The following is a 57,671-nucleotide window of genomic DNA, read 5'->3' on the forward strand; positions in this document are numbered from 1 at the left end:
GCCCCGCTTCCACCCACCGACCACCCGCTGACCTTCCCGAAAGAGGACGCGATGACTGACATCACCCCCGCCGCCGACTCCACCGCTTCCGGCGCCACCGGCGCCCCGGACGCCGACGCCGCTGGACGCCCGCTGGTCGGCATCGTGATGGGCTCCGACTCCGACTACCCCGTCATGAAGGACGCGCACGAAGCGCTCACCGAGTTCGGCATCGAATGCGAGGTCGGCGTGGTCAGCGCCCACCGCATGCCGGAGGACATGATCGAGTGGGGCCGCACCGCCGAAGCGCGGGGCCTGCGCGTCATCATCGCCGGCGCCGGCGGCGCCGCCCACCTTCCCGGCATGCTCGCCTCCGTCACCACGCTGCCCGTCATCGGGGTGCCGGTGCCGCTCAAGCACCTCGACGGCATGGACTCCCTGCTGTCGATCGTGCAGATGCCCGGCGGTGTGCCGGTGGCGACCGTCTCCGTCGGCGGTGCGAAGAACGCCGGACTGCTCGCGGCGCGCATCCTCGGCGCGAACAACACCGAGCACGGCGCCCAGCTGCGTGAGCGGATGGTCACATATCAGCAGGAACTGCGAGAACTGGCCGTCTCCAAGGGAGAATCGCTGCGCCGCTCCCTCTGACTGACAGTCGGGAAATGTAGGCTCGAAGCCATGAACGACTCCACCGCATCGGCCCCGAGCGAGGGCCGCTTCCGCGTCGCGCCCGGCGCCGACGTCTCCGACGCCGCCCAGATCGGCGACGGCTCCTCCATCTGGCACCTGGCACAGGTCCGCGAGAACGCGGTCCTCGGCGAGAACTGCATCGTCGGCCGCGGCGCCTACATCGGCACCGGCGTCACCATGGGCCACGGCTGCAAGGTGCAGAACTACGCCCTCGTGTACGAACCGGCGAAGCTGGCCGACGGAGTCTTCGTCGGCCCCGCCGCCGTCTTCACCAACGACCACTTCCCGCGCGCCGTCAACCCCGACCTCACGCCGAAGGACGCCAGTGACTGGGAGCCCGTCGGCGTCACCGTGGAGGAGGGCGCCGCCATCGGAGCCCGCGCCGTCTGCATCGCCCCCGTGACGATCGGCGCCTGGGCGACCGTCGCCGCCGGCGCCACCGTCACCCGCGACGTGCCCCCGCACGCCCTCGTGGCGGGTGTTCCCGCGAAGCGCCTCGCCTGGGTGGGCCGCGCAGGGGTTCCTCTGAAGCCCGCCGACGACGGCACCGATGCCTGGGTCTGCCCCCAGACCGGCGCCTGGTATGTCCCCGACGAGACCACCGGCGGTCTGCGCGCCGCCGACTCCCAGCCCGCACCCGCCACCAGCACCGAACCCGCCGGCTCCGGCGAGACTGACTCCGACACCGTACAGATCGAGAAGGATTCCGAATGAACAAGCCCATGATCCCCGCCGCGAAGCCGATCATCGGCGACGATGAGCGCCGCGCTGTCGACCGTGTCCTCGCCTCCGGCATGGTGGCGCAGGGCCCCGAGGTCGCCGAGTTCGAGAAGGAGTTCTCTGCTCAGCTCGCCGGCAGTCGTGAATGCGTCGCCGTCAACTCCGGCACCTCCGGTCAGCACCTCGGCCTGCTGGCCTCCGGCGTGAAGCCGGGCGACGAGGTCATCGTCCCGTCGTTCACCTTCGCCGCTACCGCCAACTCCGTCGCCGTCATCGGCGCCACCCCCGTGTTCGTCGACATCGACATCGACACCTTCTGCATCGACCCGTCGGCCATCGAGGACGCCATCACGGACCGCACCGTGGGCATCCAGCCGGTCCACCTGTACGGCCACCCGGCCGCGATGGACCGCATCCTCGAGATCGCGAAGAAGCACAGCCTGTTCGTGGGGGAGGACGCCGCGCAGGCGCACGGCGCTGAGCTGAACGGCCAGCAGGTCGGCACCTTCGGCCAGTGGGCGATGTTCTCGCTGTACCCCACCAAGAACATGACCTCTGGTGAAGGCGGCATGGTGTCCGCTGAGAGCCCGGAGATCGCCCGCACCCTCCGCCTGCTGCGCAACCAGGGCATGGAGAAGCAGTACGCGAACGAGATCCCCGGCCTCAACAACCGCATGACCGACATCCACGCCGCGATCGGCCGCGTCCAGCTGACGAAGCTGGAGGAGTGGACGAAGCGTCGTCAGGAGCTCGCCGCGCACTTCGACGCCCACCTGCAGGGCGTTGTGGTGCCGAAGGTCGCCGACGGGGCCACCCACGTGTACCACCAGTACACGATCCGCATCGACGGCGCGTCCGCCCAGGAGCGCGACCGCTTCGCGCAGGCTCTGCGTGAGGAGCACGGCGTGGGCTGCGGTGTGTACTACCCGACCCCGGTGCACCGCCTGCCGGCGTTCGAGCTGGAGCTCGACCTGCCGAACACGGAGAAGGCGGCCCGAGAGGTGCTGTCCCTGCCCGTCCACCCGAGCGTCAGCGATGCTGACCGTGACCGCATCGTCGAGGCCGTGAACACGGTCGCAACCGCAGGAGCCTGAGCATGACGAAGAATCTCCGCGCCGGCCTCATCGGCCTCGGCATGATGGGCCGCCACCACGCACGCAACCTCATGAACCTCGAGGGCGTGGACCTCGTGGCAGTGGCGGACCCGGGCGGCGACCCGCACGGCGCCGCCCCCGGCTACGACATCCTTCCCGGTGTTGAGGAGCTCGTGAAGACCGGCATCGACTACGCCGTTGTCGCCGTCCCCACCGCCTTCCACCACGATGTTGCGATGACGCTCGCTGAGGCGGGCGTGCACACGCTCGTGGAGAAGCCCCTCGCGTTCGACATCGACGAGGCCGAAGCCATCACCGAAGCGTTCGAGTCCCGCGGGCTCATCGGCGCTGTCGGCTACATCGAGCGGTACAACCCGGCCCTGCAGGCGATGCGCAAGCGCCTCGAGGACGGCCAGCTCGGTGAGCTCTACCAGATCACCACCCGCCGGCAGGGGATCTTCCCCGCCCGCATCGCCGACGTGGGCGTGGTCAAGGACCTCGCCACGCACGACCTCGACCTCACCGCCTGGGTGGCGCAGTCCCACTTCCAGTCGGTCGCAGCGGTGTCCACCGGCAAGTCCGGCCGCGAATACGAGGACATGGTGTCCGTGACGGGCCGCCTGGAGAACGGCATCATCACCAACCACCTGGTGAACTGGCTGTCCCCGTTCAAGGAGCGCACCACTGTGGTCACCGGCGAGAAGGGCGCCCTCGTGGGCGACACCGTCACCGCCGACCTCTGGTTCTACGAGAACGGCGAATCCACCACCAACATGTGGGACTCCTTCGCCAGCTTCCGCGGCGTCAGCGAGGGCGACAAGATCCGCTACGCCCTCAACCGGAAGGAACCGCTGGCCACCGAGCACGAAGCCTTCCGCGACGCCGTCCTCGGCACGGGCGACAACTACGTCACCATGCGTGACGGCCTCCACACGGTGCGCGCGGTCGAAGCGGTGCTGGAGAGCGCGGCGAACAACACGGTGGTGAGCCTGCCGTCCGAGAGCAGCAACGCCTGACATTCGCAGGACTGTGAACGCGGCCCTCGGCCGCGCCACAGGTCTGACCCGGTTCTGCCGGGTCGGTGGGGCGACACCGGCCGGTACTTCGCTGTCCAACGGCAGCTGGACTCCGCGGACACCCCTGCCGACTGGCGCAGCCAGGTGGCCCGGTTCCTCCGGCGAGGTGACGACGAACATCGACGCGGCCGTGTCGACGAGGCCCTGCGCTGGTACGACAAGGCCCTGAGGATCGCCTACCACCCGAACCTCCACTACTCCCATGCGCGGTCCCCGCTGGCCAGCAGCCCCGACGAGTTCCTGCAGCCGCTCCGCAGCAGTGAACTCGGGGCACTGCTCCTCGGCCCGACGCCGCCCGCGACTGAGCGGTCCAGCTGGGAGCCGCGTGATCGGCGGGAGGGCGCCCCCCATTCCCCTGCTCGTCATTGCGCAGAAGAACTGGACGTTCGTGGAGCCGGTCATCGAGGCGCTGGAGGCCGATGGGCACTTCGAGGTCCGCCGGTTCGAAGTCAATGATCTGCCCGTGCAGGAGCGTCCGAGTCGCGAGCGTGTTCTGCGCGCCCGGAACGACTTCGTCACCAGCGGGAAGCGCCTTGCGACCTCCGTTGCGCTGAAGGAGGCGTACGAATGGGCTGACTCCGCGCTCATCGAATGGGGTCACCACGTCCTCACCTGGGCGCCCGGCTCGACACCTCGCCCCGGCATTCAGCGGTGCGCTTCCATCGGTTCGAGGTGTACACCCCGTTCCCGGTGTTCACCGACTTCTCCCGCGTGGACTGCGTCCTGTTCGTGTCCCCGCATGTCCATCGACTGCCGGAGCGCCTCAGCCCCGGTGTGAACAACGCCGGTCGCATCGTCACCGTCGACAATTTCCTCAGCCGCGTCTTCGGCCCCGAGATCTCGGGCAGCGCGGACCGCAAGCAGCTCGCTCAGGTCGGCTGGATCAAACCCGTCAAGGACGTGGTGTTCACCCTCGATGTGCTCGAGGAGCTTCGCGCTGAGGACCCCGAATGGAGCCTTGTGCTCGTCGGCCCCGGTCTGAACGCAGACCCGGCGCGAGACACCCCGTATGAGCGGGACTGAGGGAGCGGATCTCCGGGTTCGGCGACGATGCGATCCGCATCATCGAGTCGAGGGCCGCGGTCGAGCACAAGGAGCGCCCGGACAGCGGGCAGCTCTCCGACCGCATGCACGACATCGTGTTCGAGAAAGTCTCCTTCACCTACCCGGTGCGGGACGAAACGGCGATCCGCAACGTCAGTCTCCGCATTCCCGCGGGTGCGTCCGTCGCCTTCGTCGGCACGTCCGGCGCCGGCAAGTCCACGATCGTGGATCTGGTGCTCGGGCTTCTGACACCCAGTGAAGGCCGAATCCTCGTGGACGGCACGGACATCACCACGGTGCTCCGTCGGTGGCGCAGCACCGTCGGCTACGTGCCGCAGGAGGCGTCCCTGTTCGACGTCTCCGTCGGCCAGGGCCTGCGTCACCTGGTCCGGGGCAACGGGCCCCACCAGGTGGACCCGTTCGTGGACACCGAGGTCCTTCGCCTGCGCGAACAAGCCTCTCAGGTACTCGTCATCACCGAAGGCGAGCATCACGAAGTGAACGGAGGAGGGGAGATGAGCGAGTGCTCTGATCGTCTCCTCCAGGCTGTGGTTGCTTGTGGCGGAGCCGCTGTAGGCGATGACAGAGGTGTCATCAGGCAGCTCAGCGAGGGATCGGAGTCGTCCATCGCTGCGGGACGGGGTGGGGCTGTCAACGGGAATGTTCCGCAGCAGCGCTGGCTTCCGCTGCAGTCGGTAGGTGCGCTGCAGCCAGGCAGCGATCGACGGGGACACTGTGAGGACCCGGTCCGCGCAGCGAATGCCGATGTGTTCGATGACAGCTTCGACGAATGGGGCCAGGATGTGATCCTGGCGGACGTTGCGCCGACGCCATAGTTCGTGGGAGTCGTAGACGATTTTTGCGCGTAGAATCCGGCCAGCTAGAACAGCTGGTGGGAGTGTGTTCGCGTCGTTGGCGAGGATCGAGTCGGGGCGCTTGCGGAGGAGTTCTGCGGTGGCGCGAGCCCAGTATGCCGTCAAGTGCAGCGGTCCCCAGGCACGCATCACAAACGCGCCGGTTCGTTGGCGCAGGGTGGGTGCTGATGGGGTGATCGCGGCCCTGTCTGCTGTCGGGGGAGACGCCGGTGAGCGGGTGGGGGCTGCACCCTGTGTGGTCCTGCTCGGGAGGGCGCGGGCTGCCTGGGCGGCGCCGGTCTGCTCGCGCGCGCTGGTCAGTCCGAGCAGCGATCGGATGCGCTTCGCTGCTGGTTTGAGCAGGGAATCCAGTGACAGCTCGGGAACACGGACGACCGAGACGCCGGAATCGGTGCGGAATCGTCCAGCAGAGGCGCCGCGAGTGGTGCGGGAGACCGCGATGATGGTGACATCCGCACCTGCATTGACCAGAGTCCCAGCACTTTTGAGCACTCGGGAGTCGTTCGTCGCGTGGTTATGGACGAGCGAGGTAATGCATCGTCCCTGCAGGGGTGAGGGAGCATGGAAGCCCTTCTGCGGTGCGGGCGAAAGGTCACGGATTTCGCGATCACCATAGCGACTGCTCTGTCCGTCGAATCGCCCACCGGCTCTTGATCGTCGCTGCTGCGACGAGAAGCACGTCAGCGGCCCAACAGAGTGCGATAGTGCGTGTCGAGAATGTCCGCTGCGCCGTGGACGCTCCGCTCAGTGACCACGAAGCTGCGCGCAGCATCGGCGATCTGGCGGCGGGCTTCAGCACCGTCCGGCATCCATTCCAGCACGGCGTGGGCGAGGTCAGCGGCCGACGGGTTCTCGCTGTCGACGACGGTTCCGGTCCTCCCGGGGGCAACCATTTCGGCTTTGCCATCGCCGCCGGTGACCACCGCGGCCATCCCGCAGGCCTGCGCCTCGAGGATCACCAAGCCGGCGCCTTCGCTGTGGGACGGCAGGATGAGGGCATCGCTTCGCTGCATCCATTGTCGTACTCCATCACGGTCCGTGGACCCGAGTATGCGGACGTGCGGGAGGGAGGCGCTCTTCTCCTCCAGTCGGCTCCGTTCTGGTCCGTCGCCCACAATGAGCAGTTCGTGCTCCTGGTGTCGCGAGATCAGTGCGGACGCCTCGATGACCAGATCGGCGCGCTTCTGCGGAATCAGCGCGCCGACGAACAGAAGGCGAAGAGGACGATCCGCGGATTCGATCGCTGACGCGGGGCGGAAGTAGTCCGTGTCGACGCCCTGGTAGTGGACATGCAGACGCTCAGCTGGGGCCCCTGCGGAGAGGGCGAGCCGGCGCTGGTGGTCGCTGACGGCGAGCAGGAGATCCGACTCATCGAATGCGGCACGGGTCTGCTGTTGATGGATCCTCTGCAGCCCGCGCGGGGCGGATCGTGCCGCACTGACCACGTCGGTGCCATGCAGAGTGGTCACCAGGGGAACGCCGAGAGCCCGGGACGCGGCCCGAGCCCCGCCGGACCAGGTCCCGTGGTGCTGGTGGATCAGATCCGGCGCGGCAGCGACAAGAGCGCGCCTCTGGAGCGGCATAGCGAACTTCGCCAACGAGGCTCGCTGAGGATAGGCGGCAGGGCGACGAAGTGCTGGAACAATGGGAACCGATGTTGCGTCCCCGTCCACACGGCTCGCGAGAGGAAACGCGGCGAAACGGTAGCCGCGGCCTTCGCGCATCAGCTCATCGGCGTGCTGGGTGACGAAATAGGTCGGCGGGATGGCCAAAAGGGCGGTAGCCAGTGCGATGCTCCCGGTGGGGTGGTCCATGTTCGTCCTTGCTGAGTAGATGGTCGATCGTCGGTCGTGCAGATCTCACCGAGACCGTCAACGGGGATCTTCCCCGGGGGTTGTTGTGGACCGAGTTTCAGTGAAGAGATGAGTGTGGGGCAGCCAGCGATCGGTGAGGAAGAGTCGTGCAAAGAGTCCGAGCACGTTCTTGCCCAGGAGTGTGCCCACCGCGACGGGTGTGAACCGTGCGGAGGGATGGAAGGCTCGGAAGCCGAGTGGGTGGCGGCGGACATGCCGGAGGCGCCGTACCCGGGTGTCGGCCACCCCGAGACCGACAGCCAACCCCGCCTTCTTCGCGGATGCGACAACCCGAGCTGTCGCAGTTGGGCGCGCAGACGGTCCGGGGACGGGACGAGCGGCGGGTTGGACTGCAGCAGGGTGATGCTCGGCGAACCGGCGGCGGATCAGGTCCTCGTACCAGTCGCGCGAGGCGATCGCAGAGTCTGGCATCGCCGTGTAGATATCCCACGCGGCCTGCGAATGCAGGGGAAGCTCCCAGTCGAACCCGAAGTGCTCGTAGGTGCGAACCGAATTGAGGATGTACTTGGCTTGGCGCTCCTCGTGCCAGACTCGTCGGGCGAGGCTCATCATCTGGCGGCGCGTGACCGTAATGGTGGCATCGAGGTGAGCTCCGTGGCGGGTGAACTCCGCTGATGCGTAATCTGCGGCGGCATGGCGGACGGTGGAGATCCGAGCCGCTGCCCCAGGTCGCCCCTGCAAAGTGCAGTGCACCTTCGTTATGTGGGCGAGGATCGCAGCAGATAGATCGGTGAAGGAAGCGGGACGATCGATGAGATGCTCGAGTCCCGTCAAACGGGCCGCGCTCACGACCGTGTGCCCCGGAATGACAATTGACCCGGAGGAGAGAATTCCCCGCTTGGTCAGTGAGCGGATCGCGTACCAATCCTGGATGTGGGGGAGGGCCGCGCCCCGGGACGAGCAGCGAAGGAACGACTCGTCGCCGTGTCGTTGCCACTCGCGATGGAGCTCCGGCTGCGTGAACTCTGTCTTGACCCACGGGATGTTCAATGAATCCGCGATCTGCTTGGACCGGACAGATTCGGCGTCCGAGGGGAGACCGTAGGTGAACGCAAGGATCTGATCGCGCGGGATAGCGGACGTGGTCAGCAATGAAGCGAGGAGCCGTGAATCCCACCCTGCGGACATCGGCAGAGCGATGGTTCGCGATCCGGCGCGCTTGGCCAGGTCGTCGATGCTGTCCCGGAGGGCGGAGTCGAACCGCGCCGTCATGGTCGGTTCATCTGCGGCCGGGGAATCCGTCAGCATCAAAGCGCGGGGGGCGTCGCTGGTCACGGCACCCGTCCGTCGGCAGATCCGCACCTCTTGTCCGGCGCGCACCTGGGACACCGAAGGGAACAGGGTTTCCTGCCCGACAACGAAGCCTGTGTGCTCGAAGGTTCTGCCCGCGTCGGCATCCACCATGCGCGGGCGATCCGGCACCAAGCTGAACGCGTCATCGGCGATGTGCACGGCGTCGTCGGTGACTCGATAGAAGATGGGCCAGGACCGGAGTCTGTCAGCCGACAGCACCACGGAGTCCGCGGACGTCACGACCCGAGCGAATCGGTCACCCTCATTGAGTTCGAACGACTGAGGGGAACGTTCACGCCACGGGGAGGTGAAGGTCGTGTGGACGTCTCGCACGGGCGGGGGCTCCTCGGTGATCTCGGCCTAACTCGGGCTGATACCTCATGCTAGCCTGGCGCTCCTATATCTCTGGATGTGAGTGGGAGGGTCCGGTCAGTCCGATGGAATCCCCGGTCGGAAAGCGGCGACGGGTCACTGCGCTGATGACGAAGTACCCGACGTTGAAGAACATCGGGATTCTGGTCACAGGCACCGGTTTCGCCCAGGCGGTCGCCATGGTTGCCATGGTCTTCACCGCCCGGATGTTCACTCCCGAGATCTTCGGTCAGTTCGCCGTCTTCGGGTCGCTGACCACCATCGCGATCACCATTGCGTCCATGCGCATGGATATGGCGATCATGCTGCCGGAAGACGACGACTCTGCGCGTCGAATCGCTCGGATCGCCACAGTCTCGAACATCGTGGTGGCCCTGCTGTTCGCTGTGGCCGCTGTGGTCGGCCGAAATCTGATCATTTCCGTGTACGGGTCGGAGAACCTTGCGAGCTGGATGCCCATCGGCGCTCTGACGATCTTCTTCGTTGCCCAGGTGACCGTCCTGCAGTATTGGTTCAACCGGCGCACCGACTACAAGACCATTTCTCTGAACCGGATGCAGCAACAGGTGGCGTCATCTGGTGGACAGCTTGCGTTCGGAGCTTTGGGAGTGCGCACCTTGCCGGGCCTGATCCTCGGCACCATGGCTGGGCAGGCGCTGGCATTCGTCAACCTCAGGCTGCGATCGAAGGATCTTGTGCAGCCGATCAGCGACGACACCCCGTCGGCCAAGGCACTTCTGTCCGAGTACAAGAAGATGCCTCTGCTGAATATGCCCACTGCGCTGGTCGATGCGATCCGGCTCAACGGTATTGTTCTGTTGATCGGGTCGGTTGCCCTCGGTGCTGTCGGTCAGTTCAATTTGGCGTGGCGACTCCTCCAAGTCCCAATCGGCCTGATCAACAGCGCCATCTCGCAGGTGTTCTTCCAAAAGCTTGCCCGCGTGAAGCCCGGTGGCATGACCCGGCTCGTGCGCTTCACGATGATGCGGTCCCTCCTGATCTCGCTGGTTCCCTTTGGTCTGCTCTATCTGCTGGCGCCGTGGCTGTTCACGGTGGTCTTCGGGCATCAGTGGGACCTCGCCGGGGATATCGCCCGAGCCTTGACACCATGGCTGATGATGCAACTGGTCACATCTCCCATCTCCACAGTCTTCGTCGTCACGGGGAAACAGCAATGGTCTCTGATGTTCGCCGTCGTCTTCTGCGCCAGCCCTCTCGCACTGCTGCAGTTCTCGACCATGGACCTGTTGCCCACGATCCGGTGGCTCGGGATTCTGATGGCGGCGATGCTGGCCACTAACCTGGTGCTTGCTGATTTCGCTGCCCGCAGCTTCGACCGTGAAGGGCCTGAAGTGCAGGAGCCAACTGAGGAGGAGACTGACGCGTGAAGATCCTGGTGGTCCCGTCGTGGTACCCGACTGCTGAACAGCCGTTCAATGGTTCGTTCTTCCGCGAGCAGGCGCAGATGCTGTCCCGATCAGGGAACAGCGTCACGGTCCTCGTGCCACGCGTCATTCCCGCCTCCCGATGGCCCCTCGCCCGCACAACCGTCACGCACGACGGCGCAGTGACCACCGTCGAGGTCCCGGTGCCGGCCTTCGCTCGGCCACTGCATCGGTGGGAGACCGCGGCGATGAGCCGACTCCTGCTTCGCGGGCTGAAGTCAGAGGCCGGTGCTGAGGGTTTCGACGTCATCCATGCTCACTCGGTTCACCCTGCTGCTGGTATTGCGCAGGCTCTGTCGATTGCCTTGGAAGTTCCCTATGTCGTGACTGAGCATCGTCCCTCCAGTCTCGAGCGTCGTGTCGGCACTGCACGCGATCACGTCATCACTCAGGCGATCTGGGATGCCGACGGTGTCGCGACCGTTTCGACTCCGTTCGCTGAGGCTCTGCAGGAGCGCTATGTGATCGATGGTGTGCAGACGCTTGACCTTCCCGTCGCCGATTCCTTCGCTCAGTCCTTGAACCGCATCGCGGAGCCGGGCGACGACGAACCAGGGGTCGTCTCGTCGGGGGGATCGACTCCGTGGACGCTCCTGCACATCTCCCACTTGAACCCGAACAAGCGGGTGGAAGAGACCCTGGAAGCCTTTACCGCTGTGCAGGAACCGGCGCGCTTGATCGTCGCCGGGGGCGATGGCGACCGGGTCGCGCAGCTGCGCGGCGCCGCGGCCCGCCTTGGTGTTGAGGACCGTGTCGAGTTCATGGGCCAGGTGCCGAGGGACTATTTGCCGGCCGTCCTCAACTCTGCTGACACTCTCGTCCTGGCGAGTGTCAGGGAGGCGGGTGGCACGGTCCTGAGCGAAGCTCTCATCTGCGGTGTTGATCTCATCGTCACCGATACCTGGGCGGGGACTCACGCTCGCAATGCGGAGGGCAGTGAGTTTGTTGAGCTTGTCGCTCAGCCCGCCGGCGGAAGTTCTGAGCAACTGGTGGACGACCTCAGTGCTGCGATGAGGCGCCGCGCCGAGAAGCACGCCTCGATGTCGGCCGCTCAACGGTCCGCATACCGCCGGAAGATCAGAAAGCAGGCATCTGTACGCGTCAGCGAGGCTGCGTTTGCGTTGTCGCATCACGAGTTCTACTCGGCCGCGGTCGACCGCGCCGCTCTGCCCTCAGCTGTCTTCCATGCCCCATACTTTTTGGAGTATCGACCCAAGGGTGGAAGCCGTCTGCGGCCCCTGCAGATGAAGCGAGCACTGCGTGACCAGGGGCTGAGGGTGCGTCATCTGCTGGGTGGCCCCGGCCAGCGGTCGTACGGTTTCCGGCAGCTCAGAGCGCGTGTCGCCGCTGGCGAACGTCCCGCCTTCATCTATTCGGAGAACTCGACACAGCCGAACGTGCTCGCATCTTCGCTGAAGAATGGAATTGCGCCGTTCCTCGACGCTCGGATCTTCTGGTGGGCCCACCGGCGGGGCATTCCTGTTGGCCAGTTCTACCGGGACATCTACTGGCGCTTCCCCAAAGCACTGAGCGGGGCTCCCCTGTACCGACGGCTGGTCATGGGGGCTGCCTACCGGTTCGATGTGTGGGTGCTGCGTTCGCTGCGGATCCACACCTTCCTGCCGTCGATGGCGATGGGGCCGGTCGTTCCGTTGCTCCCCGGCACTTATAGCGCCCTCCCGCCCGGATGCGACGTCACCGAGTCGCCGATGCCCCGTCCCCTTCATCTCCTGTACGTGGGCGGTCTTGGTTCCGAGTACGGCATGCATATGTGCGTGGAGGCTGTGAGCAGCACGGAGGACGTCAGTATGACGATGGTGGTTCCCGAAGCTGATTGGGAACGGCATCGCGAGTCGTATCGTCCTCTGATGAACGACAGCGTGACGGTGGTACATGCGCGCAGTCACGAGCTCGAGCCGTACTATGCCGCAGCGTCTGCCTGTGTGCTCTTCGTGGAACCGATCGAGTACCGTACCTTCGCGGCACCCATCAAATTCTTCGAGTACCTCAGTCATGGCAAACCGATCCTGCTGAGTGAGGGAACCCTTGCCGCCCAGTGGGGCAAAGAAGCTGGATTCGGACTAGCGATCGAGTACGACGAAGCCTCGTTTCGGGAAGCGCTGCGTGAGCTGGTCGCCGAACCGCACCGCCTGGAGCGCCTCGCTTCACGCGCTCGGGAAGAGCGGTGGAACCATACGTGGGCTCGCCGCGGACGCCAGGTCATCGACGAACTCGCTCCCGCTGTCGTAGCTCCCCAGGGACCACGCGTAGGTCGCGGGGCCGGTGAGGAGCGGCGCCGGTGAGTGCCGGATACCTGGTGCAGTGGCTGAGCTCAGTGCCTCTGCTGACGGTGCTGCTGGCCATCACAGTCGGTCCGGGCTATGCGGTGCTCAGGGTTCTGCGGATGAGGACGATGCTTGCGCTCGCGGCCGGCCCTGCAGTGACTGCCTTCCTCGCAGGGGGAATGGCGATCGTCAGTCGAAAGCTGCGCGTGGACTGGGGGTGGGGGCCGTACCTGCTGGTCGTGGTCCTTGCAGTGATCACAGCGCTTGTCCTGCGGCGCTATATCGTCCCGCCGTCCGCGAGGATCTTCCGAAAGGTTCCGGGATCCAGCCCCTCTCGGGCGGAGTTGGGGGCCATTCTGGCGGCAACCGTACTCTTCTGTCTCGTCACGGCAGTGCCGCTGCTCCAGTGGGTTGACCCCACGGTGCCCAGCCCGCGCGTCGATCCGATGTACCACTACAACGGGCTCAACGCGATTGGCCATTCCGGTGATGCGTCCATGTTCTCGGCCATGGACTTCAACTACGGCTTCCGCACTCTTCACGTCACTTACCCAAGCGTGTGGCACGCGCTCACATTCCTTGCCCTCCCGATCACGGACATTGTGACCGGCGCGAACGTAATGGGCTATCTGGTTCCCATCGTCGTCTTCGTCATCGGTCTGGTCGCGCTGACGCGGGAAGTGTTCCCTGACCGACCTTGGATGACCGTCCTGAGTGTCGTAGTGGCGGCTGGATTTCCTGCGTTCCCGAGTTACATAGTGCTGGCGAAGACCTTTTGGCCGAATGGGCTCGGCTTCGCCATGCTTCCGGGCGTTCTTGCACTCATCGTCACGATGCGGAACGGGTTCCGGTGGGGGAGAGCACGCAAACGGCACAGTTATGCGCTGACCGTTGTGGCGGCCACTGGTGTGGCCTTCGCAGGAGCGGTGCTGACGCACCCATCGGTGTTCTTCACAATTGTCTGGGTCATGATCCCCGTCGCGGTGTACGCGGGGCTGCGAGTCTTCAAGGTTCAGGGGCGCCGCTGGACCCCCAAGCGGCGCCTGGTTACCGGTGGCAGTGTCGCCCTCGCAGTGGTCGTCGCTGTTCTGGCCATGACGTCTCCGACGAAGGTCCGCGGCTATCTTTCGCGCGACTCGACTGCGAACTGGGATGGTGCGCTGTCGAAGATCGTGAGTACGGCGGTGAACTGGCCCGTGGGTAACAACCCTCCGATGGTTCTCGGGTACCTGCTCATCTTTGTACCGCTTATCCTGGCTGGGGCCGTCCTGGCGTGGCGTGATCAACGGACCCGGTGGGTCACATCCGCCTGGCTGATGCTGGTGCCGCTGATCCTCGGAACCTATTTCCCACTTCCGGTTCTGTCGAGCGTGTCGGGCCTGTGGTATTCGGATACTTATCGGCTGTTCGCTGTGCAGAACATCTTTGTGTCGATGCTCGTTGCTGTGGTGATCGACCGAATGCTCGGCACACCTGATGCCTGGGCGAGGCCGGTGCGGGCTCTGGCGAAGCCGGGCAGGCTTTTCTTTATGGCCTGGACTGCGGGGTTCGTCGTCCTCCACACGATGATGGCGATGCTGCTGACCATCGGCTACGCGAAATCAGTCGGTGCAGAGTCGCCGCTTCATCACCCGGTGTCCAGTGAGGCCGAGCTCGCGATGCTCAAGGATCTGGATCGGTCGGTCCCGGCGGGGTCCGTGATCATAGGCGACCCAGCATCCGGTGTCGCCTATGTGCCGCTCTATTCCGACGCTCAATCGGTATTCACCCAAGTGAATCCTAGGGCAATCGACTTCGATGGTGAATACCTTTATAAGCACTTCGACGACATCACCTCCGACCCGTTGGTGTGCACGATCCTCGATCATTACGGTGTTGCGTACTTCTATGAGGACACCAGCAAATTCTATTCCGGGCATGAGCGCGAAGAGTTCGCCCCGGGATTCTACGGCGTAGACACGGGTTCGGGGTTCACCTTGGTTGCTGAGGGCGGCGACGCACGTGTGTGGCGGATCGATGCCTGTGGCCCGATCGACCCGCCCCGCGACTGGTGGGACCGCAGCACAAGAAAGAACCCTGTTCTCAGTGCACCTTATCCGGACGAACCGGTGTTCCCCGGTGCGAACGGCGGCGGAAGTGGTGGCACCCGGATGAGCCGAGACTGACTCAGGCGTTCAGCATCCGTCGGAGGATGGCCCTTTCCACCTCGGCTTCATTGTCGAAGCTCAGAGCCGGTGCTGCGGCATCAGACGACTGTTTGAAGGCGGCGACGCTTTCGGGCGTGAGAGTGCGAAGCGATGCGACGATGTCCTCGACGTCGAACGACTCCGAAATCACTCCGAGATCGTGGTCCTGCACGATGCGCACCATTTCGATGCTCGGTCCGATCGCGAGTGCGAGACGAGCCTGTACGTAGTCGAACAGCTTGTTCGGCAGCGCGAGGCGGCCATTGGTGTGTGTAGGCGGCATCCAGAACACGCCGACGTCGTACTGGTTCAGCACTCGCGGCAGCTCTTGGGGACTCACTGCATCGTGGATCGTGATTCGAGGATCACCGGCTGCGCGCTGCTCCAGAGAACGCAGGTATCCGCCGCCGTCCGAAGCGGCGATGAGATACATATCCAGGGTGAACTGCTCGGGCAACTGGCGGACGGCGTCGATCATCGCTTCGAGATTGCGGCCGTGGACAGCGCCACCGGAATGGACGAGTCGGATCCGATCCCCTTCCAGTTCGGTGGGGGAGAGGTTCTGCAGCGGGGCCGCATTGCGCATGAGCTCAGGGCGCACGCCGTAGGACTCCTCATAGAGCTCTGCGATGCCCTGCGCCACTGTCGTGGCCGCGGTTGCTTTCGGCAGGTACTCTCGGCACATGTAGTCCATGAGCGGCGCCACCAGCAGCCGCCATGAGCGGATATGGGTCCGTTCCTCAGGTGCGTATTCGTGCAGGTCCGCCCACACGGGAGCGCCCTTCGCCACGCGATGAGCGCAGGCGAGGATCCGCGCCTCGTTCGCGATGACTGCATCGAAGGTCCGCTCCTTCAGAGCATCGAGGATGAACTTCACACCAGGGGCGTCGAGTTCGGCGGAGCGGAAGCGGCGCAGCGCGAGCTTGAGGACCCCGCTCGGGGTCTGGGGAAGAGACAGCTTGTCGCTCGGCACCTGAATGTGCTCATCGGCGCCGGTCGGATGCGGGCCGTACCCGATGGTGGTGACGTGTCCGACTTCAGCGGCGACGCCGATCTGGCGCAGCACACGAGCATCGGAGGCGATATCGGACAGTGAGATGACCAGGATGGTGGGGCGGGACATGCCTTCAGTGTAGGGCGGTGTGAGAGACCTTCCCAATGCGGCGAGCGTGGGGCATGTGGCACCGAGCGGCGTCTCATAGACTATGGGGTAGTCGACCAAAGGAATGACGTGAAGATCCTGTCAGTTGTGGGCGCACGCCCGCAGTTCGTGAAGCTCGCAGCGGTCGCGCAGGCCGCCTCCAAGTCCGCTGATGTGGAACACCTCATTGTGCATACCGGCCAGCACTATGACGAGGCGATGAGCGACGCGTTCTTCGACCTGCTGCACATTCCCGCGCCAGATGTGAACCTCCATGTGGGCTCCGGCAGCCACGGCCGCCAGACCGGCGCCATGCTCGCCGCCATGGACGCCGTGCTCGAAGAGCACCAGCCCGATTGGGTGCTCGTCTACGGCGACACCAACTCCACGCTCGCCGGCACCCTCTCCGCCGTGAAGATGCACATCCCCGTCGCCCACCTCGAGGCAGGTCTGCGGTCCTTCAACCGCCGCATGCCCGAGGAGCACAACCGTGTCATGACTGACCATGCCGCCGACCTCCTGCTCGCCCCCACTGAGGTGGCCCGCGAACACCTCACGTCGGAGGGGCTCGCAGAGCGCACAGTAGTGGTCGGCGATGTGATGACCGACGTCTGCCTCACCGTTGCTGATTCCGTGAAGGGCAACGAGCTGCGCCTGCCGAAGGTCATCGATCCGGCACAGCCGTTCGCTGTGGCCACCCTCCACCGAGCCGACACCACCGACGACCCGGACTACCTGCGCTCCGTCATCGCCGAGCTGCAGAAGCTTGACATCCCCGTTGCCCTGTTCGCCCACCCGCGTCTCAAGGCGAAGGCTGCCGACGCCGGCATCGAACTGCAGGGCGGATCCCTGCACGTGGAGGAGCCGCTCGCCTACCCGGATCTGATGAACGCATTGCAGCACGCCGCAGCGGTCATCACCGACTCCGGCGGCCTGCAGAAGGAGGCCTACCTCCTCGGCGCTCCCTGCACCACACTGCGCACCGAAACCGAATGGGTGGAAACCCTGCGCGATGACTGGAACGTTCTCGCGCCGAAGCCCGAGCAGATCCGCGATGCCGTCATGCGACCCCGCCCCACCGCGGAGCGCCCCGACTACTACGGGGACGGCCACGCTTCCGAACAGGTCATCGCAGCGCTGAAGGAGCACCGGGCACAGTGACGCCGAAGAACACGAACGCCCGCCCCGACGCGAGCACCCCCACGGTCCTCGTCGCGACCCGCGTGTTCACCCCCGAGCCCATCCCCGCAGCATTCCGGCAGGAAGCGCTGGCGGTCGCGCTCGAAGAGGTCGGAGCGGACGTCCGTGTCCTCACCACCCGCCCACCGGCGGGCACCCACGGGACGGTGCGCGCATCGCACGTCCGGCGCTTCCCCGTGAAGCGGGACTCCATGGGGCAGGTGCGCGGTTACGGCTCATACATGAGCTTCGACATCCCCCTGTTCTTCCGCATCCTCCTTGCCCGCCGGGTTGATGCGGTCGTGGCGGAACCGCCGCCCACCACCGGACTCGCGGTTCTTGCCGCCGCTGCGATCCGACGGGTTCCCGTCACCTTCTACGCTGCCGACGTGTGGTGTGACGCCGCAGAATCCGTCGGCGGCGTCCCCGCCGTGGTCCTGAAGGCCGTGCGCTGGATGGAGACCACCGTGTGGAAGAGGTCCGCCGCAGTCCTCACCATCTCACCGGGCGTGCAGAAGCGCCTCGAGGAACTGGTGGGGGAGCGCAGCACCTTCCACATGATCGGCAACGGGGTGGACACCTCGTCCTTCTCACCCGACGGGGACCTGCCGGATGACCGGCCGGACGGACCCTACTTCGTCTACGCCGGCACCGTGTCCGAATGGCAGGGCGCTGACGTGTTCATCGACGCGTTCGAGCAGCTGCGGACCACGCACCCCGAAGCGCGCCTGCTGTTCTTCTCCGAAGGAACCGGGCGAGACCAGCTCGAACAGACCGTGCACGAGCGCGGGATCGACGGCGTCGAATTCCACGGCCGCGCTCCGGCATCGGTCGTCGCCGGATACATCCGCGGCGCAGTGGCGGGCCTCAGCTCCATCACCCCGGGCCTCGGCTATGAGTTCGCCCTGCCCACGAAGATGTACGCCGCGACCGGCTGCGGAACCCCTGTGATCCACGCGGGTTCGGGCGCAGCCCACGACCGAGTGCAGGGCAACAGCCTCGGCTTCGCCGCGGAGTACACTGCGGAATCCGTTGCCAGCGCTATGCGCGCAGCGATTGACGGTCCCCGCCCGGACGCGGAGCATCTGCGCCAGTGGACCGAGGACAACGCCTCACTGATGGGATGCGCCCGAAAGGGTGCCGCTGCGGTGCTCGCCACGATCCGCCCCGCGCGCCGCAAGTGAGGGATAGCGACTGACCCGGACGGGGAGCGCGGCTCGTTTCTCCGGATCACTCGCCGTCCGGGCTGTCGGTCTCACCCGTCAGCGCTGCAGTCCACCTTGTACATCACGGAATGGTCCGTGGACATGATCACCTGACCGATCGCCGGATCGACTGCACCCAACGGCGTGAAGATCTCAGCGCGTCCATACGCCCACGCATCGCTGTACACGTATCCGATGCCGTGGCTCTTCAGCGTTTGACACGCTCGGGGGTCGTGCCCGGCGTTCTGGGCTGCGAGGACGAGATTCTTGTGCGATTTCTTGTAGGTTTGGCCGGCAACCGGGAACCGCACCTTCTGCCCGGTCATGGCATGGAGGTGTGACCCCCCGGAGAACGGGCTCGCGAGCAGCATGACCTCCGGGTCCATCTCTCCAGCGACCCGCTCCAGTTCAGCCAGCTCATGGGAGTCGAAGTAGCGGGGACGAGACAGATCATCCAGGTCCAGGTTCAGCGCGGCATAGTCAGCCCGGTCCTGGACGCTCACTCCCGCGAGCAACACAGCTGATGCAGCAACAACCGCTGTTACTGCGGGCAGCCGCTCCAACACCCGCTGCAGACGCGCCAGGCCCGCTGGCACCAGGGTGACTACCAGCGTCGTCAGAAACATGGAGATGCGGTCCTGGCCGCGGTACCAGAGCCCGGAGAGCTGCGGCTCCCAATCGATTGCAGCATCGATGTACAGCACCCCGGTGATCAGCACCATGACGAGGATGGGGAACGAGCCGCGCCGCAGCATCGCCCACAGTCCGATCCACGCGACGATCCACAGAGCCACGCCGATCGGCATCGGCCACACCGTCAACAGGCCGCTGACCAGTTCGCCCGCGCCCTGGGGGAGAGGCACCACGAGGCCGCCGACATAATCGCCGGGGTTGATGCCGAGGCGTCCGGAAACAACAGCGGCGTAGGGGAGGAGCCCGAGAGGTGGAGTCCAGGCCAGCGCCCACGTCCTCAGGTGACGGTCACGTCGGGTCAGAAGGTCCGTGCCCGCACCAGCACCCAGGATGAGCGCGGCATAGACAGCCACATTCGGGTGCGTGAATGCGACCCCGAAACCAGCGACACCGAGGGCACCGACGCGGACGATCACGGCGGGTGACAGCACCCCCGCCGATCGGCGGCGCAGAACCCGCCACGTCTCGATGGCGAACCCGAGCAGTGCCGGCAGCAGAGATGCTGCCACCAGGTTCGGGATGGGAGAGAGATGGATCCACTCATTGACGGGAGCGGCAGGGGCCAGCGCGGCAGCGACGGCGGCAGCGGTCGGAGCCCACCATCGCCGAATGAACAGGACACGCGCCAGGTAGGCCGAGCCGACCACGAAAGGAACGACGGCCAGGACGAGCACGGATGCGTTCAGCAGGATCGGCGTGGGGGTGAACGGCACTAGGGCAGCGAGCGCGTGATACCCGCCCGGATAGTACCGAGGAAGATCTGTCGCCAGAGAAAGACGACCGAGATGCAACGTGGAGCCGTCTCCGGTCAGGCGGACCTGCTGCACGGCCTGCAGGTGGTACAACGCATCCCAGCGCTGGAGGAACGCCCCCGGCTCACCCATCGCCACGAGGATCGGCATCACAGCGATGCCGACCGCCGGCGCGATGACAGCGAGCGACAGCCACGGGCGCGGGAACAGACGCGGCAGGACTGGTAGCTCCCTTGTCCGCGCGCGCACAGGCCCGTCGGCCGCTCCAGTCGCGGTCTCCGTGGAGGCGGCTGAGCCCCGGCGTGAGGCCAGCACCCGTCGGCCCACCAGCCCCAGAGCGGCCAGGAGCAGCACCGGAACCAGCAGAACCGGCAGGGACCACCGGATCCCCATCGGCGCCGCCGCCACCGCCGCGAGCGTGGACACCGCGACGGTGATCAACGGCGCGACCGCCCAGACGGTGGGGCCGCGCAGCCCCCAGCAGCGGAGAATGAGAACGCCTGGTCCGACAGCGAGGACCAGAGTCCACGCCGCGGACCAGGCGAACCGAGCCCAGTCAGCCATCAGTGCGCGACGCACCCTCCGCAGCACCGGTGGCGCCATCGGCCCTGCGCACGGTGCCCAATGCTGCGATCCGGTACTCATCCGGGTGCACCGTGTCCGCGATCGCGAGGCGCCGCGCCAAGTACGTTGTACGCTTCTCCGCGTTCTTCGTCCGCGCCTCCTGCAGCGCCAGGAAGCCCAACAGGACCACCACGGTCGCGTACAGCAGCAGGTCGGCGCCGCGTCCCACACCGACGAAGCGCGCAACCTGAGTGAGGATCGACGGGAAGATCACGGTGAACACCGCGAACAGGGCGAACAGGATGATCAGCAGGCGGCGCACCGCCAGCTGCTTGGCGCCGCGCTTCAGGAACAGCCACGCCGTGATCCCCAGAATGCCGGCGATCAGGATCATCTGAATGATGAACGCCCTGTTCGCGAACGCGGGGGCTCCCTGCACCGCCGCGACGGTTCCGGTCACAGCGGGATGGACGAGGAGGGCAGCGCCGGGCATGTCAGGCGTCCTTCGCGGAGGCGGTCGACTGCTCGCCGTCGCCGTGGACCAGGCGCGGGGTGCCCTGCCACTTCGCGGCGTCCGTGATGTTGCGGCCGTCCACGATCAGCTTCACACCCGGCACGGTCGCAGCCGAGTACTCCGCGTACTCCGGGTGGTTCGTCTGCACGATCACCAGGTCAGCGGCATCGCCCTCGTGCCACGGCGTCCAGCCGAAGCCCTCGAGCTCCTCATCGGTGTAGAACGGGTCGTGCACGGACACCTCGGCGCCGCGCTTGGTCAGCTCGTCCACGGTCGGGAACACACCCGAGAAGGCGGTCTCCTTCACCCCGGCGCGGTAGGACGCACCGAGCACCACGGCCTTCATGCCCTTCAGGGACCCCAGCAGCTTCTCAGCGCGCTCCACCAACTTCGCGGGGACGGAGGCGTTGAGGATGCGAGCGGAGCGCACGGTCTCGGCCGACGGGTCGCCGGAGAGGTACAGGCGCGGGTACACCGGGATGCAGTGCCCGCCCACGGCGATGCCCGGCTGGTGGATGTGGCTGTACGGCTGCGAGTTCGAGGCCTCGATCACCTTGAATGCGTCGATGCCGTTGTCCTGCGCGAACAGCGCGAACTCGTTCGCCAGACCGATGTTCACATCGCGGTAGGTGGTCTCGGCGAGCTTCGCGAGCTCCGACGCCTCCGGGGTGCCGAGGTCCCACACGCCGTTCGGGCGGGCCAGATCCGGGCGCTCATCGAACTGGAGGGCGGACTCGTAGAACTCGGTGGCGCGCTTCGTGCCCTCAGGGGAGAGGGCGCCGATCAGCTTCGGGTACTTGCGCAGGTCCTCGAACACGCGGCCGGTGAGGACTCGCTCCGGGGAGAACACGGCGAAGAAGTCCTTCGACTCCTTCAGGCCGGAGATCTTCTCGATTGCGGGCACGAAGCGGTTGCGCAGCGTGCCGACGGGCAGGGTGGTCTCGTAGGAGACGAGCGTGCCCGGGGTGATGTGCTCGGCAAGCGACGTGGTGGCCGCGTCCATCCAAGCGAAGTCCGGCTCCCAGGTCTCGTCGTTGACGAACAGCGGCACCACGATCACGATGGCGTCGGCGCCGGGAATGGCCTCCGAATAGTCCGTGGTGGCGCGCAGCCGACCAGCGGGGACGAGCTCCTCCAGCTTCTCCTGCAGGTGCGCTTCGCCGGGGAACGGCTCCTTGGCGTCGTTGACCATGTCAACGGTGCGCTGGTTGACGTCAACGCCGATGACCTCGTGGCCTGCGTCAGCGAATTGGACGGCGAGGGGAAGGCCGATCTTCCCCAGTGCAACAACGGCAGTCTTCACGTTCGGGTGTCCTCACATGGTCGATGCGAATCCGGCCACCAGGCCGAGTCCGCGTCCCGGTTAACAGTCCTCAACAGGGTATCCTCCTAGAGGTCGGGGACCATGGGAGCGCCATGCCGAATGCGGCGAAGCTCGCGCCCGCCGCCCGGCCCCGCCGTCACGACGCCGAACCACCGAAGGAGCGCGATGAGCCACGTCCCCGAGGAGCGCCGCGAGCCAACCACTTCAGCGCCCCTGCCCGACCCGGGAACGGACACCACCTGGTTCGTCATCCCCCTCTTCAACGAGGGCCCCGTGATCCATGACGTGATCACGCAGCTGCGCACCCGCTACCCCCTCGTGGTCTGCGTGGATGACGGCAGCGACGACGACTCCGCTGAGCAGGCCGAAGCCGCCGGCGCCGTCGTGGTCCGCCACCCCTACAACATGGGGCAGGGCGCCGCGCTGAAGACCGGCATCGACTACGCCCTGCAGGACGAGAACATGCGCCAGGTCGTCACCTTCGACGCCGACGGTCAGCATCAGGTGGATGACGCCGCCTCCATGATCCGCATGCTCCACGATGACGGCGTGGACGTGGTCCTCGGTTCCCGCTTCCTGGACACCCGCACCAAGCCGGGCCTGCTGAAGCGGATTGTGCTCAAGGGGGCGATCGTGTACGAGAACCTGACCACCGGGGTCAGCCTGACCGACGCCCACAACGGGCTGCGCGTGCTCGGCCGCACCGCCTGCGAGGTCATCACCATTGAGCAGAACCGCATGGCGCACGCCTCGGAGATCCCCTCGGAGATCCATCGGCACGGCCTCACCTACAAGGAGCATCCGGTGCACATCCTGTACACCGACTACTCCCGCGCCAAGGGTCAGTCGGTTCTGAACTCCATCAACATCGTCATCGACATGATCCTGCGCTGAGCGCGCCCATCACAGGGCGTTCTTCTTCGCCTTCTCCACATCGAGCGTGCCGTCCTTGATCTCGGAGAAGAACGTCTCGATCTCCTGATCATCGGTGGAGATCGCCACACCCGAATGCTTGGTCTGGAAAGCAGGGTTGTCGATCGGCATCGGCACCGCACTGCCGGAATTCGATGCGCTGCGCATCGCCATTCCCAGTCGCGTCACGTCCACCAGCCCGGTGTCGTCGTCGGTCAGCAGTGCTCGGCCGGACGCGCTCGCCAAGCGCACATGGGCGAACGGGTTCAGAAGCACGGCAGGGGAGGCGGCGCGCTTCATCATCGATGAGATGAACTGCTGCTGGCGCTCCTGGCGCCCCAGATCTGCGCGCGGATCGAAGTAGCGGGCGCGGACGAACGCGAGCGCCTGCTCACCGCCCACGTCGTGGCAGCCCTTCGTCATCTTCAGACCGGACTTCTCATCGTCCACGTCCTGGTCGATGCACAGGTTCACGTGGCCCACGGCGTCGACCATGTCGGTGACGCCGTCGAACCCGATCACCACGAAGTGGTCCACCGTCAGACCGGTGAACTGCTCGATCGTCTTCACCAGCAGCTTCGGGCCGCCCATCGCGTAGGCGGCGTTGATCTTGTACTTCCCCTTCCCGGGGATGTCCACGAGGGTGTCGCGGGGGATCGACACGAGATAGGTGTTCCCGTTGTCCGCCTTGTGCACCAGCATGAGGGTGTCAGTGCGCTGCGCGCCGCCGTCCTCCAGGTCCGCGCCGGCGACGAGATAGGTGGTGCCGGGCGTGTCCTCGGCGTCCGAGAGGGCGGCCGTGTGCTGAATGTGCGAGTTGGTCCACACCCCGAGCCCCACGCCCCATCCGAGCACCAGGACGATCAGCAGAATCGCCGCGGCGCGCAGGAGCCTCGCCCACCGCGGCAGACCCCGTCGGCCTCCCTCCCGACGCGCAGGCCGGGAGCCGCCCACCTGGCCGGGCATGCGTTGCGGGCGTCCCTTCGGCCGTAGCGCGCCGGGCTGTGCTGCAGCGGGATGAGAGCCGGCCGCGGCTGCGGCAGCGCCGCCCTGGCCGACGGGGGTCGCGCCTCGAGCAGGTGCGCCACCAGCAGGGGCGCCACCGCGGACGGGCGGCATCCGACGGGTCGGCGGCTCCTGGCGCGGCATCTGCTGCGTGGGCTGCTCACCCGTCGGAACAGGATGGGAACCGCGCGGCGGGCGCGGACGGGACGAGCGGGTGTGAGGATTCCCTCCGGCTGGGCCGATGGGGCGGGCAGAGCTGCCGGGTCGCGCATGCGACCTGCCGGACTGCTCGGGGGAATCCTGGTTCATGGGGTCTCCGAATCGAACTGCTCGGGGTCTGGTGCCCACTCAGAGTACACAGCAACGGTCCCACTTCGAGGCCCGTCGGCCCACCCTCCACAACCCCATCGCCGCGCGTGCGAACAATCTTCACCTCACCTCCCCTCGCGCCACCACGATTCGGCAGGCTCGCCCGATTACACTCGAGGCGAACCAGCCCGACGAAACGGAGATCATCCATGCCCGCCGACCTCGCGCCGATGCACGTGACCGCTGTCGTCGTCACGTACAACCGCCCCGATCTCCTGCGCGAGAGCCTCGACGCCCTGGCCGACCAGACCCGCCCCGCGGACCGCGTCATCATCATCGACAACGCCTCCACCGACGAATCCGGGCGCGTCGCCGACGAACACCACATCGGCGCTGACGTCCTCCACCTGAACCGCAACGTCGGCGGCGCCGGAGGCTTCACCGCCGGCATGGCCCACGCCCTCCGCAGCGGCGAGCACACCGACTTCCTGTGGATCATGGATGACGACACCGTCCCCCTTCCGGACGCCCTCGCCGAACTCCTCGCCGCTGATCACCGACTCCAGCAGCGCGGCATCAGCGCCGCCGTGCTCTCCTCCCGTGCCGTCTGGACCGACGGGCGCGACCACCCCATGAACTCCTCACGGACCCGCCTCGGGGTCCCCCAGAGCGAGGTGGAGCGCTTCGCCGAGATCGGAGTGCGCCCGATCCGCACCGCCAGCTTCGTCTCCGCCCTCATCCGTGCCGGCGAGGTCCGCACCCACGGCCTGCCGAAGGCCGACTACTTCATCTGGAGCGACGACTTCGAATTCACCGGCCGCCTTCTGCGCAGCGGTCAGGGCTTCGCCGTGCCCGGCAGCGTGGTCGAGCACCGCACCGTCGCGTTCTCCAACGCCGCCGCCAACCCGGGCAGCCGCATGCGCTACGACGTCCGCAACCGCCTGTGGACCCTCCTGCGCACCGACTCCTTCACCCGGAAGGAGCAGGTCCTCTACGGCGGGAAGTCCGCGCTCGGCTGGGGGAGGACCCTGCTGCGCACCCGCGGCGACCTTCTGCCGATCGCGTGGCGCGGCCTGCGCGAGGGCCTGCGCGAGATGCCCCGCATGAACGCCGTGGTCCTCGGAGCCGACCCGGAGCGAGCCGAGGAGATCCGAGCCGTGGAGAAGGCGGCCCGCCGGTGACGCAGCATCCCCGCGAGCCGTTCACCCTTCTGATGGCGGTGTGGGGCAACGACGAGCCCTCCGCCGTCCGCGCCGCCCTGCACAGCGCCACCAGCGCGCAGACCCTTCCGCCGGACCATGTCGTCCTCTCCTGCGACGGTGACCTGCCCCCGGCGCTCGCCGCCATCGCCGACGGTGTGGAGCGCGGCGAGTACGGCCCCGCAACCGTGCTGCGCCGCAGCGACCACCGCGGCCTCGCCGAAACCCTCCAGGAAGGCCTGCTGGCGTGCCCCACCTCGCTGGTGGCCCGCGCCGACGCCGACGACCTCAACCACGCCGACCGCTTCGAGAAGCAGATCCCGGCGCTGCTGCGCCGCAACCTCGACATCCTCGGCGCCGGCATGCGCGAACTCGGCTCGGGCCGAACCCGCAACCGTCCCACCTCGCAGGAGGAGATCGAGCGGTACCTCAAGGACCACTCGCCGTTTCAGCATCCCACCGTGGTGTTCCGCAAGGAGGCCGTGCTCGCCGCAGGTGGCTATCAGAGCCTCCCGTTCATGGAGGACTACGACCTCTGGTACCGGATGCTGCGAGCCGGTGCACGTGCAGGCAACCTCGCCGAAGCGCTCGTGGACTACCGCGTGGGCCCGGAGCTGTACGACCGACGCGGCGGCCTCGAACTGTTCCGCAGCGACATCCGGATGCAGCGCCGCATGGTGGCCGACGGGGTCACCTCCTGGCCCCGCGCGCTGCGCAACCTCTGCATCCGCGGCGCCTACCGAACGGTGCCCGGCCCTCTCCGGCGGCTCATGTACCGCCTGCTCGTCGAGAAGATCGGTGTGTGACTTCCCACCCGCACGGGGTGAACAGGTATTGGGAGGGTCTCCACCGGCCCGCCCGAAGGGCTCCTCAGATGCCGAATCGGTACAGTGGAGCCACGTTGACTTCAGAAAGGCAGACGCATGTCGAACCCTGACCTCGTGATCGTCGGCTCCGGCCTCTTCGGACTGACCATCGCCGACCGCGCGGCTCGTGAGCACGGCGCCCGCGTGACCATCATCGAGAGCCGCGACCACATCGGCGGCAATGCGTACTCCGAGGTCGATGACCGCACCGGCATCGAGGTCCACAAGTACGGTGCGCACCTGTTCCACACCTCCAATGAGCGGGTGTGGAAGTACGTCAACGACTTCACTTCGTTCACCGACTACGTGCACAAGGTGTACACCACTCATCAGGGCGTGGTGTACCCGATGCCGATCAACCTCGGCACCATCAACCAGTTCTTCTCCGCCGCCTACAGCCCCAGCGAAGCGCGCGAGCTCATCGCCGAGCAGGCCGGCGAATTCGCGGGCAAGGACCCGGAGAACCTCAACGACAAGGGCATCTCCCTGATCGGCCGCCCCCTCTACGAGGCGTTCATCAAGCACTACACCGGCAAGCAGTGGCAGACCGATCCCAAGGACCTGCCCGCCTCGATCATCTCCCGCCTCCCGGTGCGCTACACCTACGACAACCGCTACTTCAACGACACCTACGAGGGCCTGCCCACGAAGGGCTACACCGCGTGGCTCGAGAACATGGCGGACCACCCCAACATCGAGGTGAAGCTGTCCACGGACTACTTCGACGAATCGCAGGAGCTCAACAAGAAGAACCTGCGCGGCAATGTTCCGGTCGTCTACACCGGCCCGGTGGACCGCTACTTCGACTACGAGCTCGGCGACCTCAAGTGGCGCACTATCGACCTGGAGACCGAGCACCTCGATGTGGGCGACTTCCAGGGCACGTCCGTGATGAACTACGCCGACGAGTCCGTACCCTTCACCCGCATCATCGAGCCGCGCCACTTCCACCCCGAACGCGACTACGCCACCGACCGCACCCTCATCCAGCGTGAGTTCTCCCGCTTCGCGGAGCGCGACGACGAGCCGTACTACCCCATCAACTCCAGCGCCGACCGCGAGACCCTGCTGCAGTACCGCGAGAAGGCGGCCGCCGAGCCCTCCACCCTCTTCGGTGGACGCCTCGGCACCTACCAGTACCTCGACATGCACATGGCGATCGGCGCGGCCCTGTCCATGGCGGACAACAAGCTGCCGGACCTGCTGCGGTCCTGAGCGCACCCCGCCCGGCCGAGACGCATCCGCACCACCATCCAGGAGCCTTCCCGATGAACCAGACCGTCCGCATCCCCGACGACCACCGAGTCCTCCACCGGCTGATCATGCCGGAGGACCCGATGGCGGACACTCTGCCGCTGTACGTGGAGTCCGTTGCTGCAGGGGCCGCCGCCCTCGCCTCCACCGGGTCGGCCCTCGGAGAGGTCGGTCCGCAGAAGAAGGCGGAGCAGACCCCAATGGCTCCCGGGGCTGCTGTGGCGGAGGACTTCGACCTCTCGGAGCACCGCTCCCGCTTCGGCGCCACCATCCCCGCCGCAGGCTCCCGGTCCTTCGGCACCTACTTCAACGCCTTCCCGGCCTCGTACTGGCGGCGCTGGACCCCGGTGCGGGAGATCACCCTCACCATCCAGACCGAGGGTGACGGGCAGATCGTCGTGAACCGCTCCAACGCCAAGGGTGCGCAGCAGCGCGTGGACGCCGTCGCCGTCACCGGAAGGCGCACCACCCGCGTCCCGCTGAAGCTCGACGCCTTCGGCGACGGTGGCTGGTACTGGTTCGACGCCTTCGCCGGAGCCCAGGGGCTGCGCATCCTCGGCGCCGCGTACTCTGCGGACGCCTCCCTCGCGAAGCGCCGCGGCACCTTCTCCATCGGCATGACCACCATGAACAAGGTGGAGTACTGCCTGGACAACATCCGCACTCTCCTGCGGCAGGACGACCTCCTGGAGCTCATGGACGTCATGTACGTGATCGACCAGGGCAGCGACCGCCTCACCGACCATGCCGAGCAGCTCACGCCCCTGCAGGAGGGGATGGGCGAGAAGCTCCGGATCATCGAGCAGGGCAACATCGGCGGCTCGGGCGGCTTCTCCCGCGGTATGTACGAGGCTTCCACCAACGGCCGTTCCGACTACGTCATCAACTGCGATGACGACATCGTCATCGAACCCGAGTCCTTCCACCGCGTCCTCACCTTCGCCGACTTCTGCACCCGCCCCACCCTCGTGGGCGGCCACATGTTCGATCTCAACAACCGCTCCTCGCTGCACACCTTCGGCGAAGTGGTGGACCCGTGGCGCACGCAGCCCGCGGCACCGAACGAGGAGATGGAGCTCAGCTACAACCTCGCCTCCTACCCGCTGCGCGCCACGCCGTGGCTGCACCGCCGTGTGGACGTGGATTACAACGGCTGGTGGATGACCCTCATCCCCACCGAAGTGGTGCGTGAGATCGGACTGTCCCTGCCCGTGTTCATCAAATGGGACGACGCCGAGTACGGCCTGCGCGCCAAGAAGGCGGGCTACCCGACCGTGTCCCTGCCCGGCGCCGCCGTGTGGCACGTCGCCTGGGGTGACAAGGACGACCTCGTCGGCTGGCAGGCGTTCTTCCACGAACGCAACCGCATCATCACCGCCCTCCTGCACTCCCCGTACGAGAACGGCGGCCGTGTCACGAAGGAGTCGCAGTTCCTCGACATCAAGCATGTCTTCTCGATGCAGTACTTCACCCAGATGGGCCGTGCCCTCGCGCAGCGCGCCATCCTGGACGGCCCGGACGCCCTGCACCAGAACATCGGCACGATCCTTCCTGAGATCCGGTCCAAGACCGGTGACTATGCGGACTCTCGCCCGAAGAAGAACATCGACGACTTCCCGGCTGTGGTGCCCGGCAAGCCGCCGCGCAAGGGCCGCCCGCTCACGCAGCCCCGCCGTGCCGCCCTGCCGCTGTGGGCGGCGAAGCAGCTGGTGCGCCAGACGCTGGTGAAGCCGTCGGAGAAGGCGCAGAAGAACCCGCAGGCAGCGATCGCGCACCAGGATGCCCGCTGGTGGCGCCTCACCCGCTACGACAGCGCCCTTGTCTCCAACGCTGAGGGAACTCAGGTGTTCTGGTACCAGCGCGACCCGAAGGAAGCGGTGAAGGCGCTCGGCGAGTCTGTGCGCGTCCACGCCGACCTCACCCGCCGGTGGAAGGAGCTCAGCCGTGCGTTCCAGGATGCCGCGCCGCGCATCACTTCCTTCGAGGAGTGGGAGAAGACCTTCGCCGCGAACCCGGCACCGCAGCGGGAGGACAAGAACAGCGCGGGGGCTGATCGTTGAGCCGAACCGCGCTGAACCGTGAGGAGAAGAAGCAGGGATGGCGCGAACCGGGGGATGACGCCGGCTGGCTGAACCCCGTCAAGGAGCGGTTCCTGCTGCGCCTGCTCGTGAAGAAGGAGCTGCGCGTCCGCTACCGCGGCAGCGTGCTCGGCATGGCGTGGTCATACGTCAAACCGGCCGCGCAGTTCCTCGTCTTCTTCATCGCCCTCGGCGTGTTCCTGCAGCTGAACCGGTCGATGCCGGCGTACGCCGTCTACCTGTTCTCCGGCATCGTGGTGATCAACCTGTTCGGAGAGGTGTTCGGCAACTGCACCCGCTCCATCTCGTCCAACGCGCCTCTGGTCTCCAAGATCTACCTGCCGAGCGAACTGTTCCCCTGGTCCAGTGCGGTGGTCGCGATCATCCACTTCATTCCGCAGCTGCTGGTGCTGACAGTCGGCGCCCTCGTGTTCGGGTGGCGGCCCGGCCTGACAGAAGCGGCATCGTTCGCCGCCGGCTTCGCGATCCTCGTGATCTTCACGGTGGGCCTCGGCATGCTCGCCGCCGCTCTGAACGCCGCGTTCAGAGACGTGGAGAACTTCGTTGACCTCATCATCATGATCGCCACGTGGGCCTCACCGATCCTGTACCCGATCTCCCTCGTGCACAAAGAGATGGGCGACAGCATCCTCTGGTCGCTGTACGCACACAACCCGCTCACGATCGTGGTGGAGCTGTTCCACTCGGCGTTCTGGCGCGGCTACGCCCGCACCGCACACCCCAGCCCCGAAGCGCAGGCAGCGATCGACATCGGGTCCTCCGTGGCCGGTCTGTGGTGGTTCGGCCTGCTGACCGCGATCGCCACGTTCATCGTGGGGGCCCTCGTGTTCGACCGCGCGAAGCGCAGCTTCGCCCAGGAGCTCTGAAACGGCGATGTCAACCGCTCTTCCCAGCGCCGCGTCCCTGCCCGACGCCGATGCCCGCGAAATGATCCGCATCGAATCCGTCACCAAGGAGTTCTCGCTGCGGCACAACCACTCCTTGAAGGAGCTGGCGTTCGCCGCCCTCAAGGGCAAGAAGCTCTCCGATTCCTTCATGGCGCTCAACGGGGTGGACCTGGCCGTGTCCTCGGGGGAGACCGTCGGCCTGATCGGGCTGAACGGTTCCGGCAAATCCACCCTGCTGAAGACCATCAGCGGTGTTCTCTTCCCGGACAGCGGGCGCGTGATGGTCCGCGGCCGCGTCGCCGGACTCATTGAAGTCGGCGCCGGGTTCCACCCGGACCTGTCCGGCCGGGAGAACGTCTACCTCAACGGAGCGATCCTCGGCATGTCCCGGGAGCAGATCGATGCGTGCTTCGATGACATCGTCGCGTTCAGCGAAATCGAGAAGTTCATCGACACCGACGTCAAGTACTACTCCAGCGGCATGTTCCTGCGACTCGCTTTCTCCGTGGCGATCCACACCGACCCGGACGTCTTCCTCGTGGATGAGATCCTGTCGGTCGGTGACGAGCCGTTCCAGCGCAAATGCATTGAGCGGATCCGTCAGATGCAGGCCGACGGCGCCACCATGGTGATCGTCTCGCACGAGCTGGACATGCTGCAGAAGCTCTGCTCGCGCATCGCCGTCATGCAGTCCGGGAACCTGATCTTCAACGGCAATCCGGCCGAAGCGATCCGCGTGCTGCGCGGCGACGCCCAACCCGACGACCTCGACACCGACTAGTCAGCGCACCCCTTCGGCGCGCTGCTCGTCCTCACTGACAGCCCACGCAGGCGCCAGCACCACACCGCCGGCCAGCCACACCGCGAACGCGCGCGATGCATCGGCTCCATCGATGTCCTCCAGCGCCACCACCGCGCCCGGCTCCACCGAACCGGAACCGTCGCCGAGATGATCACCGCCCTCGAGGTGGGCGGGGGATGGGCCGCTGAAGTGGTCGACCGGGGCGCTCAGGTGGTCGCCGTGGCCACGCACCGCCGGCAGGTAGTCATGCGCCAGGTCGGGGACCTCGCCGCCGAAGCGCAGCGCGAGGGACACGGGGTCGAGCACCAGCACCTCGTCAGCCTGATCCACGGCGTCGAGAGCGGGGTCGCTTGTGGCGAGGACCGTCCCGTCGGCCAGCGGCTCGGCGAGCAGCCCGGCGGCCTCGCCGGCGGCGGCGTCGAGGCTGAGAATCCGCACCTCAGCGCCCACCGACCAGCCGGCGAGCGTCAGCACGAGGCGCTTCCAATGCGGTGGCATCGCGATGACCATCGGAGTGTCCGGCTCGGCGAACAGCTCGTCCCGCAGCAGATTGACGGTCTTCGTCACCCAGTTCGCGAGCACATGCCCGGACAGCTCGGTGCGGCCGTCCTCGCCGCCGTACCAGATGAGGGCGGGGGAGGGGCCGCGCTGCTCGAGAGCGGCCAGCAGATCGGCGCCGGTGGGGGAGAGGTCGCTCATCGCTCCACTCCCGTCTCTGCGGCCGACGGATCCTCCACCCACCAGCGGTCCACATCCAGTCCCATCTGCTCCGCCATCTCCGCGGCGAAGCTCATCGTGCCCAGGCACACAACGGGGTCACCGGAGGTCTCCGCGTCCCGCACAGCGTCCTCGAACGACGCCTGCGCCCAGTCCTCCGGGTAGTTCTCGAACGTCAGGTGGTCCTCATGGGTGCGCACGAGAGTGGTGCGGTCCTCGTCCACCACGTCGATGATGCGGGTGATGTCCTTGATGTCCGGCAGGCACACCAGGTAGCGGGCGCCGCGGAAGTCGCTGTGGGCGCTGACCGCTGCGAGCGCGGCCTGGAATCCCTCGCGGGAGATCGCCGCGTCGAGGAACCACGGCGCGCCGTTGTGCAGCAGGAAGCTGGAGCGCCCGGGCAGCTGCAGGTGTCGGGCACCGCTCAGATCCAGCGCAGGCAGGTCCTCGAGCGTGTCCGCGCGGTGGTGGGCGGCAAGTGCGGCGGTGTACCCCGCGGCGATGTTCGCGGAGGTCAGGGGCCCGAAGCCGAGGTCCTCCGGGGACGGCACTCGCAGCACATGTGCCTGCGGCAGGAGAACCTCGATCGCGCGGATCGCGACCGGGTCCTGTGCCTCCAGCGTCACGACCCGTTCGGTACGGCGGTCACCGGCGCCGACGAGGTTCCAGGCGATCTCCTCGATCGTGTCGCCGATGACTCCCTCATGTTCGAGGAACACAGGGGTCACCACAAGGGTGTCGAGGCGGAACTGGGAGATCTCGTCGGTGGCGCCTCCGAGGCCCTCCTCGATGACGAGGACGTCCGCGCCGCGCCCCAGCAGATAGTGGGCGCCCATCAGGGTGAAGCAGCCGGTGGGGGCGAGGTACCCGTCGGTCTCCTCGACCGGCGGCAGCTGTTCGATCGCGCTGGAGAGGGTGCGGCCGAGCTCGGCGTAGTCCTCCAGGGAGATCGGCTCGCCGTTGAACCGGATGCGCTCCAGGTTCGTGATGAACGGAGGGGAGGACACGGTGCCCACGTTCAGGCCGAGGCGGCGCAGCTGCTGGGTGGCGGCGGCGACCGTGGTGCCCTTGCCCTTGGATCCGACCACTCCGATGACGGGCACGGCGGGGTCCCGGTCGATGCCGACGGTCTCGGCGAGGAGAGCGGCCCGCTGACGGGACCGGACCATGGGGCCGTGGTGGCGCTTCCATTCGCGGAAGAAGGGCTCGTCCTCGCTGAGCAGGCGTGCTGGCATCGTGGGGTCTCCTCGAGTCGGGCGGTCCGCTGTCGCACTGGGCCCGAGCGAAGGTTCACGGGCACTTGACGAAGCGGAGTTGCACCGGTGTAGTTTAGTTGGGACAGGACAGTGGCCGAGAGGTGCCCTGCCGGTCCGCAGATGATTGTGTCAGACCCCGATGTGGGGGAGTGCGCAGACTGCGGCGGCACCGCACACCTCCGGCTGGAAAGGATCGCGCCGATGCAGCAGAACGCGCCTCGCACGCCCATGGAGAGCGGACTCTCGATCGTGGAGATTACGGGAGCCGGTGACTTCGGTGAGGAGCTGGAACCCGCGTCCTGGCAGGAGCGGGCCCTGTGCGCCCAGACCGACCCGGAGGCGTTCTTCCCCGAGAAGGGCGGCTCCACCCGCGAAGCCAAGAAGGTCTGCACCTCCTGCGAGGTCCGCGCCGAATGCCTCGAATACGCCCTGTCCAATGATGAGCGCTTCGGCATCTGGGGCGGCCTGTCCGAGCGCGAACGCCGCCGCCTGAAGAAGCAGGCCATCTGAGCGCCCACCGATCCTCCGGAAAGGACGACCAGCGTCCGTGATCCAGCGCGATGTCACCGCGGTTCTGCTCGTCTCGCCCGCCGACTCCGTCGGCGCCATTGACCGCACAGTCCGCGCAGTCCGGCAGCAGTCCCGCCCCGCCGACCGCACCGTCCTCGTCGCCGCGGCCGGACTGCGCGAGCCCGTCGCCGAATACCTGGCGACCCTCCAGACCGACGGCATGGTGGATGACCGCATCAACCTGTCGCCCGGTGCCACCCTGGCCGGCGCCACCCGCGCCGTCGCCTCCCGCATCGACGGCCGCGCGGCCGACGGGCACCGCCCCGACAACGCCGATCACGCCGCTCAGGACGCCGACGCGCAGGGCGCCGCCGTCGCTCCTGACCGCGCCCGGGCAGCCGAATCCAGCGGCCGTGCCGACGCGCACACCGGCGGCTCCACCGCGGTCTCCCCTCAGCATCGTGGCCGCCGCGCCCGCAGCGTCGACACCGAAGCGGAGCTCGCCCGTTCGACCCGCGAAGCACAGGAAGAAGCACGCGTTCCGGCTCGCCTGCGGCAGCGCGGAAGCGCCAGAGGGGGCCGTCGTCGCCGCGCCACGGCCGACGACCAGAGCTGGCTCTGGCTGCTCACCATGGAGGCCGAACCCGACCAGCACGCGCTGGAGGAACTCGTCCGCACCGTCCGAGAGGTGCCCTCCACTGCGGTCGCAGGCTCCAAGCACCTGTCGTCGAACTCCCGCTCCGATGCCCCACCACTGGTGGACCTCGGCATCACCCTCACCCACTCCCACCGGATCCGCACCAGTGTGGACACCGGGGAGATCGACCAGGGGCAGGCTGACTGGCGCACAGATGTCCTCGGCGTGACACTGCCCAGCATGCTGGTGCAGACCGCTGCCCTGCAGGAGGTCGGCGGCTTCGACCCGGCGCTCGCCTCCCCGTGGGCTGAACTCGACCTCTGCCAGCGGATCTGGCGCTCCGGCGAACGCGTCACCGCTGTCTCCGACTCCCGTGTCAGCGCAGACCCGAGCCGCCTCACCGGCGCGAAGGACCCCGTTGCCTTCCGGTCCGGGCAGGTCCTGTCCCTGATCCGGCAGCGGCCCACCCTCATGGGCATCTTGACGCTGCTCGTCCTGCCGTTCGCGCTGATCGCCCGGATCATCGGGGCGATCGTCTCGCACCGGCCCCGCGCAGTCGGCCATGAACTGCAGGCGTTCGTCCGGATCCTGCGCCACGCCCCCGCGGTGTTCGCCCGCGGCCGCTCGACCAGCGCACGATCTCCCATTCCGCGACGCCGCCTCGCCCCGCTCTACGTCCCGCGGGGCGCTGCCGCCCGACTCGCCCTGGACGAGGTGTGGACCGACCTCTTCGCCGATGACGCGCATACGCGCCGCATTCGACGCACCACGTGGGGCATCGCCGGTACGAGTCACGGCGTGGATGACGCCGACTACGGTCGGCACACCGTGTGGACGCTCGTCCTCGCCGGCCTCTCAGCAGCCATCGCCCTGCTGGCGATGCGCAGTGTTCTCGGGCGCGGGTCTCTCGTGGGCCCCCACCTGACCGCGCCCACGAACGCACTGCACGACCGGTGGGACACCGTGTTCTCCTCCTGGATCCCTGGGGAGCTCGGCGCGCCCGGCCCGACCGACGCCCTCACCCGCCTCGTCGGCCTGATCCCCCTCAGCGGGGACGCGATCGTGCTCACCCTGCAGCTGCTCGCCATCCCCGCGGCGGCGCTCGGCGCCTGGTTCGCCGCCGGCACGCTCAGCCGGTCCATCGTGGTGCGCCTCATCGCCGCGGTCGCCTGGACCACCGCCCCACCGTTCGCGGACGCGCTGCTGTCCGGTCGCTGGCCCGCCGTCCTGGTGCACCTCATGATCCCGCTCGCCGCCATCGGTCTGGTGCGCGCCATCGGCCTGCCGCACAAGACGGCGCAGGCGAGCCCGGCAGCCGCTGCGGCAGGCGGTCTCGCGCTTGCGGTGATCAGCGCGGTGCAGCCGATCCTCGCACCGATGGCGTTCATCGGCCTGCTGTTCATCATCCCGTTCATCCCCGGTCGACGCTGGCGGATGGTCTGGTTCGCGATCCCCGTTCTCGGCCTGCACCTGCCGAACCTCACCGCCTACATTCAGCACCCGAAGTCGCTGATCGCCGTCAGCGGCGTCGAGGGCGCGTTCGCCCGCCCTTCACTGGCGGACCTCGCGCTGCTGCAGCCCACCGCGCATGGCCGCCTCGCCGAAGCCGCCGGGGCCGACGGGTCCCTGCTGTGGGCCCTGTTCGCCGCCTCGCTGATGATCGCCGGGCTGCTGGCGCTGCTGACCGCCCCGTTCCTCGCCGGGGACGCCGGCCGGGTCGGCATCTTCTCGGTGCTCGTGGTGGCGGGCGGCTTCGCGCTCGCCCTGGCCCTCGGCCGGTTCGTCACGGGGTTCGATGACGGCACCCCCTTCACCTCCTACGCCGGACCAGCGCTCTCCATCGTGTGCGCGGGCCTCGTCACCGCTCTGCTGTGCACGGGGGACGCGATCGCGCACCGCGTTGCATCGCCGGTCGCCGGACAGACCTCGCTGCGGCGCACGCTCGCTCCCGTGCTCGGAGTCCTCGCCGTCGGTCTCGTCGCCTCGTGGGCGATCATGGCGCCGTCGGCCATGGAGCTGGAGCGCACCACCGAGCTGCAGATCCCCGCTGTCGCCGCCGACCAGGGCGTGTCCGATCAGCGCACCCGCACGCTCGTGCTCCACCAGGAGAACGACGGCTCCGTCACCGGCCGTGTCGTGGACGGTGCAGGCGCCTCCATCGACCAGTCCTCCGGTGCGGAGAACGCACGGCAGGCGGAACTGGGGGAGACCGCTAGCCCGTTCGACACCGCCAGTGAGCACCTCGTCGACTCCATCGCCGCGAACCTCGCCGACGACGGCACGGGCATTGTGCCGCCGCTGTCCACCTTCGCGGTGCAGTACGTGGTGGTGCCCAGCCAGGAGAACGCGGACTCCATCACTCTTGCGCTGAACTCCTCACCGCGGTTCGAGCGCGTCACCGAGTCCGATCAGGGCGGGCTGTGGCGCGTGGTGGACCCGTCGGCCCGAGCGATGATCCTTGATTCCGCGCCCGGCCAGCGCATCAATCCGACCACGACGACAGCCCTGCCGTCGGGCCGCACCGACGCTCAGGCGCAGGTGAAGGCCGCCGACCACGTGCGGACGGTGATGCTCTCCGAGCGCTCCGACCCCGGGTGGCACGCCACCCTGAACGGCCGCGCCCTGACCCCGGTGGTGGTCGACGACTGGGCGCAGGGCTTCGAACTGCCGGCAGGCGCCAGCGGTGAGCTCCACATCCGCTACACCAACCCGTTGGCGACCCCGCTGATCATCATCGGCCTCATCATCCTGGCGGTGACCGTGCTGGTCGCCCTGCCGTGGCGCCGCCGTTCGAAGGAGGCACTGTGAGTTCCACCCCCACTGAGCCGCACGATCCCGCAGACCCCGTCGGCCCCACCGACCCGGGCCCCGTCGGCAACAGCCCGGTGCGCAGCCGCCGCGTCGCCGCCGCCGTCCTCGCGTTCGTCCCCCTCATCGGCGTCGTCGCTGCCGGCGCGACCCTCGGCCAGAAGTCGTTCACCTCCGTGGAGGACCTCTCCGCCCGCTCCACCGCGGTCGCCCAGGCGCAGTCGTGCCCCGGGCCGTTCCTGCCGCCGGAACAGACCACCGGCACCGACGAGGCGCTCGCCGAGCAGAAGCCCGCGGACACCGCGCAGGTGCGCACCCTCGCTTTCGAACCGGACACGAGCCTCCTGTTCGGGCAGGACCAGGTCGCCGCCACCCGCCTCACCGAGGACGGAACGCCCCGCACCCCCACCATCGACGCCGAGAACCGCGACGGGACCCCGCTGGACTCCACCCCCGTGAAGGGGAAGGCGGAGTTCGCAACCGCGTCCGCGGAGGCCGGCGCCGACGGGGCGATCATGCGCTCCACCTCGTTCGACTCCCAGCGGCCGATCGCGGACACCATCCAGGCCGTCCGCACCGAATCCGGTGACTTCCGGTCCCTCGCGCTCACCCGCTGCTGGGAGCCGCGGGTGAAGGGCACCTTCGTAGGCGTCTCCACCACGCCCGGCTCATCGAGCGTGCTCGTGCTCACCAACACCACGGACCGGCCCTCCTCCGCCAGCCTGACGGTGAACACAGCCGACGGCGAAGCGGACCCGCAGGGCCGCGGCACCATCGTGGTCGCGCCGGGTGCAACCGAGCGGATCCCGATGGAATCCATCGCCCCCGGATTCGACTCGCTCGGCGTGTCGGTCACCGTGCAGGGCTCGCCGCTCGCGATGAGCATGGAGACGTCCGAGCGCGACGGCCTCACCCCGCACGGCGGTGACATCGCCACCGCGCAGCAGGCGCCGTCCACCGACCACGTGTTCCCCGGCGCAACCATCACCGCGGACCGGCCCCTCAAGATCGACCTGCTGAACAGCACCGGGCAGCCCACCACCGCGACTGTCCGCTTCATCAGCCCCACCGGCGAGGTGAAGGACCGGGAGATGACAGATGTGCAGATCCCCGCCTCCGGCGTGCTGCAGCTGGACACCGGGACCCTGCCCCGCGGCGCCTACACGGTGACGGTGGAATCCGAGGCGCCCGTGTTCGCCACGATCCGCTCGTCAGTGTTCGGCAGCGATCAGCCGGGGGAGACCACCTCGAAAGCGGTGGACTTCACGATCCAGAACCCGTCGGACCCGATCCGGAACTCCTCCGTGCTCGCGCTGCCGCTCGGCGGCGCCGACGGCCAGGTGCGCCTGTTCGGTCTGGCGGACACCACGGTCACCGTGATCGGCACCAAGGCCGACGGGTCCCTGTCGAAGCCGGTGACGAAGCCGGTGGCGGACGGTCAGACCCTGTCGATCGCGGCCAACGAGATCGACCCGAAGCCGGAGGACCTGACGGGCCTGATCGTGGTGCCGGAGACGCCCTCATCGATCACGGGGGACTGGGTCCAGACCGCGAAGGCGGGCAGCAGCGGACCGATCATCGGCAGTGTGCGCCTGGCGGACAACAACGTGGCCGCCTCCGGCGTCAACGTCCGCCTGCAGTACTGAGCGGATCACCGCAGCTGGGCGGCCCACCGGGGCGCAGGACAGGTCGGCCTCAGAGGCCGAAGTCGGGGTCGATGTCCTCGGGCTGTTTGCCGAGGAGAGATGCCACGTTCTGCACCAGGACCGAGCGCACCAGCTCCCGCAGGTCCTCCGCGTCCGTCACACGCATCTCAATGGGGCGGCGGTACACCACGATCTGCGGCGGCGACTGGCGGTCGCCGGGGAAAGCACGTCCCAGCAGCACCGCGTCCTCCCAGTGCACGTGCGACGAGGGCGGAACGTCCTCGGCGAGCACTTCCACGTACTCCAGCTCGCGGGGGAAGCGCTGCAGCATCTCCGCCATCGCATCCTGCACCGAAGCGTCGAAGCGTTCGCGTCGGCTCACATAGCCGGGCAGATGCGGCGGCACGAGGTCGTGACGGAAGGCGCGGCCGCGTCGGCGGCGTCGAGGGGAGGGCATGGCCCCAGCCTATCGGCGCCGGAGGCGGTGAGGCTCAGCGCTGCGGCTCGCGATAGAGTTGCCTCGTGTCTGATCGTGAATGCTCAAAAACCGGATGCTCTGAGCCGGCCGTGGCCGTCCTGACCTACAACTACGCGGACTCCGTCGCGGTCATCGGCCCGCTCCCGGCAGAGCGCGACCCGCACGGGTACGACCTGTGCCTCGCTCACGCTCGCAGCCTGACGGTCCCCAACGGCTGGACCGTGCAGCGCGTCCCCGGCGAACTGCGCCAGCAGGACGACGTCCTCGCCCTCGCAAAGGCCCTCGCCGACGCCGAGGACCGACCTTCGGCCGCGTCCCGAGCACCGCACGGCGCCCACCGCGCCCCCGCCGCTCCCGCGCAGGCGCCCCATCGCGAGGGCACTCCCGCCCAGCAGGCCGGCGCTGCCGGTCAGGGCCGGCACCTGCGCGTTGTCCGCTCCGCCGACAGCGAATGAGGAGACCCGTGACCACCGTATCCACACCGATCGACCGCTCCGGAACCGATCTCAGCCGCATCGTCAAGGCCTATGACGTCCGCGGGCGCGCCCACGAGGACTTCACCGCCGACGGCTCCCGCGCCCTCGGCGCCGCGTTCGCCGACCTCTTGGACGGCGCCGACATCATTGTCTCCCACGACATGCGCGAATCCTCCCCGGAGCTCGCCGGCGCCTTCGCCGATGGGGCCCGCACCCGCGGCTCCACTGTCCTGTGGGCTTCGCTCAGCTCCACCGACCAGCTGTACTGCGCCTCCGGTCTGCGGGACGTCGCAGGCGCGCAGTTCACCGCCAGCCACAATCCGGGCCCGGACAACGGGATCAAGATGTGCTTCGCCGGCGCCGTTCCCGTGGGCCGCGACACCGGGCTCACCGAGATCCGCGACACCGCCCAGGCGTACCTGGACGCAGGCACCATCCCCGCGGCTCGCCGGAGGGGCGAGCAGCGTGAGATCGACACCCTCGGCGACTACATCGACACCGTGCTGTCCCTCGTCCCCCTGGACGGGGAGCGCGAGCTGACCGTTGTGGTCGACGCCGGAAACGCGATGGCGGGCCTGACCGTTCCCGCGCTCGCCCAGCGGGTGCCGTCCCTGCGGGTGGTCCCCCTCTTCTTCGAGCTGGACGGCACCTTCCCGAACCATGAGGCGAATCCGTTGGACTACTCCACCCTGAGCGATCTGCGCGCAGCGGTGAAGCGGGAGGGCGCCGATCTCGGCCTCGCCTTCGACGGCGACGCCGACCGCTGCATCGTGGTGGACGAATCAGGTGAGGTGGTGTCCCCGTCGGCCATCACCGCGATGATCGCCACCGGTGAGATCCGCCGAGTCCGCGCCGAGGGCGAGACCAGCCCGGCGGTGGTCGCCAACATCGTCTCCAGCCGCCATGTGCGCGACGCCATCGAGGCCGAGGGCGGCCGATGGGTGGTCAGCCGAGTGGGGCACTCCATCATCAAAGCGCTGATGGCGAAGGAGAACGCGGTGTTCGGCGGTGAGCACTCCGCCCACTACTACTTCCGGGACTTCTTCTTCGCCGATTCCGGCATGCTGGCGGCGCTGCACACCCTGCGCGCCCTGCAGAAGAGCAGCGGGACCCTCTCCGACCTGATGGCGGAGCACGACCCGTTCGCCGCCAGCGGTGAGATCAACTCCCGCGTTGCGGATGCCGACGGCGCCGCGCAGCGGGTCCGCTCCGCCATCGAAGGGGTCCCGGGCGTCACGATCGACGACCTCGACGGCATGACCGTCACCCACTGGGATGAGGCGATGCCCGAGGATCAGCGCTGGTGGTTCTCCCTGCGCCCGTCGAACACGGAGCCGCTGCTGCGACTGAACGTGGAGGCGGCGACCGGGAACACTATGGCGCGAGTGCGCGATGAGATCCTGGGGATCATCCGCGCCGATGCCCCCGCGGGGCGGCGCCGCTCGGATTCGGCGGGACCCGTCGGCCGCCCTGATGGAGCGGCGCATCCCGCAGCGCGCAGCCGAATCCCGTCCCTGCCGGCGTGGGCGGCCGATGTGGTGCGCTGCCCCGCATGTCGAAGCGACCTCGTCCAGCACGGGGCGCACATCACCTGTTCTGCGTGTTCGTTGGCATATCGTGATGTTGAAGGCCTCCCGATGCTGATCCAGCAGCGGTAAGATCAGCGAATTTCCGTCCTCTTCCGGCATAATGGGACCCATGAGCACTTCACCCAAGGTCCTCGTGGTCGATGATGATGCGGCCATCGCCGAGATGGTCTCCATCGTTCTTACCGGCAAGGGGTTCGATGTCACCACCGCAGCGGACGGGAATGAAGCACTCGACGGCTTCGAGGACGGCATGTACGACGTCGTCCTCCTGGACCTGATGCTGCCGGGGACCGACGGCAACGAGATCTGCCGCCGCATGCGCGAGGTCTCCGGTGTTCCCATCATCATGCTGACCGCCCGCAGTGACACGAAGGACATCGTGGAGGGTCTGGAGGCCGGAGCCGACGACTACCTGACGAAGCCGTTCGATCCGGACGAACTGGTCGCCCGCATCCGCGCCCGTGTGCGCCGGCAGGAGGAGCCCGGTCCCGAAACGCTCAAGGTGGCGGACATCGTCATCGATGTGGAGGGCCACCGCGTGTGGCGCGGGGAGGAGCGCCTGCCGCTCACCCCCCTCGAGTTCGACCTCCTCGTGGCGCTGGCGCGCAAGCCGTGGCAGGTGTTCAGCCGCGAGGTCCTGCTGCGCGAAGTGTGGGGCTACCGCCACAGCGCCGATACCCGCCTGGTGAACGTGCATGTGCAGCGACTGCGCGCCAAGATCGAGCTCGACCCGGAGAACCCGCAGATCGTGGTGACGGTTCGTGGTGTCGGATATCGAGCAGGAAAGTAGCGCCCCCCTCGGACGCTCCGGCAGGCGTCACTACCCCCACTGGCCGCTGAGCGTCCGCGTTGCGGTCATCACCCTCGTCCTGTCCGCCATCACGATCACCGCGGTGGGCGGCTACCTCTCCACGGTCATCGCCGACGGACTCTACGATCAGCGCCGCGACCTCGTGTTCGAGCAGACCGAGCTCGCGCGCAGTTCGCTGACCCGAGAACTGCGCAGCTCGGTGGGCAGCAGCCCCGGTGAACGCCAGGACTCGGTCGCCCAGTTCATCCAGTCGCTGCGCACCGAAGAGCACGGCCCGCTTTCGTCAGCGGCGCTGCTGCCGGTGGATGAGGAGTCCACCATGTCCACGATCTCCACGGACCGCGCGGTGATGGACTACGTGGACCCCGAGCTGCGAGGGCAGCTGTCCGGTTCCACCGGGTCGATCGTGCACCGCAACGTGAAGCTGAAGGACGGCACCCCGGGAATGCTGACCGCGGTGCGGATCAGCGTGCCCGGATCGGGATCCTTCGACCTCGTCATGCTGTACTCCTTCGCGGAGGAGCAGAACACGCTCTCGTTCATGCGGCCCGTGCTGCTGACCGGCGGCGCTGTCATCATGCTGCTGCTGCTCGGCATCACCATCATCATTGCGCGCATGCTGAAGACTCCGCTGGGGCGGGTCGCGAACGCCGCTGAGCGCATCGCCGACGGTGACCTCGACTACCGCATCGACGTGCGCGGCGGCGACGAGCTCGCCACCGTGGGCACTAGCTTCAACCGGATGGCGGAGTCCCTGCAGGAGAAGATCACGGACCTCACGGAGCTGTCCCATGTGCAGCACCGCTTCGTCTCCGACGTCTCCCATGAGCTGCGCACCCCGCTGACCACCATCAAGATGGCGGCGTCCGTGCTGGATGCGGAGAAGGACTCGTTCTCCCCGACCATCAGGCGCACCACACAGCTGCTGACCGACCAGGTCAACCGGTTCGACCACATGCTGGCGGACCTGCTGGAGATCTCCCGCCACGACGCGGGAGCCGCGATCCTCGACGAACGCGAGGAGAACCTCAGCGATGTGGCCCGCTCCACGGTAGAGCTGCTGAAGCCGATCGCTGACGAGGCGGATTCGGCGTTCTGCGTGAAGTGGCACAAGGAGCCGATCCTGCTGCAGATGGACTTCCGCCGTATGGAGCGGATCGTCCGCAATCTGCTGGTGAACGCGCTGGAGCACGCGGAGGGCGGCCCGGTGGCGGTGGAGACCGCGTCGAACGAGAAGTGCGCGGCGATCATCGTGCAGGACTTCGGCGTCGGCATCTCCGAGGAGTCCGCGCGCCATGTCTTCTCCCGGTTCTGGCGAGCCGACCCTGCGCGTTCCCGCACGCTCGGCGGTGCCGGCCTCGGCCTGTCGATCGCGGCGGAGGATGCTCACCTGCACGGTGCCTGGCTGGAGGCGTGGGGCCAGGAGGGCCGCGGCGCCGTGTTCCGCCTGACGCTGCCGAAGACTCCGGACGCATCCGTGGACGATTCCCCTCTGGCGCTGCGGCGGTCATGGGAGCTGCCGGACGACGGCGAGTGGGTGGGCACTCCGCGGGAGATCGGATGAGGAGCCGGGGCCTGACCCGCCGCGGCGCGCTCACAGCGTTCGCAGCGGCTGCGTCCGCTTCCGCGGTCGCCCGCCAGTTCCTCACGCCCGAAAAGGCCCGCACGTAGGCGCCGGACACGGAGGTCTTCGTCCATGTTCCCAATGAAGAACCGGCGATCTCGCAGGTCGACACCTCCACCGTGGAGGTGACGCTGACGGCGGTGACCCGCGTGGACTCCTCCGGTGTGCGCACCTGGCTCCTGGATGGGGAGCCGATGCGATACACCCTCCATCTGACCCGGGTCGCCGGACAGTGGCGGATCGCGGACCCGCCGGACATGGTGGTCATCTCGCAGGCCACCTTCGACCTTCTGTGGACGCCGGTCAGGATCGCATACCTCGACCCGACCCGCACGACTCTGGAGGGGGATCTGCGCTGGTTCGTCCAGGCCCGCGCTGTGGACCGGGTGGCGCAGGCACTCGGCGGCGCGCCGCTGTGATGGCGGTTCGCGAGAGCGGTGACGGGTACAGCACGCTGTCCCTCGTGCCCGCCTTCGCCAAGGACTGCGTCATCGCACCGGTGGGGTCCCCTCGGTCCTCGACCGCGGCAGCGCTCACGCCGGACCGCCGGACCCTGCTGGTGGGGTCGACCGACGGTCGCCTCCAGCGCAGGGAGGCGCTGACCGGGCAGGCGTTGGTGCCCCCATCGGTGGACCAGTTCGGGTGGATCTGGACCGCGGACTCCGAACGTCCCGGTGAACTCCTCGCCGTGAACGAGTCCGGCGGGGCGGAGCATTCGTCTGCGCTGCTGAACCTCGCCGACGGCGACGAGATCTGCAGCGCCTCGTTGGGGCTGGGCTCCACGCAGCTGGCGCTGCTGATCAAACGGGACGGCCGGCTGCTGCTCGGTGAGAGCGCGGTGGTCCGCAGCCGCAAGGGTGATCCGACCGGCCTGTCCACGGTCCAGACGATGCCGCTGCCGGTGAACGGCTCCGGTGAGCTCTGCTGGTACTCCAAGCAGGCGATGATCGTGTTCGTGCCGGCAGCGGAGGGCCAGAGTCCGCAGGCGATCATCTGGGACTCCACGCGGGGCGTGCAGCGGGTTCCGCCGCCGCCTCGCCGCACCCCGGTCCGCGCCTCAGCGCTGTCCACACGTCGAGTCGTCCCCAGAAGGGCCGGCCGCCGCGCGCCGCCGTGCGCGCCGAGCCAGCATGATGCTCATGCATGCCACCACCCACACCGTTCTGCGGTCCCTCGCCGATGTTCTGCTGCCGACGGCCTGCCCCTGCGGTGTCGGCGGGAGGGTGTTGTGCGCGGACTGCGCCGCGGTGCTCGAGATGGGCGCCGAGCGGGTCGATGACCGGCTCGACGCACTGCAGCTCGCCGTCCCCGATGAGCTCGGTGAGCATCGCGGAGCCGTGTCGTTCAGACCCCGCATGCCGGTGGTGGCGGCGGGGGACTACACGGCCCGACTGCAGGCACTGGTGCTGGCGTTCAAGAACGGTGGCCATTTTGCGCTCGCGGAGCCGTTCGCCCGCAGTCTGCTGGATCCGGCGCGGGAGCTGCTGCGGCACGGTGGTGTGCTGGTGCCGGTGCCCTCGAGCGGGGCGGCGGTGCGCCGACGGGGCGAGCAGCACACGCAGCTCATTGCGGAGGCGCTGGGGGAGTCCCTCCGGACACCGGTGGTGTCGTGCCTGTCGCTGCCGCGGGCGAGCGGGGCGCCCGCGGGGCTGCCGGGAGGTGCGTCGGCTGCGCGCTCGGGTGCTGCCGTGGCAGCACGGTCGGGTGGTGCTGTGGCGGGCCGACGGGTACGGAATCGGCGGGAGCGGCGCCTGTCCGGCGGAATGCGGGTGAGCGGCCGCGCCGTCACCCGCGCGCTCGGATCCTCGCACTTCGCGGCAGAGGCGAGGAGCGCCGCCGACGAGGCGAGAAGTCCGACGACCGGGACATCGCGGAATGCGCCAGGGCGGGGCCCGTCCGTCGTGCTGGTGGATGACGTCGCCACCACCGGAGCAACCCTCGCCGCCGCCGCGGATGCGCTCGAAGCGGCCGGGTGCCGCGTTCTCGGCGCTGTTGTCGTGGCGGCCGCACAGCGCGTCGGGCCAACGTCCGTCAGGCCGTGAATCCTGCTCGCAACGTGCCTGTGACTCTCATGACACTGTCAGTTCGATCGGGGATAATGAAGCCACCGGAAGCCCCGGTGATCGCCGCTAGCGGCGACTGGATCCTCGAGCAGAGTCGGAGGTGATGCGCACCCCACCCTGATCAGGATGCGCACGAGCGCATTCTTCGAGTCTCATCTCTTTGGAGGATTCCATGGACATCAACGTTGCCGGCCGCCACACCGACGTGACGGAGCGCTTCCAGCGCCATATCAACGACAAGCTCGACAAGGTCAACCAGCTCGCCCCGAACGCATCCCGCACGGACGTCGTCGTGATGACCGAGAAGAACCCGCGACTGGCGGACCAGAAGGAGCGGATCGAGCTCACTGTCCACGACAACGGAACCGTCATCCGCTCCGAGGCCAGCGCCGCCGATCAGTACGCCGCCCTCGATCTCGCCTACGACAAGCTCATGGAGCGTCTGCGCCGCCTGCGCGACCGCCGCAAGGATCGCCGCAAGGGCCGCGACCGCGCCCACCAGGTGGAGACCGAGTCCCTGCGCACCATGGGCGAGGACCAGGTCCACATGGATCGGCTCATCGAAGAGCAGAAGGAGCGCACTGCCACCGGCTCCATCGAGGCTGTCGACCCGGAGCCGGACACCGCTGCTGATGCCCCGGAGTCGCCCGTGGTGATCCGCGAGAAGAAGCACAAGGCTGAGCCGATGACCATCGACGACGCCCTGTACCGCATGGAGCTGGTGGGCCACGACTTCTTCCTCTTCGTCGACAAGGACACGAACCACCCGAAGGTCGTGTACCGCCGCAAGGGCTGGAACTACGGCGTCATCGAACTGGACACCGATTCACAGTGAGCGCACGCTCAGCGTGAGCAGCGTCCGGCCATGACCGGCACGCGCATCGGCTCCGCACCCGTCGGCGGATGACCCCGTCGGCCCCGCGCAGTCGAGCGGACCACGACCCGCAGGGCGGGACGCACCACAACGGGCGCGTCCCGCCCGCGCATTGTCTGTAGACTCCAAGGTGGCCCGACTAGCGTGGGCTGGGCCCTTCTCAGGCCGACGACACTGACGTTCAGCAATCCAGGGAGTACGAGTGGCCAGCTTCTTCGAGAAGATCCTGCGAGCAGGCGAAGGCCGTGAGCAGAAGCGTCTGGCGGCGATCGCCGATGATGTGGAGAAGCTCGAAGAGTCGTTCCGCGAGCTCACCGATGACGAGCTGCGTGCGGAGACCGACGCGTTCCGCCAGCGCCTCGAGGACGGCGAGTCGCTCGACGACATCATGATCGAGGCGTTCGCCGCGGTTCGAGAAGCAGCCCGCCGAGTCCTCGGCCAGCGCGCGTACCCGGTGCAGCTGATGGGCGGCGCCGCCCTCCACCGCGGCCGCATCGCTGAGATGAAGACCGGTGAGGGCAAGACCCTCGTCGCGACCCTGCCCGCCTACCTCAATGCCCTCGCCGGCAAGGGCGTGCACGTGGTCACCGTCAACGACTACCTCGCCTCCTACCAGAGCGATCTCATGGGCCGCGTGTTCCGCGCCCTCGGCATGAGCACCGGCGTCATCATCGCCGGCCAGACCCCGGCGCAGCGTCGGCGCGAGTACGCCGCGGACATCACCTACGGCACGAACAACGAGTTCGGCTTCGACTACCTGCGCGACAACATGGCTACGAACGCCGAGGACAGGGTCCAGCGCGGCCACTTCTTCGCCATCGTGGATGAGGTCGACTCCATCCTCATCGACGAGGCCCGCACCCCGCTGATCATCTCCGGTCCCGCGTCCGGCGACGTCAACAAGTGGTTCGCCGAGTTCGCACGCGTGGTCAAGACCCTGCGCCGCGATCGTGACTACGAGGTCGACGAGAAGAAGCGCACCGTCGGCGTTCTCGAACCCGGCATCGACCGGGTGGAGGACGAGCTCGGCATCGACAACCTCTACGAGTCGCTCAACACCCCGCTGGTCGGCTTCCTCAACAACGCCATCAAGGCGAAGGAGCTGTTCAAGCGCGATAAGGACTACGTCATCATCGACGGCGAAGTGATGATCGTCGATGAGCACACCGGTCGCATCCTCGCCGGGCGCCGCTACAACGAGGGCGTCCACCAGGCCATTGAGGCGAAGGAGGGTGTGGAGATCAAGGCGGAGAACCAGACCCTCGCCACCATCACCCTGCAGAACTACTTCAAGCTGTACGAGAAGCTCGCCGGTATGACCGGCACCGCTGAGACCGAAGCCGCCGAATTCATGGCGACCTACAAGCTCGGCGTGGTGCCGATCCCCACCAACCTCCCTACCAAGCGTGTGGACGAAGTGGATGAGATCTACCGGACGGAGCGCGGAAAGTTCGCCGCGGTCGTCAACGACATCGTCGAACGCCATAAGACGGGGCAGCCTGTGCTGGTGGGCACCACCAGCGTGGAGAAGTCCGAGCACCTCTCGGAGCTGCTGCGGAAGAAGGGCGTGCCGCACAACGTGCTGAACGCCAAGAACCACGCCAGTGAGGCCGCCACCGTCGCCATGGCGGGTGCGAAGGGCGCCGTCACCGTGGCCACCAATATGGCCGGCCGCGGCACCGACATCATGCTCGGCGGCAACGTCGAGTTCATGGCGCACAAGTCCCTGGAGGACCGCGGCTTGGATGCCGAGGAGAACCCGGAGGAGTACCAGGCGGCCTGGGAGGAGGCGCTGGAGCGCGCCAAGCGCCAGGTGAAGGACGAGGCGGATGAGGTCCGCGACCTCGGCGGACTGTACGTGCTGGGCACGGAGCGCCACGAGTCCCGCCGCATCGACAACCAGCTGCGCGGCCGTTCCGGCCGTCAGGGCGACCCGGGCGAGTCCCGCTTCTACCTGTCGCTGCAGGACGAGCTGGTGCGCCGCTTCGCCGGCCCGGGCGTGGAGCAGATCATGGCGCGCGGCGGCGTGGATGAGGACACGCCGCTGACCGGCCGCCTCGTGTCCGGTGCGATCCAGGGCGCTCAGCGCAAGATCGAGTCGCAGAACTTCGAGATCCGCAAGAACGTGGTGAAGTACGACGATGTCCTCACCAAGCAGCGCGAACGCGTCTACGGCGACCGCAACCGGGTGCTCGACGGTGAGGACATCACCGCGACGATCGACCGTTACCTCGAGGACGTCATCACCACCGCCGTCGCCAACGCGACCGGCAGCCGCAGCGCGGAGGACTTCGAGCTCGACGAACTGTGGGGCTCGCTGAAGTCCCTGTACCCGGTGTCGTTCACCGAAGAGGACCTGATCGACGAGGTCGGCGGCAAGGAGAACCTGACGCGGGAGCGCCTGCGTACGGAGCTGCTGTCCGATATCCGCATCGCGTACGGGAAGCGCGAAGAGGAGCTCGGTTCGGACGCGATGCGTGAGCTGGAGCGCAAGGTGATCCTGCGGGTCATCGACAACCGCTGGCGCGACCACCTCTACGAGATGGACTACCTCAAGGAGGGCATCGGTCTGCGCGCCATGGCGCAGCGCGACCCGCTCGTGGAGTACGGCCGCGAGGGCTTCCTGATGTACCAGGACATGGTGGCGGGCATCAAGGAGGACGTGGTCGGGTACCTGTTCAACCTCAACGTGCAGGTGCAGCGCCAGCCTCTCGTCCCGGATGCGGTGAAGAACCTCCTCGCCAAGAGCGCCGCGACCCTGTCCGCGAACGCCGATTCCGTCGGCGCCTCCGCCGGTGCAGCCGCCGAGGCCGGCTCCGAACCGGTTGCCGACACCGAGAGTGCAGCGTCGGGTGACGACGCTGAGTTCGAGGATGAGGCGAGCGAGATCCACCTCCACGCCAAGGGTCTGGAGGATTCGGTGAACCCCTCCCAGCTGTCCTACTCCTCCGCGGAGGGCGAGAGCGCCGCGCCGATGTCGCGCGCTGAGCGCCGGAAGGCTGAGCGTGAGCAGCGCCGCGCGGAGAAGAAGCAGGCGAAGAGCCGCCGGCGCTGATCTGCATCGTCCGGTGCATTCAGATGCCCCGTCACCGTGAGGTGGCGGGGCATCGCTCGTGCAGGGCGGAATCGAGGGGAGGAGCGGGGACGCCGGCCCCTCAGCCGACGTCCAGGACGACCACCTTCCAGCGTCCGCGGCGCAGCTCCCAGCGCATGACGACCATGCGGCTGCGGTGGGAGTCGCTGATGACGGCGTTCGCTTCGACCGCGGTGTCGGTGACGGCGCAGAAGCGGACCCCGCCCACGCGGATGCGGGCAGCGGTCCTGACTCCCCGCTGAGCGGCGACATCGGCGATCAGCCGCGCCCGCTCATGCAGGCGGCGGCGAACCTCGAGGTCAACGATCTGGTCCAGGCTCGTCAGCGGGCGCTGGCCGAGGATCACTTCAAGCGCGTTGCGCGCGACAGCGGTGACGGCGCGCTCCCCACTGTCGGGGTCGGCGAACGGTCCCGACGGGGCCAGCTGATGGCTGGGACGAGCTGCGGGCGTGGAGGAGATCGGGGCTGTGGACATGATGCGGGTTCCTTGTCGTCTCGTCAGTCAGCAGGAGTGATGGTGGGGGCGGCCGCCGAGGGAATGTGCAGCTCATCGCCGGGGTGGATCAGATCCGGATCCTCGATGCGGTTCTCCGGGTCGGCGGCGATCTGCTCCACGAGGGCAGCGATGTCGGCGTCGTCGGCGGAGGGGCCGAGGGTGTGGGAGGCGATCTGCCAGAGGGAGTCGCCCGGGCGGACAGTCGCGGTGGTGCCGGGTGCGGGCGCGTCGGATGCCGGCGCCGGGGTGCGCGACTCAGAAGCGGGCGCCGGCTCGTCAGGAGCAGGTGTCGGTGCTTCAGTGGCGGGTGTCGGATCTTCAGGGGCGCGTGCCGGCTCATCGGTGGACGGTGCCGGCTCATCACTGGCCGGTTCGGGCGCATCGCGCGCGGGCGCGGGTGCCGGCGGCGGTGCATCCGCGGGGGCGTCCGGCGGTGCGCTGGCGGAGTCGTGCTGGGGCGCCCACCCGATCTCGAGGTCGTCCGCGTTCAGATCACCGTCCTCAGCAGAGCCGTCGGCGGAGTCATCCGCTGCGGACTGCTCCGAGGACGTCGACCAGCCGAACCCACCGGACGGTGCCGGGGCGGGTTCTGCGGCCACAGCCGACACACTGAACGCGACCACGCTGCCCGCCGCGAGTCCGGACCCGACCACAGTCTTGGCGAGTCGTGGAGCAATGACCCGCAGGGCACCGAAGCTGATGCGGCCGGCGGCCGAGCCGGTTCCGAACACGCGGGTCACCGCGATGAGGGCCCACACGAGGGCGAGGTACGCGGCGCAGACTCCCAGCGCAGCCGCTGCAGCGGCCAGGAGCCCAGCAGTGAGCTGCTGGATGCGATCGGACTCGGCGACCAGAGCGCCCTGCGCAAGTGCGAACACTGTGCTGCTGACGCTCAGAACGGCAGCGCCGGCGGATGCGGCGATGGCGGTCCCTCGCCCGTGGTGGTGCTGGTGGTCCATGGGAATCCCCTCTGCGGCGGGTGCCGGTGGGATGCTGCCCCGCGCCGACACCATTCATGCTGTTTGATGCAGTTTGATAAATATTGGTCCTGTTTGGAATGTGATCATGAGGTTAGATCCACATTGAGGGGGTCGCAACCGCTTTGCTAACATTCGTGAAAACTCGTAGGCGGACAGGCCGCCCTCGCCGACACCAGGAGCTGCCGTGGTTGAACCGGCCGGTGACGCACACCAGCCCCGCCGACACCGTCGTCGTCCACCGGGTTCGTCCGTCAGCGGTGACGAGCGTCTGCAGGATGTCGCTGCCCAGCTGCAGCACGCCTCGCAGCTCGATGCGCGCCGCAGCGCCCGTGAACTCGCCCGCCTGGAGCGCGGATCGATCGGGCTCGCTGACCGCTTCGCCGGCAATGGGGGCACTCAGGTGCGGCTCACGCTCATCACTGGGGGAGTGCTCCGCGGCACGGTTGCGGAGGTCGGCGCCGACTGGGTGACGATCTCTGACGGGGACGCAGCGACGCTCGTGCGGATGGATGCAGTCCAGATTGCGACAGGTCTGTCGCAGCGGTCCCGCGGGGCCGACGGGTTCGACCGCCGTTCACTGCGGTCCGTTCTCAGTGACTGGGAGGAGAACCGGCGGGCCGTTGTGGTCGCAGCCGGGGTGCAGACGCTGCGCGGCAGAATCGCTGCCGTGTGGGCGGATCACCTGGATCTGCGGGGCGATCAGCGCGGTGCGGACCTCCTTGCGATCCCGTTCTCGGCGATCGCGACGGTCACCTCAGTCAGCAGATGAGGCAGCGGCGGCGCGCTCCTGCGCGATCTCCCGCTCCGTCTCCTTGTACTTGCGGGCGATGTACGCCTCCAGTTCGGCCTGCTCCACGCGCCACTGGCCGCGGCCGCCCACTTTGATGGCCCGCAGCTCCCCACTGCGCACGAGCGCATACGCCTGCGAGGCGCTGATGGACAGCTGCTCAGCAACCTCAGACAGGGGAATGAAGCGTGCGGCCATGCTCAAGTCCTTCCGACGCGCGGGATGGTTCGTGGGTCCTCATCCTCTCACGCATACTGCCGCAGCCGCGCCGTGAACGACCTGTTGTGGACAACCTCGACCAGACGCGCCGCTCCGGCCCGGGACGGTTCCAGCGGCCCGCCCCCGGAGGACACCAGGTCTCAATACGGACACCGTTCATCCACAACCGCCCCACCATGGTGATGCTCGGCCTAGCGTGGACGAACAGTCCCGTCACCGTCGACCCAGGATTCGTTATGAGCATCTTCTCCCGCCGTCCCTCCGCCGCGCAGAACCGCGATTCCGAAGGGGCTGAGCCGACCCGCTCGCCCGACCCCGTCGGCCCCGCCGTCCTCGCACCAGGGCGGGCTCCAGTGCGCGCCATGCGCCTGCGCCGCCCCCGTGCACGCGATCCTCGCCTGCTCACCGGAATCGCCCTGGTGCTCATCAGCGTGCTCGCCGGAGCCGGCATCCTCACTGCAGCCACCCGCACCACCACCGTCCTGGTGGCCACCACCGACATCGCCGAAGGGCAGAAGATCGACCCCTCCGCGTTCCGGCAGGTCGAGGTCAGCCTCGGCGACAGCTCCAGCAGCTACGCCGTCTCCGCCGATCAGATCCCCGCGGGGGCGCTCGCCGCCACCCGCATCGAACAGGGCGAGCTGCTGCCCGTCTCCGCCATCGGGCAGAGCGAGGAGAGCACCCTGCGGCCCATCGCCGTTCCCATCGAGTCCGACGCCGCTGCCGGCCTGCAGTCCGGTGACGTGGTCGAAGTGTGGACCGCCGCCAGTGCCAAGGAGGGCGCCGAGGCCAGCACCAAGGGCGCGCACATGCTGGTGGACCGCGCCCAGGTGCGGTCCGTCAGCAGCGGCAGCTCCCTGAGCATGCAGAAGGCCACGGTCGAGGTGCTCGTCCCAGCGGACTCCGTCGCCGAAGTGCTCGAAGCCATCGACCGCGACGACTCGATGTTCGCCATCGAAGTCCTCGGCGGCACGGAGGTCGGCTGATGATCGACCTCGTCCTCCTCGCCTCCGGCGCGGACGAACTGCGCATCGTCCATGCCTTCGCCACCGAACTGCCCGACCGGGTGCGGGTCGTGCGCCGCTGCGCGGAACTCACCGAAGCCCTCGCCGCTGTCAGCGCCGGGGTGGCCGACGCGGTCCTCGTGGACTGCGACGTCGACGGCCTTGACCGCTCCAGCGTCGCGCAGCTGATGGCCGGCGGCACCGCCGTGATCGGTCTCGACGGAGGGACGCGGCGCGCCCCTGCGGACCTCGGCATCACCTGGGGGATCGACCCTGCCGCCGATGTCGAGCAGATGTACTCCACGATCCTCGAGGCCGTCGCCGGCGCCGATGACGCGGACGCATGGACCACGGACGAACCTGTGGATGAGCCGCGCGGACGCATCATCACGGTCTGGGGGCCCGCCGGGGCACCGGGACGCTCCACCATCGCCGCGAACATCGCCGGGGAGCTCGCCCGTGCCGGACGACGCACCATTCTGGTGGACGCCGACACTGACGCCCCCTGCCAGTCCCAGCTGCTGGGGGTGGTCGACGAGGTGCCCGGGCTCGTCACCGCAGCACGGCTCGCCACCTCGTCCCAGTTGACGGCCGACGCGCTGCACCGCATCGTGCCGGAGATCGAACCGAACCTGCGCCTGCTGTCCGGCATCGGTGTGCCGAGCCGGTGGGCGGAGGTGGAGCCGTCGGCGCTGACCGCGGTGCTGGCGGCGCTGGCGCGCGAGGCCGACGCCGTCGTGGTCGACATCGCCGCCGGCCTGGAAGACGACGACGCCCTGGCCGACTCGCTCATCTCCTGCCGCGACGGAGCCGCCATTTCGGCGCTCGCGGAGGCCGACGAAGTGATCGGAGTGTGCGCCGCTGACCCCGTGTCCATCACCCGGTTCGTCCGCGAAGTCGGGCCGCTGCAGGCGATCACCTCGGCTCCCGTGCATGTCATCATCAACGGCACCGACCGCGCCGCCCCCGAGTCGCAGCTGCAGGCGGCGATTGCGCAGCGGTTCACCCCCGCCGGCATCACCACTGTCCCGAGGGACCCGCTGGTCATGAGGCGCGCACTGTGGGACGGTGCTCTGCTGGCCGAGGCCGCGCCGCGCTCAGCCGTCCGGCGGGCTCTGCAGCGGGCCGCCGAGGCGGCAGGGGAGCGCATCGATCAGCACTGGAGGCAGGCCGCCGCGGTTCCCGCGTAGAATCGTGGCGTCGTCAACAGGAGGTCCCGTGCGCATCTTCGTTCCGCTTTCCGCCGCCCCCGACTCCGCACCCGTGATCGCCGCCGGCACGCTCGTGTGGGGCGTGGACCCCAGCATCGCGAAGGACGTCACCGCTGACGAGGCGGAGCAGCTCGATCTCGATGCCGTCCAGGAGGCCGTCCTCGTCACCGCGCACGGCGCCACCGGCGCCGCCGCGCACACACGCGTGGTCATCGCCGCCGTGGATGTGCCCGATGACGCCGCACCCGCCGAGGCGGGGGACAACGGAGACCATGCCCGGCGGATCACCGCCGACGAGCCGGTCCGCATCCGTGCCCTGCACGTCAGCGAACTCACCGCGGCGGAGGCCCTCGCCGACGAGTTCGCCCCGGACGTGCTCTGGTTCGACCCCTCGGAGACGGCGGAGGCGTTCGCCTACGCCAGCGGCGCGGGCGACTGACGCCACCTGACCGAGACCGCCCGGCCGGCGACGGCCCGGCAGACGGTGGCCCGGTGGAGGCATCCGGTCGGCGCAGCGCCGGACGTCCGATCACTCCACGGGCTGGGCCCGGTCAGTCCTCCCGCTCCGCGAAGTAGCGCTGCGCCGCGCGCTGCTCCACGCCGAACACCTGCGCCACGTACGGCTCCGCCGCCTTTTCGATCCGCTTGCCGACCAGCGGCACCTGCGCGCTCAGCTCTCCGGTCACCGTCAGCACCGAGCCTCCGGCCGACGGCTCCAGACGGTAGTGGGCGCTGACGACCGCAGGCGTGCCCTTCACCGTGATCTCGGCACGGCCCTCACGCCGGCCGTCCGCACCGGCGGCCTCCCAGGTCTGCGCCTCGTGAACGGTGACGGAGGAGCCGATCACCGACTGCACCATCTGCGGGGCGCGATCGGTGGGCATCGCAAACTCGGTCGTCGTGGTGAAGCCGGCCTCCGGGGTGCCGTTGACGTACGCGGTCGCCCAGTCAGCGGTCAGTTCCTGCTTCCGGATCTCGGCGTACTGGGGGTCGGCGTACATCGCGGCGACGGCCTCCGGCGACTGGGAGAACTCGATGGTCTCATTGATCGGCAGCATGGGGAACCTCCGGGTCGTGTCGGGCCGCCCCGGCCACGTGCCGCAGCGGGGCGGCAGTCAGGCGGGGAGCGGTGTTCGGCTGGAGCCTACCGGTCTGCGCAGGCCGAGCGCTGGGAGCAGTGACCCCGTCGGCCCTGATCTCAGCCGGCCCTGATCTCAGTAGGCCCGGTGCCGCGCCCGGCCCCGGAGGTGCGGGCGGTAGGCTCAGACCATGCCCACAGCACTGTCGAAGTTCTTCAACGCCGATTCCGAATCCGAGCAGACGGGCGCGCAGTGGCTGCAGCTCGTGCTGGGGGACTGGCAGGTGGTCGCCGACCTCATGGGCGCTGACCTCGTCCTGTGGATCCGCCGCGACATCGGCGGGAAGGACACCATGGTGGCCGTGGGTCACACGCGGCCCGGCAACGGCACCACCGTGTACTACGACGACCCCGTCGGCAACCGCTACGCCCCTGCGGACTGGCCCCAGATGGCCGACGCGTTCGAGAGCTCCACGGTCTCCACCCAGGAGTGGACCGTGGAGCGGGACGAGCGCACCGCATCGGTGATGTTCGCCCCCGTCTGCACCGGCGGAGAGATCATCGCCCTGCTGTCCGTTGAGTCCTTCACCTCGTTCCAGACGGGCCACCTGGGCACCACCGAAGCGGAGATGCGACGACTCGGCATGCGCCTGCTGGTGATGCTGAGTGAGGGGTCCTTCCCGATCCTCGGCGCTCCGGTGCCGCCTCGCCGCGGCGCGCCGCGCGTGCAGGACGGCCTGGTGTCCCTCGACGCCTCTGGACGGGTGCTGTGGTGCTCCCCGAACGCGCTGTCCGCATTCCACCGCTTCGGCATCGACGGTGACCTGACGGGGGAGTCCCTCGCCGAACACGCCACCGACATGCTGCGTTCCCGCGCTGCCGTGGACGAATCGCTGCCCCTCGTGCTGATGGGCCGAGCAGCCTGGCGCGCCGATATGCAGGGCCGCGGCAGCACGCTCTCGCTGCGCGCCGTCCCGCTGAAGCAGGGCGACACGCGCATCGGGGCGATCCTCCTGGTGCGCGATGTGACCGAGCTGCGCCGCCGCGAACGCGAACTGATGACCCGCGATGCCACGATCCGCGAGGTGCACCACCGCGTGAAGAACAACCTGCAGACTGTGGCCGCGCTGCTGCGGCTGCAGTCGCGTCGCATGAAGTCGGAGGAGGCGAAGGAGGCGCTGCTGGAGGCGATGCGCCGCGTCTCCACGATCGCGCTGGTGCACGAGTCGCTGCTGCAGGGCAGTGAGGAGACCGTGTTCTTCGACGACATCATCGACCGATGCCTGCGCCTTGCGGTGGACGCCGCGGCGGCAACAGTCTCAGCGCCCAGTGCGGACGGCGGTGCTCACGGTCCCGCCACTGTGCGCACGGAGCGCCGCGGCAAGGTCGGGGTGATCCGCGCGGAGGAGGCGACGCCGCTGGCCCTGGTGGTGACGGAACTGGCGATGAACGCGGTGGAGCACGGTCTCGCCCGCTCCGGCGGCACCCTGGAGGTCGTGGTGGAGCGCACCGGTTCCCACCTGAAGATCCATGTGGACGATGACGGCGCGGGGATGGCCGGCAAGCCAGATGGTCTCGGCACCACCATCGCCCAGAACCTCGTGGAGGGGGAGCTGGGCGGGGTGCTGTCCTGGCAGAACCGTCCGGATGCGGGCACCCGCGCCACCATCGAGGT

At 68.0% G+C, this 57,671-nt stretch carries 49 protein-coding genes (1 of these 49 running past the window's edge); 35 read left to right on the plus strand and 14 right to left on the minus strand.

Going from position 1 to position 57,671, the window contains the following annotated elements:
* The first annotated feature begins 147 nt into the window (after positions 1 to 147).
* The 6 genes from purE to MHY20_RS04355 all read left to right on the plus strand — a co-directional run bounded on the left by purE (position 148) and on the right by MHY20_RS04355 (position 5,439).
* A complete protein-coding gene (gene purE, locus MHY20_RS04330; RefSeq protein WP_239375265.1) occupies positions 148 to 627 on the plus strand; it encodes a 5-(carboxyamino)imidazole ribonucleotide mutase in 480 nt (159 codons plus the stop codon).
* Positions 628 to 657: 30 nt separating this feature from the next.
* Positions 658 to 1,383: an acyltransferase gene (locus MHY20_RS04335; protein ID WP_239375095.1), complete on the plus strand. Its 726-nt coding sequence runs from the start codon at positions 658 to 660 to the stop codon at positions 1,381 to 1,383.
* Positions 1,380 to 2,483: a DegT/DnrJ/EryC1/StrS family aminotransferase gene (locus MHY20_RS04340; protein WP_239375098.1), complete on the plus strand. Its 1,104-nt coding sequence runs from the start codon at positions 1,380 to 1,382 to the stop codon at positions 2,481 to 2,483. The genes MHY20_RS04335 and MHY20_RS04340 overlap by 4 nt, the downstream gene beginning before the upstream one ends.
* A 2-nt stretch (positions 2,484 to 2,485) precedes the next feature.
* Entirely contained in the window at positions 2,486 to 3,499 is a 1,014-nt protein-coding gene (locus MHY20_RS04345) for a Gfo/Idh/MocA family oxidoreductase (RefSeq protein ID WP_239375101.1), read from the plus strand.
* Between the two features lie 711 nt (positions 3,500 to 4,210).
* Entirely contained in the window at positions 4,211 to 4,582 is a 372-nt protein-coding gene (locus tag MHY20_RS04350; protein WP_239375104.1) for a hypothetical protein, read from the plus strand.
* A gap of 116 nt (positions 4,583 to 4,698) precedes the next feature.
* A complete protein-coding gene (locus MHY20_RS04355; RefSeq protein WP_239375107.1) occupies positions 4,699 to 5,439 on the plus strand; it encodes an ATP-binding cassette domain-containing protein in 741 nt (246 codons plus the stop codon).
* A gap of 719 nt (positions 5,440 to 6,158) precedes the next feature.
* Here MHY20_RS04355 and MHY20_RS04360 read toward each other — a convergent pair.
* Positions 6,159 to 7,292, minus strand: coding sequence for a glycosyltransferase (locus tag MHY20_RS04360; protein WP_259923380.1), 1,134 nt, complete (start codon positions 7,290 to 7,292; stop codon positions 6,159 to 6,161).
* A gap of 57 nt (positions 7,293 to 7,349) precedes the next feature.
* On the minus strand, positions 7,350 to 8,885 hold the full coding sequence (locus MHY20_RS04365) for a hypothetical protein (RefSeq protein ID WP_239375110.1): 1,536 nt from the start codon (positions 8,883 to 8,885) through the stop codon (positions 7,350 to 7,352).
* 239 nt (positions 8,886 to 9,124) lie between these two features.
* Between MHY20_RS04365 and MHY20_RS04370 the strand changes: the two genes are divergently transcribed.
* Genes MHY20_RS04370 through MHY20_RS04380 form a run of 3 tightly spaced genes read left to right on the plus strand, consistent with a single transcriptional unit; the run spans position 9,125 to position 14,912 of the window.
* On the plus strand, positions 9,125 to 10,405 hold the full coding sequence (locus tag MHY20_RS04370) for an oligosaccharide flippase family protein (RefSeq protein WP_239375113.1): 1,281 nt from the start codon (positions 9,125 to 9,127) through the stop codon (positions 10,403 to 10,405).
* Positions 10,402 to 12,765 carry a glycosyltransferase gene (locus MHY20_RS04375; RefSeq protein WP_239375116.1) on the plus strand — a complete coding sequence of 788 codons (2,364 nt, stop codon included), beginning with the start codon at positions 10,402 to 10,404 and terminating at the stop codon, positions 12,763 to 12,765. The genes MHY20_RS04370 and MHY20_RS04375 overlap by 4 nt, the downstream gene beginning before the upstream one ends.
* Positions 12,762 to 14,912 carry a DUF6541 family protein gene (locus MHY20_RS04380; protein WP_239375118.1) on the plus strand — a complete coding sequence of 717 codons (2,151 nt, stop codon included), beginning with the start codon at positions 12,762 to 12,764 and terminating at the stop codon, positions 14,910 to 14,912. Before MHY20_RS04375 ends, MHY20_RS04380 begins: the two co-directional genes overlap by 4 nt.
* 1 nt (position 14,913) lies before the next feature.
* Here MHY20_RS04380 and MHY20_RS04385 read toward each other — a convergent pair whose 3' ends face one another.
* Positions 14,914 to 16,056, minus strand: a complete 1,143-nt coding sequence (locus MHY20_RS04385; RefSeq protein ID WP_239375120.1) for a hypothetical protein — start codon at positions 16,054 to 16,056, stop codon at positions 14,914 to 14,916.
* Between the two features lie 108 nt (positions 16,057 to 16,164).
* Here MHY20_RS04385 and wecB point away from each other — a divergent pair, with 108 nt between their 5' ends.
* Together wecB and MHY20_RS11725 are read left to right on the plus strand one after the other, a co-directional pair.
* Positions 16,165 to 17,235, plus strand: coding sequence for a UDP-N-acetylglucosamine 2-epimerase (non-hydrolyzing) (wecB, locus tag MHY20_RS04390; RefSeq protein ID WP_239375122.1), 1,071 nt, complete (start codon positions 16,165 to 16,167; stop codon positions 17,233 to 17,235).
* The gene (locus MHY20_RS11725) at positions 17,232 to 18,437 is read left to right on the plus strand and encodes a glycosyltransferase family 4 protein (RefSeq protein ID WP_239375125.1); all 1,206 of its coding nucleotides are present in this window, start codon (positions 17,232 to 17,234) and stop codon (positions 18,435 to 18,437) included. Before wecB ends, MHY20_RS11725 begins: the two co-directional genes overlap by 4 nt.
* A 71-nt stretch (positions 18,438 to 18,508) precedes the next feature.
* On the opposite strand, the gene MHY20_RS04400 is transcribed toward MHY20_RS11725, so the two are convergent.
* Genes MHY20_RS04400 through MHY20_RS04410 form a run of 3 tightly spaced genes read right to left on the minus strand, consistent with a single transcriptional unit; the run spans position 18,509 to position 22,284 of the window.
* On the minus strand, positions 18,509 to 20,467 hold the full coding sequence (locus MHY20_RS04400; RefSeq protein WP_239375127.1) for a DUF6541 family protein: 1,959 nt from the start codon (positions 20,465 to 20,467) through the stop codon (positions 18,509 to 18,511).
* Positions 20,460 to 20,960, minus strand: coding sequence for a DUF2304 domain-containing protein (locus MHY20_RS04405; protein WP_239375129.1), 501 nt, complete (start codon positions 20,958 to 20,960; stop codon positions 20,460 to 20,462). Before MHY20_RS04405 ends, MHY20_RS04400 begins: the two co-directional genes overlap by 8 nt.
* 1 nt (position 20,961) lies before the next feature.
* A complete protein-coding gene (locus MHY20_RS04410; protein WP_239375131.1) occupies positions 20,962 to 22,284 on the minus strand; it encodes a nucleotide sugar dehydrogenase in 1,323 nt (440 codons plus the stop codon).
* 186 nt (positions 22,285 to 22,470) lie between these two features.
* Between MHY20_RS04410 and MHY20_RS04415 the strand changes: the two genes are divergently transcribed.
* Positions 22,471 to 23,199 carry a glycosyltransferase family 2 protein gene (locus MHY20_RS04415; protein WP_183373636.1) on the plus strand — a complete coding sequence of 243 codons (729 nt, stop codon included), beginning with the start codon at positions 22,471 to 22,473 and terminating at the stop codon, positions 23,197 to 23,199.
* A gap of 9 nt (positions 23,200 to 23,208) precedes the next feature.
* Here the strand turns inward: MHY20_RS04415 and MHY20_RS04420 are convergent, their stop codons facing one another.
* Positions 23,209 to 24,183 (minus strand): LCP family protein, encoded by a 975-nt coding sequence (locus MHY20_RS04420; RefSeq protein WP_239375133.1) that lies wholly within the window; start codon positions 24,181 to 24,183, stop codon positions 23,209 to 23,211.
* Between the two features lie 557 nt (positions 24,184 to 24,740).
* On the opposite strand from MHY20_RS04420, the gene MHY20_RS04425 reads away from it, so the two are divergent.
* From MHY20_RS04425 to MHY20_RS04450, 6 genes are all read left to right on the plus strand, one after another.
* The gene (locus MHY20_RS04425) at positions 24,741 to 25,712 is read left to right on the plus strand and encodes a glycosyltransferase (RefSeq protein WP_239375136.1); all 972 of its coding nucleotides are present in this window, start codon (positions 24,741 to 24,743) and stop codon (positions 25,710 to 25,712) included.
* The gene (locus MHY20_RS04430; RefSeq protein ID WP_239375139.1) at positions 25,709 to 26,536 is read left to right on the plus strand and encodes a glycosyltransferase; all 828 of its coding nucleotides are present in this window, start codon (positions 25,709 to 25,711) and stop codon (positions 26,534 to 26,536) included. The genes MHY20_RS04425 and MHY20_RS04430 overlap by 4 nt, the downstream gene beginning before the upstream one ends.
* 117 nt (positions 26,537 to 26,653) lie before the next feature.
* Positions 26,654 to 27,811, plus strand: coding sequence for a UDP-galactopyranose mutase (gene glf, locus MHY20_RS04435; RefSeq protein ID WP_183373638.1), 1,158 nt, complete (start codon positions 26,654 to 26,656; stop codon positions 27,809 to 27,811).
* A 53-nt stretch (positions 27,812 to 27,864) separates the two neighbouring features.
* Positions 27,865 to 29,910, plus strand: a complete 2,046-nt coding sequence (locus tag MHY20_RS04440) for a glycosyltransferase (RefSeq protein WP_239375142.1) — start codon at positions 27,865 to 27,867, stop codon at positions 29,908 to 29,910.
* On the plus strand, positions 29,907 to 30,815 hold the full coding sequence (locus MHY20_RS04445) for an ABC transporter permease (protein ID WP_239375145.1): 909 nt from the start codon (positions 29,907 to 29,909) through the stop codon (positions 30,813 to 30,815). Before MHY20_RS04440 ends, MHY20_RS04445 begins: the two co-directional genes overlap by 4 nt.
* Before the next feature lie 7 nt (positions 30,816 to 30,822).
* Positions 30,823 to 31,617: an ABC transporter ATP-binding protein gene (locus MHY20_RS04450; protein ID WP_239375148.1), complete on the plus strand. Its 795-nt coding sequence runs from the start codon at positions 30,823 to 30,825 to the stop codon at positions 31,615 to 31,617.
* Here the strand turns inward: MHY20_RS04450 and MHY20_RS04455 are convergent, their stop codons facing one another.
* Together MHY20_RS04455 and MHY20_RS04460 are read right to left on the minus strand one after the other, a co-directional pair.
* Positions 31,618 to 32,337: a TIGR03089 family protein gene (locus MHY20_RS04455; protein WP_239375151.1), complete on the minus strand. Its 720-nt coding sequence runs from the start codon at positions 32,335 to 32,337 to the stop codon at positions 31,618 to 31,620. It abuts the gene before it with no gap.
* Entirely contained in the window at positions 32,334 to 33,590 is a 1,257-nt protein-coding gene (locus tag MHY20_RS04460) for a hypothetical protein (protein ID WP_239375154.1), read from the minus strand. Before MHY20_RS04460 ends, MHY20_RS04455 begins: the two co-directional genes overlap by 4 nt.
* 222 nt (positions 33,591 to 33,812) lie before the next feature.
* On the opposite strand from MHY20_RS04460, the gene MHY20_RS04465 reads away from it, so the two are divergent.
* From MHY20_RS04465 to MHY20_RS04475, 3 genes are read left to right on the plus strand one after another with little or no spacing between them, the layout of a single operon-like run.
* A complete protein-coding gene (locus MHY20_RS04465; RefSeq protein WP_239375157.1) occupies positions 33,813 to 34,121 on the plus strand; it encodes a WhiB family transcriptional regulator in 309 nt (102 codons plus the stop codon).
* A gap of 37 nt (positions 34,122 to 34,158) precedes the next feature.
* The gene (locus tag MHY20_RS04470) at positions 34,159 to 37,566 is read left to right on the plus strand and encodes a hypothetical protein (RefSeq protein ID WP_239375160.1); all 3,408 of its coding nucleotides are present in this window, start codon (positions 34,159 to 34,161) and stop codon (positions 37,564 to 37,566) included.
* Positions 37,563 to 39,212, plus strand: coding sequence for a DUF5719 family protein (locus MHY20_RS04475; protein ID WP_239375163.1), 1,650 nt, complete (start codon positions 37,563 to 37,565; stop codon positions 39,210 to 39,212). The genes MHY20_RS04470 and MHY20_RS04475 overlap by 4 nt, the downstream gene beginning before the upstream one ends.
* A gap of 49 nt (positions 39,213 to 39,261) precedes the next feature.
* Here MHY20_RS04475 and MHY20_RS04480 read toward each other — a convergent pair whose 3' ends face one another.
* A complete protein-coding gene (locus MHY20_RS04480; protein ID WP_239375166.1) occupies positions 39,262 to 39,669 on the minus strand; it encodes a metallopeptidase family protein in 408 nt (135 codons plus the stop codon).
* A 65-nt stretch (positions 39,670 to 39,734) separates the two neighbouring features.
* Between MHY20_RS04480 and MHY20_RS04485 the strand changes: the two genes are divergently transcribed.
* The 9 genes from MHY20_RS04485 (at position 39,735) to secA (ending at position 50,182) form a co-directional block, all read left to right on the plus strand.
* Positions 39,735 to 40,145 carry a DUF3499 family protein gene (locus MHY20_RS04485; RefSeq protein ID WP_183373660.1) on the plus strand — a complete coding sequence of 137 codons (411 nt, stop codon included), beginning with the start codon at positions 39,735 to 39,737 and terminating at the stop codon, positions 40,143 to 40,145.
* A gap of 8 nt (positions 40,146 to 40,153) precedes the next feature.
* Positions 40,154 to 41,824 (plus strand): phosphomannomutase/phosphoglucomutase, encoded by a 1,671-nt coding sequence (locus MHY20_RS04490; protein ID WP_239375172.1) that lies wholly within the window; start codon positions 40,154 to 40,156, stop codon positions 41,822 to 41,824.
* Positions 41,825 to 41,864: 40 nt separating this feature from the next.
* Complete coding sequence (gene mtrA / locus MHY20_RS04495; RefSeq protein WP_183373665.1) at positions 41,865 to 42,545, plus strand: MtrAB system response regulator MtrA; 681 nt, start codon at positions 41,865 to 41,867, stop codon at positions 42,543 to 42,545.
* A complete protein-coding gene (gene mtrB / locus MHY20_RS04500) occupies positions 42,517 to 44,130 on the plus strand; it encodes an MtrAB system histidine kinase MtrB (protein ID WP_239375175.1) in 1,614 nt (537 codons plus the stop codon). Before mtrA ends, mtrB begins: the two co-directional genes overlap by 29 nt.
* Positions 44,131 to 44,330: 200 nt before the next feature.
* On the plus strand, positions 44,331 to 44,609 hold the full coding sequence (locus tag MHY20_RS04505) for a hypothetical protein (RefSeq protein ID WP_239375178.1): 279 nt from the start codon (positions 44,331 to 44,333) through the stop codon (positions 44,607 to 44,609).
* Positions 44,610 to 44,653: 44 nt separating this feature from the next.
* Positions 44,654 to 45,469 (plus strand): LpqB family beta-propeller domain-containing protein, encoded by an 816-nt coding sequence (locus MHY20_RS04510; protein ID WP_239375181.1) that lies wholly within the window; start codon positions 44,654 to 44,656, stop codon positions 45,467 to 45,469.
* Between the two features lie 484 nt (positions 45,470 to 45,953).
* Positions 45,954 to 46,232 (plus strand): phosphoribosyltransferase family protein, encoded by a 279-nt coding sequence (locus MHY20_RS11730; RefSeq protein WP_239375271.1) that lies wholly within the window; start codon positions 45,954 to 45,956, stop codon positions 46,230 to 46,232.
* A gap of 193 nt (positions 46,233 to 46,425) precedes the next feature.
* Complete coding sequence (gene raiA / locus MHY20_RS04520) at positions 46,426 to 47,088, plus strand: ribosome-associated translation inhibitor RaiA (RefSeq protein WP_183373673.1); 663 nt, start codon at positions 46,426 to 46,428, stop codon at positions 47,086 to 47,088.
* Positions 47,089 to 47,329: 241 nt separating this feature from the next.
* Positions 47,330 to 50,182: a preprotein translocase subunit SecA gene (secA, locus tag MHY20_RS04525; protein WP_239375184.1), complete on the plus strand. Its 2,853-nt coding sequence runs from the start codon at positions 47,330 to 47,332 to the stop codon at positions 50,180 to 50,182.
* A 100-nt stretch (positions 50,183 to 50,282) separates the two neighbouring features.
* Here secA and MHY20_RS04530 read toward each other — a convergent pair whose 3' ends face one another.
* The gene (locus MHY20_RS04530; protein WP_183373684.1) at positions 50,283 to 50,696 is read right to left on the minus strand and encodes an Rv3235 family protein; all 414 of its coding nucleotides are present in this window, start codon (positions 50,694 to 50,696) and stop codon (positions 50,283 to 50,285) included.
* Between the two features lie 23 nt (positions 50,697 to 50,719).
* Entirely contained in the window at positions 50,720 to 51,676 is a 957-nt protein-coding gene (locus tag MHY20_RS04535; protein WP_239375187.1) for a LysM domain-containing protein, read from the minus strand.
* 205 nt (positions 51,677 to 51,881) lie between these two features.
* Here MHY20_RS04535 and MHY20_RS04540 point away from each other — a divergent pair, with 205 nt between their 5' ends.
* Entirely contained in the window at positions 51,882 to 52,466 is a 585-nt protein-coding gene (locus tag MHY20_RS04540; RefSeq protein ID WP_239375190.1) for a hypothetical protein, read from the plus strand.
* Here MHY20_RS04540 and MHY20_RS04545 read toward each other — a convergent pair.
* Entirely contained in the window at positions 52,452 to 52,682 is a 231-nt protein-coding gene (locus tag MHY20_RS04545) for a helix-turn-helix domain-containing protein (RefSeq protein ID WP_239375193.1), read from the minus strand. The genes MHY20_RS04540 and MHY20_RS04545 overlap by 15 nt on opposite strands.
* A gap of 257 nt (positions 52,683 to 52,939) precedes the next feature.
* Here MHY20_RS04545 and MHY20_RS04550 point away from each other — a divergent pair, with 257 nt between their 5' ends.
* Genes MHY20_RS04550 through MHY20_RS04560 form a run of 3 tightly spaced genes read left to right on the plus strand, consistent with a single transcriptional unit; the run spans position 52,940 to position 55,357 of the window.
* On the plus strand, positions 52,940 to 53,689 hold the full coding sequence (locus MHY20_RS04550) for an SAF domain-containing protein (RefSeq protein ID WP_239375196.1): 750 nt from the start codon (positions 52,940 to 52,942) through the stop codon (positions 53,687 to 53,689).
* On the plus strand, positions 53,689 to 54,897 hold the full coding sequence (locus MHY20_RS04555; protein WP_239375199.1) for a pilus assembly protein CpaE: 1,209 nt from the start codon (positions 53,689 to 53,691) through the stop codon (positions 54,895 to 54,897). Before MHY20_RS04550 ends, MHY20_RS04555 begins: the two co-directional genes overlap by 1 nt.
* Before the next feature lie 28 nt (positions 54,898 to 54,925).
* A complete protein-coding gene (locus MHY20_RS04560) occupies positions 54,926 to 55,357 on the plus strand; it encodes a hypothetical protein (RefSeq protein WP_239375202.1) in 432 nt (143 codons plus the stop codon).
* Between the two features lie 112 nt (positions 55,358 to 55,469).
* Here MHY20_RS04560 and MHY20_RS04565 read toward each other — a convergent pair whose 3' ends face one another.
* Complete coding sequence (locus MHY20_RS04565) at positions 55,470 to 55,976, minus strand: DUF2505 domain-containing protein (RefSeq protein WP_239375205.1); 507 nt, start codon at positions 55,974 to 55,976, stop codon at positions 55,470 to 55,472.
* A gap of 211 nt (positions 55,977 to 56,187) precedes the next feature.
* Here MHY20_RS04565 and MHY20_RS04570 point away from each other — a divergent pair, with 211 nt between their 5' ends.
* Positions 56,188 to 57,671, plus strand: the 5' portion of a protein-coding gene (locus MHY20_RS04570) for a histidine kinase N-terminal domain-containing protein (protein ID WP_183373701.1). It continues 25 nt past the right edge of the window; only the first 1,484 of its 1,509 coding nucleotides appear in the window; the start codon lies at positions 56,188 to 56,190; its stop codon lies off the right edge, out of view.

The sequence above is a fragment of the Helcobacillus sp. ACRRO genome (assembly GCF_022347125.1).
GTDB classification, from domain to species: Bacteria; Actinomycetota; Actinomycetes; order Actinomycetales; family Dermabacteraceae; genus Helcobacillus; species Helcobacillus massiliensis.

Bases quoted from the DNA above. Each gene is read 5' to 3' on its own strand.
- purE (WP_239375265.1), top strand. From the start codon at position 148: ATGGGCTCCGACTCCGACTACCCCGTCATGAAGGACGCGCACGAAGCG.
- MHY20_RS04335 (WP_239375095.1), top strand. From the start codon at position 658: ATGAACGACTCCACCGCATCGGCCCCGAGCGAGGGCCGCTTCCGCGTC.
- MHY20_RS04340 (WP_239375098.1), top strand. From the start codon at position 1,380: ATGAACAAGCCCATGATCCCCGCCGCGAAGCCGATCATCGGCGACGAT.
- MHY20_RS04345 (WP_239375101.1), top strand. From the start codon at position 2,486: ATGACGAAGAATCTCCGCGCCGGCCTCATCGGCCTCGGCATGATGGGC.
- MHY20_RS04360 (WP_259923380.1), bottom strand. From the start codon at position 7,292: ATGGACCACCCCACCGGGAGCATCGCACTGGCTACCGCCCTTTTGGCC.
- MHY20_RS04370 (WP_239375113.1), top strand. From the start codon at position 9,125: ATGACGAAGTACCCGACGTTGAAGAACATCGGGATTCTGGTCACAGGC.
- MHY20_RS04385 (WP_239375120.1), bottom strand. From the start codon at position 16,056: ATGTCCCGCCCCACCATCCTGGTCATCTCACTGTCCGATATCGCCTCC.
- MHY20_RS04400 (WP_239375127.1), bottom strand. From the start codon at position 20,467: ATGGCTGACTGGGCTCGGTTCGCCTGGTCCGCGGCGTGGACTCTGGTC.
- MHY20_RS04405 (WP_239375129.1), bottom strand. From the start codon at position 20,960: ATGCCCGGCGCTGCCCTCCTCGTCCATCCCGCTGTGACCGGAACCGTC.
- MHY20_RS04415 (WP_183373636.1), top strand. From the start codon at position 22,471: ATGAGCCACGTCCCCGAGGAGCGCCGCGAGCCAACCACTTCAGCGCCC.
- MHY20_RS04420 (WP_239375133.1), bottom strand. From the start codon at position 24,183: ATGCCCGGCCAGGTGGGCGGCTCCCGGCCTGCGCGTCGGGAGGGAGGC.
- MHY20_RS04425 (WP_239375136.1), top strand. From the start codon at position 24,741: ATGCCCGCCGACCTCGCGCCGATGCACGTGACCGCTGTCGTCGTCACG.
- glf (WP_183373638.1), top strand. From the start codon at position 26,654: ATGTCGAACCCTGACCTCGTGATCGTCGGCTCCGGCCTCTTCGGACTG.
- MHY20_RS04440 (WP_239375142.1), top strand. From the start codon at position 27,865: ATGAACCAGACCGTCCGCATCCCCGACGACCACCGAGTCCTCCACCGG.
- MHY20_RS04450 (WP_239375148.1), top strand. From the start codon at position 30,823: ATGTCAACCGCTCTTCCCAGCGCCGCGTCCCTGCCCGACGCCGATGCC.
- MHY20_RS04455 (WP_239375151.1), bottom strand. From the start codon at position 32,337: ATGAGCGACCTCTCCCCCACCGGCGCCGATCTGCTGGCCGCTCTCGAG.
- MHY20_RS04460 (WP_239375154.1), bottom strand. From the start codon at position 33,590: ATGCCAGCACGCCTGCTCAGCGAGGACGAGCCCTTCTTCCGCGAATGG.
- MHY20_RS04465 (WP_239375157.1), top strand. From the start codon at position 33,813: ATGCAGCAGAACGCGCCTCGCACGCCCATGGAGAGCGGACTCTCGATC.
- MHY20_RS04480 (WP_239375166.1), bottom strand. From the start codon at position 39,669: ATGCCCTCCCCTCGACGCCGCCGACGCGGCCGCGCCTTCCGTCACGAC.
- mtrA (WP_183373665.1), top strand. From the start codon at position 41,865: ATGAGCACTTCACCCAAGGTCCTCGTGGTCGATGATGATGCGGCCATC.
- MHY20_RS11730 (WP_239375271.1), top strand. From the start codon at position 45,954: ATGCGGGTGAGCGGCCGCGCCGTCACCCGCGCGCTCGGATCCTCGCAC.
- raiA (WP_183373673.1), top strand. From the start codon at position 46,426: ATGGACATCAACGTTGCCGGCCGCCACACCGACGTGACGGAGCGCTTC.
- MHY20_RS04530 (WP_183373684.1), bottom strand. From the start codon at position 50,696: ATGTCCACAGCCCCGATCTCCTCCACGCCCGCAGCTCGTCCCAGCCAT.
- MHY20_RS04535 (WP_239375187.1), bottom strand. From the start codon at position 51,676: ATGGACCACCAGCACCACCACGGGCGAGGGACCGCCATCGCCGCATCC.
- MHY20_RS04545 (WP_239375193.1), bottom strand. From the start codon at position 52,682: ATGGCCGCACGCTTCATTCCCCTGTCTGAGGTTGCTGAGCAGCTGTCC.
- MHY20_RS04550 (WP_239375196.1), top strand. From the start codon at position 52,940: ATGAGCATCTTCTCCCGCCGTCCCTCCGCCGCGCAGAACCGCGATTCC.
- MHY20_RS04555 (WP_239375199.1), top strand. From the start codon at position 53,689: ATGATCGACCTCGTCCTCCTCGCCTCCGGCGCGGACGAACTGCGCATC.
- MHY20_RS04565 (WP_239375205.1), bottom strand. From the start codon at position 55,976: ATGCTGCCGATCAATGAGACCATCGAGTTCTCCCAGTCGCCGGAGGCC.